Origin of the sequence: Streptacidiphilus sp. MAP12-33, from assembly GCF_041261265.1 — a bacterium.
In the GTDB taxonomy this organism is placed as follows: domain Bacteria; phylum Actinomycetota; class Actinomycetes; order Streptomycetales; family Streptomycetaceae; genus Streptacidiphilus.
Genome location: NZ_JBGCCA010000010.1, coordinates 55,230 through 110,244, shown reverse-complemented (window position 1 = coordinate 110,244; position 55,015 = coordinate 55,230). Strand labels below are relative to the sequence as shown.

Below are 55,015 nucleotides of genomic sequence, written 5' to 3'. Positions count from 1 at the left end.
CCTGTGGGTGCTGCGGCATGGGAACCTCTCTCTACGTGTGCAGGGGACCGCTATGCGGCCAGGAGTTCGTCCTCGCTCGCGCCTCTGCGCCAGTAGCCGGTGAAGGTGATCCGCGCTCGGTCGAACCCGCGCTCGCGCAGCAGATGCCTGCGCAGGTCCCGCACGCACCCCGCCTCACCGGCCAGCCAGGCGTAGGGCGTCCCCGCCGGCAGGCGGTCCGCCGAGAGCACCGCGCCCGGCAGGCCGCCCCGGGCGACCCAGCGCACGTCCACATCCGTGCTTTGCGACGCCAGCTCCTGGCGGTCCCGTTCGAACGGCACCTCGATCCACGCCCGCACCGGCAGCTCGGGCCGCTCGGCACCCAGCCACGCCACGATGCCCGCGACGGCGGGGAGCGCGGTCAGATCCGCGGTCAGCAGCACCCACCGGGTGCCCTGCGGCAGGCGGAAGTCGACGCCCGCGTTGTCCGCGTCCGTGGGGCCGAGCGCCAGCGCCCGATCGCCGGGAGCGGCGGACGCGGCCCAGCGGCCGGCCGGTCCGGTGCCGTCGTGCAGGGCGAAGTCCACGGCGAGCTCACCGGGACGCTGGGCGCGCACGGTGTAGGAGCGCATCACCGCTCGCCGCTCCGGGTCCAGTTGCCGCCATTCGGCGTACCAGTCGGGGCCGGCCCAGGTCGGGACGAGCGGCTGCGCCTCCCCCTCCCGGGGCAGGAACAGCTTGAACCGCTGGTCCCGTCCGCCTGAGCGGAACCGGTCGACGTCCGGGCCGCCGAAGACGATCCGGCGCATGGACGGCCCGAGGGTCTGCGCGCGCAGCACCCGCAGGTCGAGGAAGTCCCATCCGGAGGACGTCGCGGCCATCAGGCGACCTTCTTCGCTCGGTCGAGCGCACCGGCGAGCTGTTCGACCAGCGGCGCGCAGCCCGTGTAGGAGAAGCGCACCTCGCTCAGCCAGGGCACGACCTGCCCGGCCTTGACGGCCGGCAACTGCTGCCAGGTCGGCTTGCCGGTGAGGTCCTTCGGCTGGAGGGCGGAGCTGCGGCTGTCGAGCAGGATCAGGTCCGCGCCGTACTTGTCGGCGTTCTCCCAGCTCAGCGACTCGAAGAAGCCGCCCTGGACCTTGCCCGGGGTGATCAGCTCGACGCCCAGGCTGCGGTAGTAGGACAGGTCCGGGTAGACGGTCGGATCGGAGACGTAGAGCAGGTCGGCGCTGGCGGAGGCCGCCAGCACCCGCAGCCCGCCGCGTGCCTTCGCGGTGCGGCGCAGCGTCTCGGCGGCCTGCTGGAAGCGCTGCTTGGCGGAGACGACGGACGCGGCGGTGAGGTCCGCGCCCAGCAGCCCGGCCAACTGCTCGTGGCGGCGCAGTGGTTCGGGCAGCTGCACCTTGGCGATGCTGAGCCCGGCGGTGGGGGCCAAGGCGGCGATCTTGTCCTTGCTCGCGTCGGGGACGTACCAGAGCTGGCCGGGCAGCCACATGCCGGTGACCAGCAGTTGCGGGCGCAGTGCGGCGTACTTCTCCAGGTCGAACTCGCCCCAGGCGTTGCCGAGGACGGTCACCTTGGAGAGGTCGAGCCGGCCGGCCATCGGATCGGCCTTGCCGTTCGCGAGTCGGGTCGGCCCGAAGACGCCGACGACGCGGTCGGCCGCGCCGAAGTCGTGGAGCGCGGCGGCCGTGCCGGTGTAGGCGACGACGCGGGTCGGGGTCCGGGGGAGGGAGACGGCGGTGCCCCGGTCGTCGGTGAACCGCCACGGTCCGGCGGAGGCGCCGCCGGACGCCTGGGCGTCGCCGCTGCGGGCCCCGGAGCGGGAGCCGGAGCCGGAACCGCAGGCGGCGAGGAGCGCGCCGAGACCGGCGGCACCGCCGGCGGCGAGCAGGGTACGGCGGGAAGGCTGAACGGGCATGGCGCTGAACGCTTTCTGAGGAGAAGGCGGAGGCAGGGGAGAGGACCGGCCCCAGGGGCTCAAGGTCAACTTAGGGTAGCCTAACCTAAGTTTCCGGCAGGGTGTCCAGTCCCTGCTCCACCGACCTTCCGGAGGCCCTCCGCCCATGACCGCGCTGACCGCAGGCCCACCCCCGCTCGGCCTCCGAGCCCTTCGGCTGCCACTCGCCACCGGCACCCTGCTGCTCGCAGTCCTCGTCCTCTCCCTCGCGCTCGGCGCCAAGCCGCTCTCCCCGGGCGCCGTCTGGCAGGGCCTCACCGATCCGGCCGCCCCGGGCTACGACGTCGTGCACGGCATGCGGTTGCCGCGCACGCTGCTCGGGCTGCTCGCCGGGGCCGCGCTCGGCCTCGCCGGGGGCGTGATGCGGGCCCTGACGCGCAATCCGCTCGCCGATCCCGGGCTGCTCGGCGTCAATGCGGGCGCCTCGGCCGCCGTCGTCACCGCCTCGGCGTTCCTCGGGCTCTCGGGATTCGGTGGGGCCGTCTGGTTCGCCTTCGCCGGAGCCGCCGTCGTCGCCGTCCTGGTGCACGCCGTCGGCGGCGGGCGCGCGGCCACGCCCACGCGCCTGGTCCTCGCCGGGACCGCCGTCAACGCCGCGCTGTACTCCTACGTCAGCGCGGTCGAACTGCTCGACACCGACGCGCTCGACCGCATGCGCTTCTGGACCGTCGGCTCGCTCGCCTCCGCCCGGTCGGGCACGGTCGTGGCGATGGCGCCGTTCGTCCTGGCCGGTCTGGCGCTGGCCCTCGTCCTCGCCCGGCCGCTCGGCGCGCTGGCGCTCGGCGAGGACTCCGCCCGGGCGCTGGGCGCCCGGCTGCCGGTGACCCGCGCCGCCGCGACCGTCGCGGTCACCCTGCTGTGCGGCGCCGCGACGGCGGCCTGCGGGCCGCTGGTCTTCGTCGGCCTGCTCACCCCGCACCTGGTCGCCCGGCTCACCGGACCCGATCCGCGCCGCCAACTGCCCTACTGCGCCCTGTTCGGTCCCGTCCTGCTGCTCGGCGCCGACGTCCTCGGCCGTCTGGTCGCCCGGCCGGGGGAGTTGCCGGTGGGTGTCGTGACCGCGGTCGCCGGCGGCGTGCTGCTGCTGGTACTGGTCTGCCGCAGGGGAGGCGCGGCATGAGCGCCGACGTGTCGCCAGTGGCCGATCCGGGCGCGCCCGAGGCGGCGGCCCGCGAGGCCGGCCGCGCGGCTCGTCCGCGTTGGCGGGCGGCCGCGGAGCGCGCCGCCCGGCGCGCACGGCTGGTGACGCTCGCGCTCCTGCTCGCGGCCCCCGCCGTCGCCGTCCTCGCGCTCGCCGGGGCGGGGGATCTGACGATCAGCCCGGCGGAGGTGGTGCGAGCCCTGGTCGACCCCGGGTCGGCCGCCGCTGACCCGGCGGCGCACTTCGTGGTCTGGGACCTGCGCCTGCCGAGGGTCGCCACCGGGCTGCTCGCGGGCGCGGCCCTGGCGCTGTCCGGTGCGGTGTTCCAGGCACTGCTGCGCAATCCGCTCGGCAGCCCGGACATCCTCGGCTTCACCCAGGGCGCCGCGGCCGGCGCCCTCACCGTGATCGTGCTGCTCGGCGGCGGCGGCGCCGCGGCCGCGGCGGTCCCGGTCGGCGCGGTCCTCGGCGCGCTGGCCGCCGGGGGAGCCGTGCTGCTGCTGGCCCGGGGCGGGCGCCAGCAGTTGGTGCTGGTCGGCATCGCGCTCGGCGCGGTGCTGACAGGCGTCAACGGCTACCTGCTGACCCGCGGCCGGCTGGCCGACGCCGCCCGCGCGGTGCTCTGGCTCACCGGCAGCCTGGACGGCAGCGACTGGCCCGCCGCGGGCACGGTCGCTCTCGTGTTCGCGCTGCTCGGCCCGCTCGTCGTGCTCGGCCACGGCCGCGCCCTGCGCCTGCTCGAACTCGGCGACGACGCGGCGACCGCGCTCGGTGTGCCGGTCGCCCGCACCCGACGGGTGCTGCTGCTCTGCGCGCTGCTGCTCGCGGCCGCGGCGGCCGCCGCCGTCGGGCCGGTGGCGTTCGTCGCGCTGACGGCCCCGCAGCTGGCCCGCCGGCTGACCCGCGCGCCCGGCCCGAACCTGCTGCCGTCGGCGGCCATGGGTGCGCTGCTGCTCGTCCTCGCGGACTGGGCGGCGCAGCGGGCGATACCGGGCCACCAGCTGCCGGTCGGTGTGGTGACCGGCCTGCTGGGTGGTGGCTACCTGGTCCGCCTGCTGGTCAAGGAGCGCCGCTCGACGACGGTGTGACGCGCGGCGGACGGTGCGGGGGCGGCGGCGCGGGTGTCGTCGCGGCGGCGGGTCAGGCCGCTGCGGCAGCGCCGCCGTGGCGGGCGGCGGGGACGACGAGCGGGGTGCCGGTCTCCGGGTCGGGGACGACCCGGCACTCCACCTCGAACACCGCCGCCACCAGCTCGGCGCTGAGCACCTCGCGCGGCGGCCCGGCCGAGACCAGGCTGCCCGCGCGCAGCACCACCAGATGGTCGGCGTAGCGGGCGGCCTGGCCGAGGTCGTGCAGGACCATGACCACCGTCCGGTCCGACTCCCGCTGCAACCGCGTCACCAGGTCAAGCACGTCGAGCTGGTGGCGCAGGTCCAGGAAGGTGGTCGGCTCGTCCAGGAGCAGCAGCTCCGTCTCCTGCGCCAGCGTCAGCGCGATCCACGCGCGCTGGCGCTGACCGCCGCTGAGCCGGTCCACCGGCTGGTCCCGCAGCTCCGCCGTCCCGGTCCGGGCGAGTGCCCGCTCGACGGCCTCCTGGTCGGCGGCGCTCCATGCGCCGAACAGCCCCTGATGAGGGTGCCGTCCGAGCCGCACCAGCCCCTCCACCGTGATCCCCTCCGGCGCCACGGGCTGCTGCGGCAGCAGCCCGAGCCGCCGCGCCACCTCGCGCGAGGGCAGGCGGTGCAGGTCGCCGCCGTCCAGCAGCACGGCCCCGGCCGCGGGCCGCAGCAACCGCGCCAGCCCGCGCAGCAGCGTCGACTTGCCGCACCCGTTGGGCCCGACGATCGCGGTCACGGCGCCGCGAGGCAGGGCGAGGTCGAGATCGGAGACGATCGCGGCGCGGCCGCGGTCGTAGGAGAGATGGAGGGAGCGGGTCTCTAGCATGCAATTAACTTAGGGTTGCCTAACCTAACTATGTCAAGCCGTCCCTGGCACGGCTCCGGCGAGGGCCCGGGCATCCGGACGCTGCGGTGTGCGTCGGCAGCAGGCCTGCCTGTTCGTGCGGAAGCCGGTGCCCGAGACCGGGCCCGTTACCGGCCGGTAGCGCTAGAGTGCTGGGCATGGTCTCTGAGCGAGCAGCGGAACGTGCCTACGACGTGGTCCTCTTCGGGGCGACCGGCTTCACCGGCGGGCTGACCGCCGAGTACCTCGCCGCCCATGCGCCGGAGGGCTGTCGCTGGGCCGTCGCCGGGCGCAACCGCGCCAAGCTGGAGGCGGTGCGGGAGCGGCTCGGACTGCCCGAGCTGCCGGTGCTCGTCGCCGACAGTGCGGATGCCGCCGCACTCGGCGAGGTGGCGCGGTCCGCGCGGGTCGTCATCTCCACCGTCGGTCCCTACCAGAAGTACGGCGAGCCGCTCGTCGCCGCCTGCGCCGAGGCCGGCACGGACTACGTCGACCTCACCGGGGAGCCGGAGTTCGTCGACGCCATGTACACCCGGTACCACCCCCGGGCCGTGGCCAGCGGCGCCCGCCTGCTGCACGCCTGCGGCTTCGACTCCGTGCCGCACGACCTCGGCGTGCTCTACACCGTCGGCGAACTGGCCCGCGCCGCGGGCCGGGAGGAGCTGGACGGCCCCGTCACCGTCGAGGGCTACGTCCGTGCCGCCGCCACCTTCTCGGGCGGCACCTTCGCCTCCGCGCTCACCGCCTTCTCCCGGCCTGTCCAGACCGGCCGCGCGGCGAAGGCGCGGCGCGCGGTGGAGGAGCGGCCGGTCGGCCGGAAGGTGCACGGTGTCATGGTGGGCCCACGCTGGTCCAAGGACGCCCGGGCCTGGGTCGTGCCGATGCCGGCGATCGACCAGCAGGTCATCCTGCGCAGCGCGGCGGCCCTGCCGCAGTACGGGCCGGACTTCCGCTACGGCCACTACGCCGCCGTCAAGCGTCTCCCGATCGCCGTGGCGGGCATCCTCGGCGTGACCGGGATCGCCCTCGGCGCCCAGATCCCGCCGCTCCGCCGCGGGCTGGAGGGCCTGCGCCCCTCCGGTGCGGGTCCGGACGCCGAGCAGCGCGCCCGCAGCTGGTTCACCGTCAGGTTCAGCGGCGTCGCGGGCGACCGCCGGATCTGGACCGAGGTCTCCGGTGGTGACCCGGGCTACGGCGAGACCGCCAAGATGCTGGCCGAGACCGCCCTCTGCCTCGCCTACGACGACCTGCCCAAGACGGCGGGTCAGCAGACCACGGCCGCCGCCTGCGGCACGGCGCTGATCGACCGTCTGCGCGCGGCGGGCATCACCTTCCGCACCCTCGGCGCCCGCCCCTCGGAGGCCCCGGGCCGCTACGTCGGCTGACGCCGCGCGCCCCGGGGCCCGCGGCGTCGGCGTCAGCCGATCGCGATCACCGGGTGCGCGGCCGGGTTGATCCACCGCAGGATGCGGGTCAGCACGCTCGCCGGTACGGCCACGCAGCCCGCCGTCGGCCCGGCCGAGGCGTTCAGGTCGTGCAGGAAGATGCCCGCGCCCCGGCCCGGGACGGCCGGGCGCATGTTGAAGTCGATGACCAGCGCGTTGTGGTACGGCACGGGGTAGTTGGCGAGGTGCTCGCTGCCCCGGTCGCCCGCCTCCGTGAGCGGGAAGCCGGGGTTGGTGCCGGGCCGGACCGTCCGCATCGTGTTGTAGTAGGCCGACTGCGGGTCCTCGACCCACCAGTCCTGTGCGGTCACCCGGTGGTACGGCATCCGCGTCCCGCTCGGCGCCGCGCCGTTGCCGAAGCCGCGCGTGATCGTGTAGGTGCCGGTGGGCGTGGTGTAGGTGCCCTGCTTGCGGGTTGCGCCGTTGGCGAGCCCGTGGGCGCCGATCCGGGCAGCCGTGGTGAAGAAGACGCGCTGCCAGCCGATCGGGTTCAGCTGCCAGGCCGTCACCACGGCGTAGCTGCCGTGGGCCTGCACGGTGATCACCTGCCGTGCGTTGCCGATCCGGACCGGCACGGGGAAGTGCGGCGTGGCCGACTGCGGCGCCACGGCGACGGTCGTTCCGTCGGCCCCAGCCGCCGACGACGTGCGCGCCGCCTGGGCGGACCCGGGCACGAGCAGGGAGACCGCGGCGGCCGCCGCGCCGAGGAGGGCGACGGCGCCGGTGCGCTGCCGGACGGTGGTGCGGGGCTTGGTGTGACGACCCTGGGACGCGTGCGGCATGCGGCGGTGCCTCCTGAGACGGCATCACTGTTCGGGTGCCGCACAGCCTATGGCCTGGCTCACGGCCCCGCCACGCCAGTGACACGCCGCTTCGCCCCACCGAAGCGGTAGCGTGGTGATCAACGGGAGGAGCTGCATGGAGCAGGCGTTCAACGGGGAAGACCAGCGGCCGGCGGGGCGGATCGCCCTGGTGACCGGGGCTGGTTCGGGCATCGGGCGGGTCACGGCGCGGGCACTCGGCCGCGCCGGCTGGACGGTGGTGCTGACCGGCCGCCGGGAGGAGGCGCTGAAGGAGACCGGGGCGGAGATCGCCCAGGCCTGGGTCCGGCCCGCCGACGTCACCGACGAGCAGGCCGTCGCCGCGCTCTTCGACGGGATCGCCGACCGCTACGGGCGCCTGGACCTGCTCTTCAACAACGCCGGTTCTTTCGGCACCCCGGCTCCCGCGGCCGAGCTGCCGCCGGAGCGCTGGCGCGCGATCGTCGACGTGAACCTCACCGGCGCCTTCCTGGTCGCCCAGCGGGCCTTCGCGCAGATGCGGGACCAGGACCCGGCGGGTGGCCGCATCATCAACAACGGCTCCATCTCCGCGCAGGTCCCGCGCCCCAACAGCGTCGCCTACACGGCGACCAAGCACGCGATGACGGGCCTGACCAAGTCGCTCGCTCTGGAGGGCCGCGCCCACCGGATCGCGGTGGGTCAGATCGACATCGGCAACGCGGCCACGGAGATGACGGAGCGGATGACGCAGGGCATCCTCCAGGCCGACGGCCGCATCGCCGTCGAGCCGGTCATGGACGCCGCGCACGTCGCCTCGACGGTCGTCCACCTCGCCTCGCTGCCGCTGGACGTGAACGTGCCGTTCATGACCATCATGGCGACGGGTATGCCCCTCCTCGGCCGGGGTTAGTTCGGCCGGGGTTAGTCCGGGATCGGCCCCGGCCGAGGTCCTCGGCAGGTCGCTCAGCCGAGCAGGGCGATCAGCTCCGCGGTCGTGCCGGTCTCACCCAGCTTCGGGAAGACGCGGGTGAGGCTGTGCTCGTGGGAGACGGCATCGCGGTCGGCGACCGCGTCCGTCGCGACGCTGACGTGGTAGCCGTGCTCGTGGGCGGACCGGGCGGTGGACTCCACGCCCACGCTGGTCGCGATGCCCGCGAGCACAACCTGGGTGACGCCGCGCTCGCGCAGCGCCGCGTCGAGGCCGGTGCCGTGGAAGGCGCCCCAGGTCTGCTTGGTGACCAGGACGTCGTCCTCGGCGACGGGCAGGACCAGCTCGGCGAAGTCGGCCGGGAACTGCCCGGCCGGACGGCTGAGCTCGGTGCGCCCCGGCGCGCCGCCGGTGACGTTGACGTGGACCACGGGCAGGCCGCGCTCGCGGAACGCGGTGGCGAGCTTCTCGGCGTTGGCGAGGACCTCGTCCACGCCGTGCTCGGCCGCGAGGGCGACGATGCCCCGCTGCAGGTCGATCAGGATCAGTGCGCTGGTCGGGTCGATGGTGGTGGCGGTCATGGGGGGTGCCTTCCTTCGGCGATGGGCCTCGATGGGCCTCGATGGGCTGCGACGGTGTGTGCGGGGGGTCAGCGGTCCGCGCCCAGCGCGCGGTCCGCGAGGGTGAGCAGGAGCAGGGCCGCGCTCAGTACGCCCATCACGACGGCGATGCCGTGCAGGCCGACGTCGGTGGCGCGGCTGCCGAAGAGCAGCGCGAGCACGGAGGAGGAGAGGATCGCGCCCAGGTAGATCGAGGTGCGCTGCAGACCGGCCGACGAGCCGGTGCCCTCGGCGGGCGCCTGGGCGTAGACGGCGGCCTGGTTGCTGCTGGAGGCCAGCCCCTGGCCGACCCCGAACACCGTGCTGACCAGCACCAGCACCACGATCGGTGTGCCCGCGTCCAGGACCAGCAACAACGCGGACCCGATCCCGAGCAGGACCGTCAGCGCCAGCAGCGGCGCCCGCAGGGTCCGCGTCCGCGCCCCGAGGAGCGAGAAGACGGCGGCGGTCGCCGACATCGGCAGCGCGATCAGGCCCGCGTGGAACGCACTGAGGCCGTGCGACTCCTGGAGCCACTGCGAGAAGCCGTAGAGCATGCAGTACAGGACCAGGTAGGTCAGACCGCTGCGGACGAAGGTGCGCGTCAGACCGGGGCTGCGGCCGAGCAGGCGCAGGTCGAGGAAGGGCTGGTCCGCGCGTAGCTCCCAGCGGACCAGGGCCGTGCCGAGCAGGGCGGCGAGGACGAGCAGCAGCCAGTTCGGGTGGGCCAGGTTCATCAGGAAGAGCATCGTGGTGGCGATGGTCGCGGCGAAGAGCAGCAGGCCGGGCGGGTCGAGGCTGATCCGGCCGCGGTCGGCGGCCCGTTGCGGATCGGCCGGCGCCCAGCGCCAGGCCAGCACGAGCCCCGCCACAGCGGCCGGGATGTTGACGGCGAAGACCGCCCGCCAGCCGAGGGTCGCGGCGAGCGCGCCGCCGAGCACCGGGCCGACGGCGGCACTGGCCAGCGAGGCGAGCGACAGTCGCCCCAGCACCCGGCGCGGCGCCTCGACGCCGGCACGGCGCGATTCGGTGCGCAGCATCGCCATGGCGGAGGGGTAGGCGGCGGAGGTGCCGATGCCCAGCAGCACGCGGGAGGCGATCAGCCAGCCGAAGGCGGGCGCGAGCGCGCCGACCAGTCCGGCGGCGAGAACGACCACGAGCCCGCCGAGGAACACCAGGCGCGGCCCGATCAGGTCCGCGAGCCGTCCCATCGTCGGCTGACCGACGGCGCTGGCCAGGTACAGGCTGGCCACCAGCCACGCCGTCTGCGCGACGCCGACGCCGAAGGCGTGACCGATCGCGACCAGGGCAGTGGCGATCATGGTGGAGTTGACCGGGTTGAGCGCGACACCCAGGAGCAGCGGGGCCATCATCGCGCCGCTGAAGGGCTTGCGCATCGGGGCCGGGGCCGAGATCGAGGCCGCGGGCGTCGGCGCCTCGGCGTCCACCGGGTGGCGCGAGAGCCGCGCGCGACTGGACGCTCCGACGCGGCCCGCCTCCGGCGGGCGCGGGACGTCGAGGGCCTGCGGCACCTGAGCCCCGACGCGCGGCAGTGCGACGCGGTGTCCGGTCTCCGGGCCGGCGCCGCCGGCGCCGGGCACGTCACGGGTGGAGGCGTGTGGCCCGGTTTCCGGGCTCACGCTCCGTCTCCCGCGCCGGTGGCCCCGAGCGGTGGCGGCCCGGGTGTCGAGGCCCCGGTGGCCTCGGTGCCGGCCAGCGCGCGCAGCACCGGCAGGGCGGTGGCGAGGGCCTCGCGCTGGGTGGGATCGAGGTCGGCCGTGATCGCGGACGTGAGCCAGTCCTGCTTGGTGCGCAGGATGCCGGCGATGGTCGCCAGCCCGTCCTCGGAGAGCTCGACCAGGACCTGGCGCCCGTCCGTGGGGTGGGGGGTGCGGGCGATCATCCCGCGCTCCTCGAGGGCGCCGAGCGTCATCCGCATCGACTGCGGCCGGACGAACTCGGCCCGCGCCAGGTCGGCGGTGGTCGCCGGCCCCTCCCGCAGCAGCCTCGCGGCGACGGAGCGCTGTGAGGCGGTCAGCTCCGTCGCGGCGGTGGCCGCGCGGGCGCGGCGGGCGAGCAGGCCGAGGACGGCGTGGAGCTCGACCGCGAGCTCGGTGGGGGTCGGCTCGATCGGTGGCATATAACAACCCTATGAGGTCGACAGGAGAAATGGCAAGTTTGCCTGTTGAGTTTTCCTGTCGATTCCTGCTGGTGGCGGGTGCGGCCCGTCGTGCCGGTCGGAAGGTCCTGTTATGGCAAGCTCATCACCATGAGTGATCGTTTGCGCCGTTTCGCCCGACAATGGACCGTCTTCCTCCCGGCGCTCGCGTTGCTCCTGCTGATCGGCACCTGGGGTCGCTCGCTGCCCGCCGTTCTCGTCGCCGTCGTCGCGGTCTTCCTGGCCGGCGCGGTGCTGGCGGCCGTCCACCACGCCGAGGTCATCGCCCACCGGGTCGGCGAGCCGTTCGGCTCACTCGTGCTCGCGATCGCCGTCACCGCGATCGAGGTGGCGCTGATCGTCACGCTGATGGCGGGCGGGCCGGTGAAGAACGCCACGCTGGCCCGGGACACGGTCTTCGCCGCCGTCATGATCACCTGTAACGGGATCGTCGGCGTGTGCCTGCTGGTCACCTCGCTGCGGCACCGCGTCGCGGTCTACAACAGCGAGGGCACCGGCGCCGCGCTCGCCACGGTCGCGACCCTCGCGACGCTCAGCCTGGTGCTGCCGCGCTTCACCACCAGCGCGCCCGGCCCGCAGTTCAACACCACCCAGCTGACCTTCGCGGCGGTCGCGTCGGTGGGCCTCTACGGCCTGTTCGTGCTGACCCAGACCGTCCGCCACCGCGACTACTTCCTCCCGCTGACCCGCGCGGGCGAGGTCATCGACGGCGACGACCACGCCGACCCGCCGAGCTCCCGCGAGGCGCTGACCAGCCTCGGGCTGCTGGGTGTCGCCCTGGTCGCCGTCGTCGGGCTCGCGAAGGTGGAGTCCCCGACGATCGAGAAGGGCGTCGCCGCGGCCGGGCTCCCCGCCTCCGTCGTCGGCGTGGTCATCGCGTTGCTGGTGCTTCTCCCGGAGACCATCGCCGCGGTCCGCGCCGCCCGCCGCGACCGCGTCCAGACCAGCCTCAATCTGGCCCTGGGCTCCGCGATGGCGAGCATCGGCCTCACCGTCCCGGCGGTCGCCATCGCCTCGATCTGGCTCAGCGGCCCGCTCGTCCTCGGCCTCGACCCGACGCACATGGTGCTGCTGGCCCTCACGATGATCGTCGGCACCCTCACCGTCGTGCCCGGCCGCTCCACGCCGCTCCAGGGCGGCGTCCACCTGTCCATCCTGGCGGCCTACCTGGTGCTGGCGGCCAACCCGTAGGTCGCACCGCCCCTGGGGGTGCAACTGGCGCGACGTTTCGAGGCTCATCAAATCGTTTGCCCCCGTGCCGTCCCCGCGAGAACACTGGGAGGCGCGCGCACCGGGCGGACTCGGGGGAGTGCCCGGCGCGCGCCTCTTCCGTTGCCGGCGCGCTACCAGCCCGCGTTCGGGAAGGTCGCGCGGATCGTCGGGAGCACGGCGTCGAGGACCGTGCCGAACCAGACCGAGAACGGCTTCTGCGCGCGCAGCGCGGCCAGCTCGGCCGGGGTGACGAACGCGGTGTCCGCGACCTCGTCGGGGTTCGGGGTGAAGGCCCGCTCGGCCACGCCCACGAACAGGTGGTTGTACTCCTTCTCCACCAGGCCGGAGGCCTCGTCCGGGAGGTCGTACGTCACCGTGCCGGCCTGCTCCATGCGGACCGGTGCCGCGCCCAGCTCCTCCGCCGTGCGGCGCGCGGCCGCGACGAACGGGGGCTCCGCCGGGTAGGGGTGGCCACAGCAGGTGTTCGACCAGACGCCGGGGGAGTGGTACTTGCCGAGCGCCCGCTGTTGCAGCAGCATCCGCCCCTGGGCGTCGAAGAGGAACACGGAGAAGGCCCGGTGCAGCCGGCCGGGGGCCTGGTGCGCGGAGAGCTTCTCGGCCGTGCCGATCGTCCGCCCCTGCTCGTCGACCAGTTCGAGCAGGATCTCGGTCGTCGTCGTCACGGTGGTGGTGGTCATGGATCACCTTTCACTTCGGTCGCGCCATCTGGGGCCGGTCACGGCCTCATCTCGGGCCAGGTACAGTCTGCCCCAAAAGGCCCCCGGATCCGCCTCGGCTTGTCCGGCCACGCCACGGTCCGCAATGATGATCGGCACGATGGGGTGGGGGCGAACCCATCGTGTACGTGACACCTGAACCTGGAGACTTCACATGATCGGCCTTGTTCCGGCCGCAGGCGCGGGCAGCCGCCTCCGTCCCTACACCGACACCCTGCCCAAGGCACTGGTGCCGGTCGACGACGAGCGGACCATCCTCGACATCACCCTGCGCAACTTCGCCGAGGTGGAGATGCGCGACGTGGCGATCATCGTGGGCTACTGCGCCGACGCGATCCGCGAGCGCAAGACCGCGCTGGAGAAGCGCCACGGCGTCACACTCCACCTGGTCGACAACCCCAAGGCTGAGACCTGGAACAACTGCTACACCGTGTGGTGTGCGCGCGACCTCTTCAAGGAGGGTGTGATCCTCGCCAACAGCGACACCATCCACCCGGCCTCGGTCGAGCGGACGCTGCTGGAGGCCAACGCCAAGCTCACCGCCGCCGGTCAGCAGCCGGGCATCCTGCTCGCCCTCGACACGGTCAAGAAGCTGGCCGACGAGGAGATGAAGGTCACGGTCGACCCCGAGAAGGGCGCCCGCCGCATCACCAAGCTGATGGACCCGGCCGACGCGACCGGTGAGTACATCGGCGTCACGCTGATCAACCCGTCCGCCGCCGACGACCTGGCCTCCGCGCTGCAGGCCACCTTCGAGCGCGACCCGCAGCTGTACTACGAGGACGGCTACCAGGAGATGATCGACCGCGGCCTGCGGATCGACGTCCAGCCGATCGGCCAGGTCGACTGGGTCGAGGTCGACAACCACGAGGACCTCGCCCGCGGCCGGGAGCTCGCGTGCCGGTACTGACCCGCCTGGTCCCCTCGCCGCTGGTGGTCGACGTGCGCTCCGGCGCGCTCGACCACCTCGGCGAGGTGCTGGCCAACCCCGGCATCGCCTCCACCGGCCGGATCGCCGTGGCCGTCAGCAACGGCTCCGGCGCGGCCATGCGCGAGCGCCTGGCGCCGCAGCTTCCGGGAGCGGCCTGGTTCACGGTCGGGGACGGCACCCTCGACGCGGCGGTCAAGCTCGCCGACGACATCAAGGGCGGCCACTACGACGCGGTCGTCGGCCTCGGCGGCGGCAAGATCATCGACGTGGCGAAGTACGCCGCCGCTCGGGTCGGCCTGCCGGTCGTCGCGGTCGCGACCAACCTCGCCCACGACGGCCTCTGCTCGCCGGTCTCCACCCTCGACAACGACGCCGGTCGCGGCTCCTACGGGGTGCCCAGCCCGATCGCGATGATCGTCGACCTCGACGTCATCCGTCAGGCTCCCGCGCGTTACGTGGCCGCCGGCATCGGCGACGCCGTCTCCAACATCTCCTGCATCGCCGACTGGGAGCTGTCCCAGCGCGAGACCGGCGAGAGCGTGGACGGTCTGGCCGCGGCGATGTCCCGCACCGCGGGCGAGACCATCCTGCGCCACCCGGGCACCATCGCCGACAACGACTTCCTCGTCGCGCTCGCCGAGGCGCTGGTGCTCACCGGCATCTCGATGAACGTGGCCGGCAGCAGCCGACCGGCCAGCGGGGCGTGCCACGAGATCAACCACGCGCTGGACATCCTCTACCCCGAACGCAAGGGGCAGCACGGCGAGCAGTGTGGGCTCGGCGCCGCCTTCGCCACCTACCTGCGCGGCGACCTGCCGGTGGCCGGACAGATGGTGACGGCGCTGCGCCGCCACGGCCTGCCGGTGACGGCGGACCAGATCGGCTTCGCCGAGGAGGAGTTCGTGCAGGCGGTGCACTTCGCGCCGCAGACCCGCCCGGGGCGTTACACCATCCTGGAACACCTCGATCTGACCCCCTCCGCCATCCGGGACGCGTACCACTCCTATGTCAAAGACGTCTGCTCCTGAGCAGGACGGTGCCATGAACGCCGGCAAGCCGGGCAAGCCCTCCCTCGCGGAGTTCCGCGCCGTCGCGCACCCGGAGGGCCTGCTCGACCGGCGCTCCGGCGAGCACTGGGCCGGACGCCTCTACATGCGCCGGATCTCCTCCCGGGTGTCCCGGCACCTGGTGAACGCGCCGGTCACGCCGAACCAGCTGACCTGGCTGATGATGGCCGCCGGTGTGCTGGCGGGCGCCGCGCTGCTGGTGCCCGGCCTCTGGGGAGCGGTCCTCGGCGCTCTGCTGATCCAGATCTACCTGGGCCTGGACTGCGTCGACGGCGAGCTCGCCCGCTGGCGCAAGCAGACCTCCACCACCGGCGTCTACCTGGACCGGATCGGGCACTACCTCTCCGAGGCGGCGCTGCTGACCGGCTTCGGCCTGCGCGCGGCCGACCTGTTCCAGCAGCACGGCGCCCGCGCCTGGTTGTGGGCGTTCCTCGGCACGCTCGCCGCGCTGGGCGCGATCCTGATCAAGGCGGAGACCGACCTCGTCGACGTCGCCCGCATCCGCCGCGGCCTCACCGCCGTCGAGGACTCCGCGTCGGCGCCGCGCGCGGCCGGCGTCGCCAAGGCCCGGAAGATCGCGTCGGCGCTGAAGTTCCACCGCCTGATCGGCGGCGTCGAGGCGTCGCTCGTCATGCTGGCGGCGGGCATCGCGGACGCGATCCACGGCGACCTCTTCTTCACCCGCCTCGCGGTGGTCGTGCTGGCGGCGATCGCGCTGCTGCAGACCGCCCTGCACCTGCTCAGCATCGTCCTGTCCAGCCGGCTCAAGTGAGTGACATGCCAGAACCCAAGGACCTCAAGCTCGGCGCGGTCGTCATCACCCAGGGCACCCGCCCCGTGGAGCTGAAGGCCCTGCTCGACTCCGTCACCGCCCAGCGCGGTCCGGTCGTCGAGGTCGCCGTCGTGGCCAACGGCGCGCCCCTGCCGGACCTCCCGGCGGGTGTGCGCGGCGTGGCCGTCCCGGAGAACCTCGGCATCCCCGGCGGCCGCAACGTCGGCATCGACCTGTTCGGTCCCGACGGGCGTGACGTCGACGTCGTGCTCTTCCTCGACGACGACGGGTTGCTGCCGCTGGAGGACTCCGCCGAGAAGCTGCGCGAGGCCTTCGCGGCCGACCCGAAGCTCGGCATCGTCTCCTTCCGGATCGTCGACGAGGAGGGCCTGACCCAGCGCCGCCACGTCCCGCGACTGCGCGCCTCGGACCCGATGCGGGCCGGGAGGGTCACCACCTTCCTCGGCGGTGCGAGCGCCGTCCGCTCGCAGGTCTTCGCGACGGCCGGACAACTGCCGGGCGAGTTCTTCTACGGCCACGAGGAGACCGACCTCGCCTGGCGCGCGCTGGACGCGGGCTGGGAGATCGACTACCTGCCGGAGGTGGTCCTGCGTCACCCGCGCACGCTGCCCTCGCGGCACGCGACGTACAACCACAACATCGCGCGCAACCGTGTCTGGCTCGCCCGGCGCAACCTGCCCGCCGTGCTGGTCCCGTTCTACCTCGGCGTCTGGTTCCTGCTGACGCTGGCGCGCCGTCCCTCCGGCGAGGCGCTGCGCGCCTGGCTCGGCGGCTTCGCCGCGGGCTGGCGCGAGCCGGCCGGGCCGCGTCGCCCGATCCGCTGGTCCACGGTGTGGCGGATGACGAAGCTGGGCCGCCCGCCCGTGATCTGACCAGCGTCACCGGCGTCACCGGCGTCGGTGATCGGCCCCCTGCCCTGGGCAGGGGGCCGATCGTTTGAGATCATCACGTCATGATCTTTTCGACGACCGACCGGCTCGTTCTCCGTCAGCCGTCCGCGGAGGACATCGAGCCGCTGCTGGAGCTGAACACCGACCCCGAGGTGATGCGCTACATCGGGAACGGTTCGGTCGGTCCGGCGGATCGTGAGTCCACCGCCGGTATCGTCGAGCGCTATCGAAGGAGCTGGGCGGAGAACGACTTCGGCATGCTCTCCGTGCTCACCCGTGAGGACGGACGGTACGCCGGCTGGGTCACGCTCGCCGTCCCGACGTTCCTGCCGCAGATCCTGCCCGCCGTGGAGATCGGCTGGCGTTTCCACCGCGCCCAGTGGGGCCGCGGCTTCGCCACGGAGGCCGCGACGCCGCTGCTGGCCCACGCCTTCGACACCGTCGGTCTGGACCGGGTGGTGAGCATCCGTCACCTGGACAACGAGCGATCGGGCCGGGTGATGGAGAAGCTCGGCCTGCGCCACACCGAGGAGACGACGGTCCCCTCGCACGGCGGAAAGGTCGCCGTGTACGCGATCACGCGCGAGGAGTACGCGGCGCGGTCGTAGCGGCCTTCGGTGCCCCGGAGACGTCCCGCATGCGCCCGTAGGCGTAGACGCAGCCCGCCAGGGCGGTCACCGACTCGTGTTCGGCGATGAACTCCTTGATGAGTGGGATCTCACGGCACCCGCAGTAGTGGCACACGGCTGGTCCTTCGTCAGGAACGCACACGGGACGGGACCTGCCCAGTATCCGTTGGCGTGGCGCGGAAGGCCCTCAGGCCAGGACCGAGCCGCCCGCCACGTCCAGGACCACGCCGCTGATCCAGGCGGCGGACTCCGCCGCCAGGAAGAGGGCGGCCCGGGCGACGTCCTCCGTGGTGCCGAGACGGCGGATCGGGTGGGACTCCGCCAGGGCGCGCTGGACCTCGGCGGGGATCTGGCGCGCGTTGCGCTCCGTCAGGATGGTCTCCGGGGCGATGCAGTTGACCCGGACGCCGTGCGGGCCGGCCTGGACGGCGAGGCCCTTGGTCAGTATCTCCACGCCCGCCTTGGCCGCCGCGTAGGCGAAGGGCGACTGCGCCGTCGGGCGTCGGGCCGCCGCCGAGGAGAGGGTGACGATGCTGCCGCGCCCACGCTCCTTCATGCCCGGGAGGAAGCTCTTGACCGTCAGGAAGGTACTGGTCAGGTTGGCATCGAGGCCGGCGCGCCAGCCCTCCTCGGTGATCTCCTCAATCGGACCGGGGCGCACCGGGTTGCCGCCGGCGTTCGTCACCAGGATCTCGACCGGCCCGAGCTCGGACTCGGCCCGGGCGCGCAGCGCCTCGATCTCCTCGTAGCGGGTCAGATCGGCGGTCAGTGCCAGCGCCTCGCCGCCGGCGGCGGTGATCCTCGCGCGGACGGACGCGAGCGCCTCGGCGTCGCGCCCGTGGAGCACGACCCGCGCCCCCTCGGCGGCGAACAGTTCGGCGATGCCGGCGCCGATGCCCCGGGAACTGCCGGTGACGAGGGCGACGCGGTTCTGGAGGGCGTTCATGGTTCCCCCTGCGGAGAGTCGAGTGGTGGGTGACGGGGCCGGTCAGGACGCGGGAGGCGCCGGCGGGGTGCGCAGGCTCAGGTGGGCGGCGAGCAGCCGCCACTGCGGGCCGCCGGTCAGCACGAGGGTGACCCGGAAGGCGCCGTCCGACGGGCGCCCCTGGTAGCTGCCGGTCTGCTGCTGGGTGCCGACGGCTATGGCCGTACCCGCGACCTTGCGGACCTCGAAGTCCGGCGTGAAGTCGAAGGCGGAGAAGCGCAGCCCGTCCTCGAAGCGCCGCAGCCACTGCTCGCGGTCGAGCACGAAACCGAAGGGGCCGACGCCGCGGAACTCCTCGTGCAGGAGGCCGTCCAGCCGCGCTGCGTCCCCGGCGCGCTCGGCCGCCGCCCAGGCGGTGAGCCACTGCGTCACGTCGCTGGTCATGTCTGCCTCCTGGTGTCGACCCGGTGGTGCCGATGCGGGCTGGCGCCGGCAAGAAAAACCGTAGACCTCTAACCCTTCGATGTCAAAGGGTTAGAGGTCTATGTTTGCTGCTAGTCTCCTGCCATGCAGAAGTCGTCGTCCACACCGCCGCCCGGGCCGCCGCTCCACCCGCCGACCGGGCTGGCCCTGGGGCAGGCCGCCCGCGTGGTGAGCCGGGCCTTCGACGACGCCCTGGAGGAGGCGGGCGGCTCCATGCCCGTCTGGCTGATCCTGCTCAACCTGAAGATCGGGCGCCCCGGTACCCAGCGCGAGCTCGCCGAGGCGGTCGGCCTGCGCGAGGCCACCCTCACCCACCACCTCAACGCCCTGGACAAACGCGGCCTGGTCGCTCGTCACCGCGATCCGGAGAACCGCCGCGTCCACGTGGTCAGCCTCACCGAGGAGGGGGAGGCGGCGTTCCTGCGGATGCGCGACGCCGCCATGGCCTTCGACGCCCGCCTCAACCAGGGCCTCACGGACGTCGAGCGTGCCCTGCTCACCGACCTGCTCCGCCGCCTGACCGCCAACGTCGACGCGGAGGCCGAGCCGCCCGCCGCCGGTCAGCCCGCTGTCGCGCGGAAGTGAACCCGGCCGGTTCCGGCCGGCACCCCCGGCTCGTGAACTGGGCTGTGTCACAAGCCCGTTCGCGGCCGCCCGCGCGGGTATCGTGCGGGAGTGAACTCGACGATCACGCTCTCGCCCGGAGAGGTGCTGGGCTTCCTGCTCGGCACCAGCGTCAACATCGCGCTGCTGTCCTTCGGCGCGCGGCGCCTGCTGGGCATGCGCTTCCCCTTGCTGCGGACGGTCTGCGCGGGGCTGGTCGGGCAGTCGGCGGCCACCCCGGTGATCGCAGGGCTGGCGGGCGGCCAGCGCCCCGGCGCGAACGCGGCCCTGGCGCCGTTCTTCCTGTTCGTGATGCTCGGCACCACCGTCGGTCTGCTGGTCATGATGATCGTGCTGGTCGTCTGGGAGGCGCTGGTCCCCACCGGCTCGGTGCCGCCGATGCGGGGCTGGATCCCGGGCCTGCGCCGCCGGTTCCGGCGCGGCCTGCGGTACGCGCACGTCAGCCAGGTGCTCGCGCGGCACGGGCTCGGATCGTTGCTGCAGGGGCGCGGGGCCGCTCCGGTGCGTGGCGTGCCGGACCCCACGGGCGGCGAGTCGGACCACCGTCGTGCCCGGGCGCTGGCGTCGGCGCTGGAGGAGTGCGGGACCACCTTCACCAAGCTCGGCCAGGTGCTGGCCACCCGCAGGGATCTGCTGCCGCCGGCCTACGTCGCCTCGCTCGGGCGCCTGCAGGACCGGACCGGCACGGCGCCGTGGCCCGAGCTGGCGGCCGTCGTGGAGAGCGAGCTGGGGGCGCCGGTCGCGGAGCTGTTCGAGCGGGTGGAGGAGGAGCCGCTGGCCTCGGCCTCGGTGGCGCAGGTACACGCGGTCCGGCTGCCGGGCGGCGTGGACGCGGTGGTCAAGATCCAGCGGCCGGGTGTGAAGGCGCAGGTGACGCAGGATCTGGACATCCTGCGCCGGCTCGCCGCCCGGCTGGAGGACCGCGCCGTCTGGGCGCGCACCATGGGCGTCGGCAACCTGGCCGCCGGGTTCGACCAGTCGCTGCGCGAGGAGCTGGACTTCCGCGTCGAGGCGGAGAACCTGGCCGCCGTCGCGGCCGCGGGCGAGCGGCCCGGGATACGGATTCCGCGGGCCTACGCGGACCTGTGCACCTCGCGGGTGCTGGTCATGGAGCGGCTCTCCGGCCTGCCGCTGAGCCGCAGTGGCGCGCGGATCGACGAACTGGGCCTTTCCCGCGAGGTGCTGGCCCGCACCCTGCTGGAGGAGCTGTTGCGGCAGATGCTGCTGGACGGCGTCTTCCACGCCGACCCCCACCCGGGAAACATCCTGCTGCTGGACGACGGCTCCCTGGGCCTGATCGACTTCGGCTCCGTCGGCCGCCTCGACTCGACACTGCGCGAGGCGTTGCAGCGGATGATGTTCGCGTTCGGCGTCGCCGACTCCGGTGCGCTCGCGGACGCCCTGCTCGACGTCGTCTCCCGCCCTGACGAGCTGGACCTGCCGGCGCTGGAGCGCGCCCTGGGCTCGTTCATGGCCCGTCACCTCGCCCCCGGCGGCACGCTGGACGCCCGCGTCTTCACCGACCTGACGCGACTGGTGACCCGCTTCGGTCTGCCCGTCCCGCCCGAGCTCGCCGCGGTCTTCCGTGCGCTCGCCACGCTGGAGGGCGTGCTGACGGAGCTCAGTCCGGGTTTCGACCTGATCGCCGCGGCCCGGTCCTTCGGCGCCCGTGCCGTGACCGAGCAACTGGAGCCGGAACAGCTGCGCCGCCGGGCGGCGGAGGAACTGCTCGCCCTCCTGCCCGCGCTGCGACGACTGCCGCGCCGGGTCGACAGGATCGCCTCCGCGCTGGAGGACGGGCGCCTGAACGTCAACGTCCGGCTGCTGGCGGACCGCCGTGACCGCCGCACCGCCGCGGCCCTGATCGGCCAGCTGGTCTCCGCCGTCATCGCGGCCACCTGCGGCCTGATGGCCGTCCGGTTGCTCGGCATGACCGCCGGACCGCGGCTCTCCACCGCGGTGACGCTGTACCAGTTCTTCGGCTACTGCCTGCTGGTCATCGCCTCCATCCTGGCCCTGCGCCTGCTGCTGCCCGTGCTGCGGGCCCCGCGCGACGACCGGGAGGGCTGACTCTCCCGACCTTCTCAACCGAATGGTTGACAAAGCAGGAGAGGGGTGTAGCGTTGTTCTCAACCAATCGGTTGAGAAAGCAGCTGGAGGGCGTCAGTGGCCGAGGATCAGCTCTCCCGGGCGTTCACCGCGCTCGCCGACCCCACCAGGCGGGACATCGTGGCCCGGCTGTCGGTCGGCGACGCGACGCCCGGCCAGCTGGCCGAGCCGTTCGCGATATCCCTCCAGGCCGTCTCCAAGCACCTGAAAGTGCTGGAGGAGGCGGGCCTGATCAGCCGCACCCGCGACGCGCAACGCCGCCCGTGCCATCTGGAGACGGCCGTGCTCGACGAGATGACGGCCTGGGTCGACCGCTACCGGCGCGCCGCCGAGCAGCGGTTCCGCCGCCTGGACGCCGTACTGGCGGCCCTCGCCGAGGACGAACGGCAGCAGGACCGGGAAACCCGGGAAACCCGAAAAACGGAACAGCAGGACGAAGGAGTTGCATCGCCATGACCACTGAGCGACCGGTCCACGAGACCGCCGTCGAGGCCGACCCGCAGCTGCCCACCATCCGAATCACCCGCGAGTTCGACGCCCCCGTCGCGCACGTGTACCGCGCCTGGATCGAGCCCGAGCTGGCCGGCCAGTGGCTGGGCCCGAGGGACCTGAGCACCAAGTTCGACCACTGGGACCTGCGCACCGGCGGCAGCTACCGCTACCGGCAGCTGCGCGACGGCCAGGAGGTCGCGGCCTTCTTCGGCTCCTTCCACGAGGTCCGCCCCGAGCGGCGCCTCGTGCAGACCTTCACCTTCGAGGGCTACCCCGACGGCGTCGCCCTGGACACCGCGACCTTCGAGGACCTCGGCGGCGGGCGCACCCGCGTCACGATCCTCTCGCTGGTCGACTCCATCACCGCCCGCGACATGATCCTGGCCAGCGGCATGGACCGCGGCGTCACCGAGGGCTTCGAGAAGCTGGACGAGCTGCTCGCCACCCTCGGCTAGCCGGGCCCACGCAGTGCCCGCCCCGCCCGTGCTCAGCCGTTCTTGGCCAGGTCGGCGATCGAGGTCAGGTGGTACTTGTCCGCCGTCGCCTTGGTCACCACGATCGCGTCCTTGTCCTGGGCCGAGGACTGGTCGAGCACGGTGAGCGGGGCCGGGACCGCCTTCTGCAGCGCGGCGTAGACGTCGGCCGAGGAGACCGCGGTCGCCTTCGGGTCGAAGTACTGGAGCAACACGCCGCTGTACTCGGGGATCAGGTCGATCGAGCCGTCCTTCAGGCCCGGGATGTAGGTCTCGCGGCTGCCGATGTTCAGCCGCGTGGTGACGTTCGCGCCCTGCGCGCGCAGCGCCTCGGCGTAGATGTCCGCGAGTAGCACGCTCTCCTGGAAGTTGGCCGAACCGATCTTGAGCGAGACGCCCTGGGCGGCCGTCCCGGACTTGTCGAGGCCCACCGAGGCCAGCCAGCCCTTGGCGACGGCGGCCGGGTCCTGCTTGTCGGTGATCACGTGGACGTCGAGGGTGGCCAGGGTGTTGGTGTCCAGCTTGTCGGAGACCGCCTTGAGGCTTGAGCTGACGCCCGGCGTCGCCTTCGCCTTGTTGATCAGCGGCAGCACGTTCTGCGCGGCGTAGAGGTTCTTCGGGTCCTGGAGCACGACGAAGCCGTCGGCCTGGATCGACGGGTCGGTCGTGAAGATGTCCCCCGCGTCGATCTGACCGTTCTTCAGCGCGTTGATGGTCAGCGGGCCGCCGGCGTCGAGGGTCTTGTAGGAGCCGAAGACCACGCCGTAGACCCGTTCCAGGCCGGGAACGCCGTCCGTCCGGGTCTTGAACTCCGGCGAGCCACCGAGCACCAGCTTGGAGGCGACGGTCGCCCCGCCACCGGAGGCGGAGGCGCCTCCGCTCGCCGAGAGCCCGTTGGAGCCGCTGCTCCCACTGCTGCCGCAGGCGGACAGCGCCACCGCGCAGGCCGCGACGAGGACGGAGGTGAGGGCCTTCTTCATGATGTCTCCAGGTGAGGAGGTTCGGTGGGGCGGGACGTGGTCGGGGGCGGTGCCGCGGTCACGCGGAGCGCGGGGAGGGCGGCTTCTCGGCGGGCTCCGGACCCGGCGGGCCGGTCCCGTCGGCGGCGGTGTCGGGTCCGTCGTCCTGCGGGCCGCGCGTCGGGCGATCGGAAGGGCGGCCGGAAAGGCGGCCGGAGAAGCGGCCGGACACGCCCCGCGAGACGGAGTAGCGCTGTACCAGCGCCAGCACCAGGTCGGCCACGACCGCCAGCAGTGCGACCAGCAGCGCGCCCCCGTCCCGCTCGGCGTAGTTCTGGCTGGCCTGGCCGTCGTAGACGAAACGGCCGAGACCGCCCAGTCCCAGATACGCGGCAACCGTCGCCGTTGCGATGACCTGCAGCGTCGCGCTGCGCACCCCGGAGAAGACGAGCGGGAGCGCGTTCGGCAGCTCGACCCTGCGGACCACCTGCCCGCCGCGCATCCCCATCGCGGCCGCCGCGTCGCGCACGTCCGGCGCGACGTTCTCGACGCCGGAGACCGTCCCCGCGAGGATCGGCGGGATCGCCAGCAGTACCAGCACGATCTCCGTCGGCAGCAGGTAGACGGTGTCACCGCGGCCATGGATGTGCGGGGCGAGCATCACGTAGAGCAGGATCAGCAGGCCGACCACCGGCAGCGCGCGCATCGCGTTCGCGACGGTGACCAGCCACCGGCCGCGCCCGGTGTGCCCGATCAGCAGGCCGAGCGGCAGGGCCAGGACGACCGCGACGACCAGTGCGATCAGCGCGTACTGGAGATGCGCTCGCAGCTGGTCGAAGATGCCGCCCTGGGCGGTCCAGTTCCCCGGGTCGTTGAGCCACTGGATCACCGGCCGCCCACCGCCCTGCGCCACGGCGTCGCGAGCCAGGTGGCGCCGACCACGAGCAGGTCGAGCGCCAGGGCCAGCAGCACGCAGAGCACGATCCCGAGGGTGATCGGCGGGTAGTAGGGGCTGCCGACCGAGAGCTGGAAGCCGGTGGTGAACAGCTGGCCGAGCTCGGGCACGCCGATGGTTCCGGCCACCGCGACCAGGCTCACGTTGGCGACGACCGCGACCCGCACGCCCGCCGCGATCACCGGGACGGCCAGCGGCAGCTCCACCTTGAGCAGCCGCTGACGTCTGGTCAGGCCCATCGCGGTGGCCGCCTGGGCGACGTCCTCCGACACCGCGCCGAGCCCGTCCGCGACGACCCGGACCAGCAGGGCCACGGTGTAGACGGTGAGCGCGACGGCCACGTTGACCGGGTCCAGGATCTGGGTGCCGATGATGTCCGGCATGGCCACGAACAGCGCGATCGAGGGGATGGTGTAGAGCATCCCGGCCGCGGTGACCAGCGGCGGGTAGGTCCACCGGTAGCGACGTGCCAGCCAGCCCAGCGGCAGCGCGATCAGCAGCCCGGCGACCACCGGGACGGCGGAGAGCCAGGCGTGGTAGCCCAGCCAGCTCATCACCTCGTCGCGGTGCTCGCGGAAGTACCCGAACATCCCGAGCGGGGAGGAGTCGACGGCGAGCAGGGAACGGGGGAGGGACTGAGGCATGGACCGGGCCAGGGACTGAGCGCTCATCAGGGGGCTTCCCCCTCCCCGCCGCCGCGCGGCGAGGGCGGCTGCCCGGTGGCGCGCTGCTGTTCGATCCGGGTGAGAACCTCGGAGGCGGTCACCGTGCCGAGCAGCCGGCCGGACCCGTCGACGATCACGCCGCGTCCGCTGGGGGAGGAGAGGGCCGCGTCGAGGGCCTCGCGCAGCGTGGCCGTCTCGGACGCGAGCGTGCCGCCGAGGTTGAGGTGCGCCTCGCTGACCCGATCCGCTCCGGCCTGTTCGGCGCGCAGCCACCCCTGGGGCCGTTCCTCGTGGTCGGTGACCAGGACCCAGCCGCCCTCCGCCGCCTCCCGGGCCTCACCCGGCGCGGCCCCCAGGGTGACGGCCGACTCCGGACGGACCGGAAGTCGGCCCGCCACGGCGAACCCGAGTGCCCGGTAGCCCCGGTCGCGTCCGACGAACCCGGCCACGAACGAGTCCGCCGGGGCGGACAGCAGCTCCGCGGGCGGCGCGAGCTGGGCCAGGTGGCCGCCGACCTGGAGCACCGCGACCTGGTCGCCGAGCTTGATGGCCTCGTCGATGTCGTGGGTGACGAAGACGATGGTCTTGCCGAGCTCGGCCTGCAGGCTGAGGAACTCGTTCTGCAGCTGGGCCCTGACCACCGGGTCGACGGCGCTGAACGGTTCGTCCATCAGCATCACCGGCGGGTCGGCCGCCAGGGCGCGGGCGACGCCGACGCGCTGCTGCTGCCCCCCGGAGAGCTGGGCGGGGTAGCGCTTGGCGAACTGTTCCGGCAGGCCGACCCGCTCCATCAGCTCCAACGCGCGGGCCCGGGCCTGCTTGCGGTCGTGGCCGAGCAGCTCCGGCACGGTGGTGATGTTGTCCAGGACCGTCCGGTGCGGGAAGAGCCCGGCGTGCTGGATGACGTAGCCGATGCCGCGCCGCAGCTCGTGCGTCGGGACGGAGGCGGTGTCGCGGTCGTCGAGCCAGATGCGGCCGCTGCTCGGCTCGATCATCCGGTTGATCATCCGCAGGCTGGTGGTCTTGCCGCAGCCCGACGGTCCGACCAGGACGGTGATCGCGCCCGAGGGGGCGACCAGGTCGAGCCGGTCGACAGCGACGGTGCCGTCGGCGTACTCCTTGCTGACGGACTCGAACCGGATCACGAGGCCGCGACCCCCCTTTCGGCCGGGAACAGGTGGAGACACGTGCGGACACCATCGAACTGTCCGCGAGCCCGTGAGCGCGGGCGACGCGCTCGACGATGTGGGCCGAACGAGTGAACGACCCCGCCTCCGCGGTCCCGCCAGGGGTGGCGACGGCAGGCTGCTCTGCCGAGCGCGCACGGGCCGGCGGACACGCCGCAGCCGACGGAGCCCCGAAAACCCGCTGAGCTCAGCGCCCCGTCTGCGGCAGGATGGCCTCCCGTGAATCCCGTGCTCTCCGGCCTCGCCGAGAACCCCGCCCTGCCCGCCGACCTGCTGGCCCGGCTGGTCGACCGTTGCGTCGACGCCGCGGACGAGGAACTCGCCCGGGAGCTCGCGGACCGCGCGGACCTGACGAGGGAGCAGACCCGGCGGCTCGCGTCCGGGTTCCGGCTCGCCGCCGTGTGGTTGGCCCGTGCGGGTCGGTTGGGCAGCGAGGATGTCGACCCGGCCACCCAACCGGACGCCGCGCTCGCGCTGCTGGACGAGGGAGCGGGGCCGGACGCGTGGGCGCTGATCTTCGTCGACGATCCGGCGGTCGAGCGCCGGGAAGAGCTGGCCGGCTGCCCGGTTCTGCCACCGGACGTCTCGCGCAGGCTCGCGGACGACCAGGAGCTCCGCGTCGTCGCCGAGCTCGCGGTCTGGACGGCCTCGGGGCCGGTCGCCGCCGAACTCGCCCGCCACTCGCACGCCGAGGTCCGGCGCGGTGCCGCGGGGAACGAGGCGACACCCCCGGAGCTGCTCGCCGCCCTGCTCACCGGGGAGGGCCTGCCCGCGCCACGCGCCTGCCAGGTCTGCGACCAGGAGCCGGTGCCCTACGTCCACCCGCCGGACTGTGACCGCACCGACTGCCGGTTGTGGGGAGGGGACGCCTGCGACGGGACCCACCAGTCGACGCTGCACCAGATCCACTGGCAGGCGCTCACCAACCCGTCGACCCCGGCGTGGGCCGTGGCCCGGCACGCCGACCGGTCGTCGGCCCTGCTGCGGGAACGCGTCGCCGCACGCGAGGGCTTGCCGGCCGACACCTACCGGGCGCTGGCCGCCGACCCGATCCCGATGGTGCGCACGACGCTGGCCGGCAACCCCTCGATCGACGAGACCCTGATGGGCCGGCTCGCGGCGGACGACTACCACAGCGTCCAGCGCGCGCTGGTCGGCAACCCTCGCCTGCCACTCGACCTCCTGGCACGCCTGGCCCACCACACCAAGGTCGGCGCCGTCGCGCCCCCGCGCGTCGCCACGGCCCCGCTCACGGAGATCACCGAGCTCGCCGCGGCGACGGACCCGGTTCGGCGCATGCTCGCCGCCCTGCGCCGCGACCTGCCGGACGAGCTCCGCGACGCGCTCGCGGGCGACCGGGATCCCAAGGTCCTCAAGGCCATCGCCCCGCACCCGGGTCTGAGTGAGGCGCAGCTCCTCGACATGATCGACCGTCACGGCCCGGGGCTGACCGTGAGGGCGGCCACGAACCCGGACGCGACGGCCGCCGTCCTGGAGTGCCTGACGCGTCAGCCCGCCTCGGCGCGCAAGGTCTTCCGTGAGATCGCCCGCCACCCGAACGCCTCGGCCGGCGCGCTCCTCGCCTGCCTGGAGGACGCGACGGCCCGTCCCGTCGCCGCCGCCCATCCCGCGCTGCCGCCCGGGACCATCGTGGACCTGCTCGCCGACGATGACTGGCAGGTCGCCGCCGCTGCCGCGGCCAACCCCGCCCTCCCCGTCGCCGTCATGCGCGCCCGACTGGCGTGAGGACGGGGCGGTCGGGTGGGCCCGGGGCTCAGTCGTTCCCCGTGAGGCCCTGGCGGTGGGCGTACGCGACGGCCTGGGCGCGGTCGGTGGCACCGATCTTGGTGAAGATGTGATTGATGTGGGTCTTCACCGTGGCCGCGCTGACGACCAGGTGGGCGCGGATCTCCGCGTTCGACAGCCCCTGGGCGATGAGCGCGAGCACCTCCGCCTCACGGGGCGTCAGGCCGTCCGGGAGCGCGGCCGGTCCCGGCTCGGCAGGGCCGGTGGCGGGCGGAGCGGACTGGAAGGCGGTGAGCAGCCGGGCCTGGACGGTGGGGTCGAGCCAGGTGCCGCCGCCGTGGACGTGGTGGATCGCGCGCTCCACGTCCTCGTGGTCCGCGTCCTTGGTGAGGTAACCGCGGGCCCCGGCGCGGAGCGCCGGGAAGACGGAGTCCTCGTCCGCGTAGGTCGTCAGGACCAGCACGGCGGTGCCCGGCACCCGCTCCCGCAGCAGCCTCATCGCGCCGACTCCGTCGAGCACGGGCATGTCGAGGTCCATCAGCACCAGGTCCGGCCGGAGGCGTTCGGTGAGCTCCACCGCCTCGGCGCCGTCGCGGGCCGCGCCGACCACCTCGACGCCGTCGAGCATGCCGATCAGCAGTTCGAGCCCGCGCCGGACGACCTGCTGGTCGTCGGCCACCAGCACCCGGATCCCACGACCCGGGCCGGCGGGGGTGCCAGGGCTGTCGGGCGGCGTCATGCCGGAACCTCCATCCGTACCGTCCAGCCGTCCTCGGTCGGGCCCGCGCTCGCGCTTCCACCTGCCTCGCCGAGGCGCTCGCGCATGCCCCGCAGGCCCAGGCCCGAGCCGGTGACCGGCGGCGCCGGGGCCGGGCCCGGCGCGCTGCGGCGGTCGGTGACCGTCAGGACGGTGACCGACGGCTCGAACGCCAGGGTGACCGTGGTGTGCGCGCCGCGCGCGTAGCGGGCCGCGTTGGTCAGGGCCTCCTGCGCACCCCGGTACAGGGCGAGATCCGCCGCCGCGGGGAGCGGGCGGCCGGCGCCGACGACGGACAGGGTCACGTCGAGTTCCAGATCCACCCGGTAGCGCTCGACCAGCTCCGGGAGGCGCTCCAGGGAGGGTGCCTGCTGCCCGCGCAGCGCCCCGACCGCGCGGCGGGCGTCGCCGACCCCCTCCTTGACCAGCCGCCCGGCCCGGTCCAGCAGCTCGCGCAGGTCCTCGGCCGCCCCGTCACGCCGGGCCATCTGCCGCGCCGCCTGCACCTGGATGGCGAGCCCGGACAGGGTCTGGGCGAGCAGGTCGTGCAGCTCCTGAGCGATGCGGGTGCGCTCGGCCAGCGCGGCGGCCTCCGCCTCGGCCTCCCGGGCGTCCTCGAGCTGGGCGAGCAGCAGCTCGGCGCGCTCCTCGTTGTCACCGGCCTGTCGTAGGCTGACGGCCATCAGCGCGAGCACCGCGCAGAAGAGAAGCTGGCTGACCACGTCGACCATGCCGCCGTCCGCCCCGACGGCCGCTGTGGCGAGCAGTCCGCCGACCACGAGTGCGCCGAGCAGTCCGGCCTGACGGCGTGGCAGTACCAGAAAGGCCGTCAGTACGGCCACCGAGCACGGCAGCACGGAGACCGATCCGTGCTGGAGCGCGCCGAGCGCGAGCCCGAATCCCGCGACGCACAGACAGAACGCCACACAGGAACGCGGGGCGGTGATCCGCCACCACCCCGAGGCCACAGCGGCCAGCGGCAGCACGCACCCCGCGAACATCAGGGCGGCGGCCAGGTGCACGCCCTGTGCCCCCGGGCCGGGGTGGGCACGCAGCGACCCGACGGCGATCGCGGCCAGCAGGCCCCACAGCACCGGCCGCAGCAGCCGGCCCCGGCGCTCCCGGCGCTCCTGGGCACGGGCGATGGCCGCGCTCAGCCGCGGACTGACCGCCGCTGACGTGTCCACGGGCAGATCCGTCATGCCGAGAACAATAGGGGCGGGCCGCGCCCGGCTCCCAAACGGATCCGGCCCCGGCGCGGAGTCCGAGGCCGGATCCGGCGGGAGGAGGCGCGGGCCGCCGCTCCGCCGCGAGGGCATCGCGCTCAGGCCCGGACCGCGGCGACGGGGGCCGGCGCCGTGACCCGCCGCGCCTTGATCCGCACCACGACGAGCCGGGCGAGGACCTGGGTCAGGGCCATCAGCAGCAGCGCGGCCGTCCAGGCGGCGGCGCCGGTGATCAGGTTGTCACGGCTGAAGTGGGCGATCGAGGAGGCGCCGCTGTGGCTGGTCCAGTACTCGAACCCGGCCCGGGAGGCCATGCCCACGATCCACAGCGCCGCCGCGGCCGCCCCGGCCTTGGCCACAGCGGCCCCGTCCACGACCCGGCTCACCCTGGTGGCGGCGCCGCAGGCGATCCCCAGGGCCGCACCCACGAGGCCACCGATCAGATAGAGCTGGACGTCGTGTCCCTGGGTGGGGAACGACTTCAGGTAGTACGCCGCCGCGGCACCGACGGCCACGAGCGGCAGCAGGGCGTTGCGCAGCGTCTGGCGCGTGCCGCGGATCTGCGGGATCACCAGCAGGACCAGGGCGGCGGAGATCAGGTAGTCGGTGGTCGTCATGGCTACGAGCCTGCCGGAGCAGGCGGAGCGGATCCTCGGCCCGGGAGTTGAGCCCGGGTTGAACCGCCGCCGGGCCGGGTTGAGCCCCGCCTCCACCCGGGGGTGGAGCGGCGGTCAGGGTGCCACGGACGCCGACGCCGATGACGGCGACGGTGCCGTCAGGGACGCCGAGCCGCTCGGGTTCGGGCAGCCGGTCGGCGACGGGGCGGGGGAGCCGCTGCCGCTGCCGGTCGGCGACGGCGTGGGGCTCGGCGTGGGCGAGCCGGAGCCCGTCGGTGTCGGGCCGGTCGACGGGCAGGCCGGGGCCGAGCCGGACGGCGAACCTGAGGGGCTCGCCGAGGTGGTGGGGCTCGCGCTCGGGCTCTGCGACGTGGTGGGCCGGCCGGTCGGGGAGCCGGAACGGGACGGGGTGGGGCTGCCGCTCGGGTGGGTCGGGCTGCCGCCGGGCGTGGGGCGGCCGCTCGCCGACGGTGTGCCGCTCGGGGAGCCGCTGCCGGTGCCACCGCCCGGGCCACCGGTGTTCGGGTTCTTCTCGTAGTACGCGATCCAGGCGGTGACGGTGGCCAGGTAGCCGGCGGAGTTGTTGTAGCTGAGGATCGCCGCGTCCAGGCCGGCCGAGGTGGCGAGGTCGCGACCGTTCGCGCACAGGTAGTGCCCGGCGGCGAGAGCCGCGTCGAAGATGTTGTTCGGGTCGGCGACGCCGTCGCCGTTGCCGTCCACGCCCCACGTGGCCCAGGTGGAGGGCAGGAACTGCAAGGGGCCCTCGGCACGGACCCAGCCGCCGCCGGGTGCGGGGATGGCCGCGTTGCCGTTGGTGCCGTCCAGCGCGGGACCGAGGATCGGCGTGCGCGTCGTCCCGTCGGGGGTGAGCGCGCCGCCCCCGGCCTGTCCGGACTCGACCTCGCCGATCCCGGCGAGCATCTGCCACCGCAGGTGACAGCCCGGGTCGCTGATGGTGATCGCGTGCTGGGCGTCGAGGTACGCCGTCATGACGAGCGCGGGTATGCCGCTCGCACCGGTCGCGATCGAGGAGCCCGGCGAGCCGGCGCTCTCCGCGGCGCCGGGTCCACCGACGGCGCCTCCGGAACCGGGCACACCGCCGGGCGGGAACACACGGTGCAGCGGCGCGCTGTCACCGGTCGCGGTCAGGGTGTTCCTGGACGCGGCGCCGGCGGTGCTCTTGGCCTGCCCGGCCGGTGCCGGGACCGAGCTCGCGGTGACGGCGCCGAGGGCGACGAGCCCGACCGCGGTGGTGGCGGCGCACCACAGGCGCGGCCGGTCGAACGCGGGGCCGGGGTGGCGGCGGGCGAGCCGGCGCAGTGGCCGGGATGGGTCCGTGGTCACGGGAGCCGGCTTCCTTCCGCTGAGGCGGCGTGCGTCGTCCAGGGCGCGAAGTCCACTTCAGGGGAGAGCCCGTGAACTGCCGGTGCACGACCCGCCCCCCGAGGCGACCGGTCGTCAGACTAGCCGACCGGTCGCACCCGGCGACAGGACCACCTCGGCCCTCCCCGGGGCGGAACCGTCCCGGGAGGGCGTCTGACATGCGCTCAGGCCAGCGGCTGGTTCGGCACCAGCAGGTGCGAGAGGTCCTTGGCGATGTTGTTCCCCAGGTTCTGGACGCTCTGGTCCGCGGTGGGCGAGTAGGTCACCGACACCGCGATCGACACGTCCTTCTTCGGCAGGTAGGCCATGACCGCGGCGTACCCGGAGAAGGAGGGGTTCTGCACGACCCAGCCGTTCACCACCAGCACGGACGTGCCGTAGTGGACGGCCTTGGTCTGCGGCAGGCAGTCTCCCGGCGGACACGGCGTGCCCAGACCGATGGTGCCGGGGTCGAGCAGGGTCCGGTAGCCCTTGGCGCTCAGGGTCCGTCCCGAGCCGATACCGGCCCCGGCGCGCGCGAGGTCACAGATGTTCTGCGTGATGACCGCGCCGGGGGCCGTCGTCCAGGAGGGGTTCCAGAACGTCGACTCCTCGTACGTGCCGCGCTCGGAGGTGAACGCGTGCAGGACGGGCGCCGGAATGTCGGGGGTGTAGCTGTTCGAGGTCGCACGCAGTCGCAGCGGGCGGTAGATGCGCTGCTCCAGCAGGTGGTCGAGCCGGGTGTGGGTGATCCGCTCCAGGGCCTCGCCCAGGAGGACGAAGTTGGCGTGCGAGTAGCTGAAGTTCTTGCCCGGCCTGTAGAGCAGCTTCCGGTCGAGGTGGGCGAAGGCGAGGACGTCCTTCGGTGCCCAGTGCCGGAAGGGGTGCGCCTCCAGCTCCTTGTCGAAGCCCGCGTCGGTGACGTAGTCGCGGAAGCCGGAGGTGGTGTCGGCCAGCTCCCGCAGGGTGATCTCCCTCGCGTGCGGGATCTCGGGGAGCCAGCGGGAGATGCGGTCGTCCAGCCTGACCTGCTTCTCGTCCACGAGCTGGAGCAGGATCGTGCCCATGAACGCGATGCCCACCGAGCCGGTGCGGAACCGCATGTCGGGCCGGGCCGGGACGCCGGTCATCGACGGGCCGACCGCGCCGGTCCACACGTCGCGGCCGTGTTCGGTCACCCGGGCCACGACGGCCCGGAGCTTCAGGTCGCGCCGGTCCTTCTCGACGAGGTCGAGGACGGCCCGTGCCGTGCCGCCCGTCGGAGTGGGGGAGGCGGCGCAGTCGGGTCCGCGGCGTGCGGCGGCGGAGGCCGGGGCGGCGGTGCCCGCGGCGAGGAGCGGGGCGGAGGAGAGCAGCAGTGCGGTCGCGCACAGCAGCGCGGTTCTCTTGCGAGTCATGGATCACCATGTCCGCACCACGTGCCGGAATCGGCGCCGGACACCTTCCGATGCGCTCCTGATGCACTCCGATGGCGCACGTCGTGAGCCCTGACGGGGTCGCTCGCGCGACGGCCTCCTGCGCGCACACCTCGGGGACTCGCCCCCGGGCCCGCCCGCGCGGCATGATGTGCGGCGAGCGCGTCCCGTCCCTTCGTCCCCGGCTAGGGGGAAGCATGGCCCGGCAGAACCTCCGACCGCAGGTGTGGACACCGCCCCCGCGCGGCGGACGGGCACGGGTGTGGAAGCGGTACCGGTCGCTGCCCGAGCTGACGCTCGTCCCGCTGTCCGGGCTCGGTCCCGAGGACGTCGTCGTGGACGCGCTCGGCCGTGTGCTGTGCGGCGTCGCCGACGGGCGGCTGCTGCGGCTGAGCCCCGACGGCAGGGAGGCCGTCACCCTCGCCGACATCGCGCCCGGGCGCCCGGCCGGGCTGGAGTCGCTGCCGGACGGGCGCGTGCTCGTCTGCGACGCGCGCCTCGGCCGGCTGCTGCGGGTCGACCCCGACAGCGGGGAGGTGGAGACGCTCGCGTCCACCGTGGGCGGCGAGCCGATGCGGCTGGTCAGCAACGTGGTCGCCGCCGCCGACGGCACCGTCTACTTCACCGAGTCCAGCCGTCGCTTCACCGTCGACGACTGGCGCGCCGACATCCTGGAGCACTCCGGCACCGGCCGGCTGCTGCGGCTGCCGCCCGAGGGCGGCGAGCCCGAGGTGCTGCTCGACGGGCTCCAGTTCGCCAACGGACTCGCCCTCGCCGCCGACGGCTCCTCCCTGGCGGTGGCCGAGACGGGCAGCTACCGCCTGATCCGCTACCACCTGACCGGCGAACGGGCCGGGACCAGCGAGCCCTTCGTCGACCTGCCGGGCTTCCCGGACAACCTGGGCGCGGGCACCCACGGCCTGCTGTGGATCGCGATGGTCGCCCCGCGCGACCCGCTCCTGGACGTGCTGCACCGCACTCGGCCGCTCGCGCGGCAGGCGCTGTGGCGGGTCCCGCAGGGGCTGCTGCCGGGGCCGAAGCCCACCGTGTGGGTCATCGCGGTGGACAGCGCCGGGCGCGTCGTCCACGACCTTCAGGGGCCCAGCGCGGCCTTCCGCGCCGTCACGGGCGTGGCCGAACACGACGGCAGGCTCTGGCTCGGCACGCTGACGGAGCCCGCGCTCGCCTGCTTCGACCTGGCCGCCGTCAGGATCTGAGGCGCGGCGGCGGCCCGCCGGACGGGCAGGCCACTCGTCAGGGTGAGCCGGAGCGCGTTGGCGCGCGCGGGAGCGGGGGCCGCGTGAGACCGTCAGGGAGTGACCGAAGCCGTTGTCGATGTGACGGAACGTGAGGACGAGGCCCTCCCCCCGGCCGAACTCGCGGCGAAGTACGGCCTGACCCTGAGCGGTCGCCGCCCTTCCCTGCCCCAGTACACCTCGCAGCTGTGGGCCCGCCGCCACTTCATCCTGGCCTTCGCCACCGCCCGCCTGACGGCGAACTACAGCTCCGCCCGGCTCGGCCAGGTCTGGCAGGTGATGACGCCGTTGCTCAACGCGGCCGTCTACTACCTGGTCTTCGGCCTGCTGCTGCAGCAGAACCGGGGCATCCCGAACTACATCGCCTACCTGTGCACGGGCATCTTCACCTTCCAGTTCACCCAGTCCGCGGTGCTGGCGGGGACCCGCTCGATCTCCGGCAACCTCGGCCTCATCCGTGCCCTGCACTTCCCGCGCGCCTGCCTGCCGCTGTCGATGACGATCCTGCAGCTGCAGGAGCTGCTGGTGTCCATGTCGGTGCTGGGTGCCATCATCCTGATCACCGGCGAGCCGCTCACCGCCAAGTGGCTGCTGGTCGTCCCGAGCCTCTTCCTGCAGACGGTCTTCAACGCCGGGCTGGCGATGCTGCTGGCCCGCTGGGGCTCGAAGACCACGGACCTCGCTCAGCTCATGCCGTTCATCATCCGCACCTGGATGTACATGTCCGGGGTCTTCTGGAACGTGCAGTCCATCAGCACGCACCTCCCGGCCTCGGTCCGGACGCTGCTCTACCTCAACCCGGCGCTGATCTTCAACGAGCTGATGCGCTACGCGCTAATGGACTCCGTCCAGGCCAGCAGCCTCAGCCCGCACATCTGGGCGACGGCGCTGGGCTGGGCGGTGGTCGCGGGGATCATCGGCTACGTGCACTTCTGGCGGGCGGAGGAGCAGTACGGCCGCGGCTGACCCCGGCGGCCCACTGTCGTGCGGGCGGTGCGTTCCGCTCCGGCGTCGGTACCGGGCCCCGGGTGTCGACGAACGATGGGACCTGGTGACCCGGCGCCCGCCGGTGGTGTTCATCACGGCGGGCCTGCTGTCCTTCGTCGGACTGGTGCTGCGGGTCCGGTTCCGTTGACCCCGCGGGCTACTCCTGCTCGCGCGTGCCGTAGCGGTGGGCGAGGCTGGGGTCGTCGAGCCACCAGGGGCGCATCATCTCCGGGTCGTCGTCCGTCGCCTTCGCGCCCGGCGTGGCGGTCGCTGCCTGCTCGCGTTGGTGGGCGATCTGGGCGTCGATCGCGGCGTCGACCGCGATCGTCTCCGCGCGGCCCTTGACCATCCAGCGCCGGACCAGCGCGGCGAGGAACGGCAGGCCGGCCATGTCGCCCAGAGCCCAGAGCGTGCAGCCGCCCCACACCTGGTCCTCGCGGATCGAGGGACCCCACGGGCGGCCGAGGGCGGTGTAGTAGTGCTCGGCGATCGTCGTGTGCCCGTAGACCATCAGCATGCCGAGGCCCGCGTCGAAGACGACCTCCGCCATGGTGATGAACAGACCCACCATCTGCGGGTACTCGTGCGCCACCGGGTCGATCTGCAGGCGGGGCCAGAAGTACGACAGGCCCAGCACCACCAGGACCACGTGCAGGCCGATGTTCCAGCTCTGGCTCGTCAGCGTGTGTTCGTACCACGGCGTGAAGTAGAGCAGCCACGGCGGCAGCATCAGCAGCGCCGTGGAGACCGCCGGGAACATCAGGATCCGCGACGGCCAGCTGCGCAGCGCCCGCGTCAGCCGGGCGCGGCCGCTCTCGCTCGCGGACTCCGCGATCAGCGAGACGGGGGCGCCGAGCCCCAGCAGCAGCGGCACGATCATCAGCAGCGTGATGACCTGCGCCGCGCGGTCGGTGAACAGGATGCGCTCGTAGACGCCGACGCCGGACATGGTCGACCAGACCCACAGCGCCAGACCGCCGAACCAGGCCGCGCTGCGGCCCAGCGGCCAGCGGCCCTCCTTGCCACGCACCCGGACGATCCCGAGGGCGTAGAGCGCTCCGAGCACCACGGCCAGCGCGAGGACGACCGGTTCGAGCTGCCAGCTGGTGAACAGGTCCGACCACTGCCAGGCCGGGGGACCGCTGTAGCCCGCCGCGAGTGTCAGTCCCGCCATGGTCCTCGCCTGCCTCAGTACCGTCCGTCCGCTTACGTAGCGCAGACCATCATGACGGACGCCGGACCAAGCGGACGCACCGACCCCCCGAAGCCCCCGAGGTACCCTCCGCTGTCGGTGGCGGACGGTAGGTTGTGGCGCATGACGGTTCGCATCGCCACCTGGAACATCAACTCCGTGAACGCCCGGCTGGAGAAGCTGCTGGAGTGGCTCCGCTCCGCGCAGCCGGACGTGCTCTGCCTGCAGGAGCTGAAGTCCACCACGGACGCCTTCCCCTTCGAGGCCGTCCGCGAGCTCGGCTACGAGACGGCCGCGCACGGCACCGGCCGCTGGAACGGCGTGGCGATCCTCTCGAAGATCGGCCTCGAGGACGTGGTCCGTGACCTGCCCGGCCAGCCCGGCTACCTCGACCCGGCCGCCGCCGAAGAGGACGCGCTGGTCCCGGCCGAGCCGGAGGTCGAGCCGCGCGCCGTCGCCGCCACCTGCGGTCCGGTCCGCGTCTGGTCGGTCTACGTGCCCAACGGGCGCGAGGTCGACCACGCGCACTACGCCTACAAGCTGCGGTGGCTGTCGACCCTGCGCGACGCGGTGGTCGCCGACGCGGCGGCCGAGCGCCCGTTCGCCGTCCTCGGGGATTTCAACATCGCGCCGACCGACGTGGACGTCTGGGACGTCGCGAAGTTCGAGGGCGCCACGCACGTGACGCCCGCCGAGCGGGCCGCGCTGGCGGATCTGCAGGCGGCCGGCCTGGCGGACGTCTTCCCGCGTCCGCTCAAGTACGACCACCCGTACACCTACTGGGACTACCGCGGGCTGAGCTTCCCGAAGAACTACGGGATAAGGATCGACCTGGTCTACGGCAACAAGCCGTTCGCCGAGGCCGTCTCCGACTCCTACGTGGACCGCGAGGCGCGCAAGGGCAAGGGCACCTCCGACCACGCCCCGGTCGTGGTCGACCTGGCGCTCTGAGCCGAGGCACCGGTGGCCAGCAGGTACTGGCCGACGAGGTACGTGAGCATGATCCAGAAATCGGCGGCGGGCAGCTGCGGCCAGTGGGCCAGGCCCGTGGCGATGAGCGAGTCCGAGAGCAGGAAGAGCCCGCCGCCGAGGCCCGTCACACGCTTTCCGGTCTGCAGGCCCGCCGCGGCCGAGGTGGCGGCGGTGCCGGCCAGCAGCAGGCTGTAGCAGGCGACGGGGATGCGCAGGCCGGCCGGCAGGTCCGGCCAGAGCGGGACGATGAGTGCCGCCCAGACGACGGCGTAGCCGGCGAGCGCCCACCCCACTCGGCGCGTCAGCGGCCGAAGCGCGCCGGCGCGGGTGAAGAGCGTGATGTAGCAGACGTGCGCGGCGGCGAAGCCGCCCATGCCGACGAGGAACCAGCTACCGCCGAACAGCAGCGCGGTGTCACCGACGCACGAGGCGGCCAGCGCGCCGACGAGCAGCCGGGGCGCTCGGCGCGGCAGCACGGCGAGGGCGAGCGCCGGCATCAGCAGCGGCTTGAGCGGGTCCTTCGCCAGGGAAGGACCGAGCAGGGTGAGCCCGAGGTAGACGGCGGAGAGGACCAGGTAGCCGAGCAGGCGGCGGTCCGTCGCGGCGGGGGTGGTGGTGCTGCTCACGCGGTGGCCTTGGCCTTCGGGGTGGTGACGGGTGCGGTGGTGACGGAGGCAACGGGGGCGTCGGCGGAGGCGGGCGCCCAGCCGGGTCCGCGGAAGAGGTAGCCCAGGCGCTCGCGCCACCCGTGCGCCGAGGCGAGGTCGCGGCCGATCGAGGCGTACTCGTGGGTGGCGACGCGCAGCGGGTTGTAGGTGGAGATGTTCTTCGTCAGCCCGTAGACCGGCCGCTCGGTCTCGGCGGCGAAGGTGCGGAAGAGCCGGTCCCAGACGATCAGGATGCCGCCGAAGTTGCGGTCCAGGTAGCCGCCTTGGGAGGCGTGGTGGACGCGGTGGTGCGAGGGCGTGTTGAAGACGGCCTCGACCGGCCGGCCGAGGCGGTCGATGCGCTCGGTGTGGATCCAGAACTGGTAGACCAGGCTGACCGAGCCGCAGAAGGCCACGGCGGCCGGGGAGATGCCGAGCAGCACCATCGGCAGGTAGAAGACGCCGAAGCTGAGGTCCGTCCACGGCTGGCGCAGCGCCGTGGAGAGGTTGTAGTGGCGGCTGGAGTGGTGCACGACGTGCTGCGCCCACAGCAGCCGCACCCGGTGGTTGCTCCGGTGCGACCAGTAGTAGCAGAAGTCCTGGAGCAGCAGCATCAGCGGGACCGTGGCCCAGTGCACGCCGATCCGCAGCGGGGTGAGCGCGTAGACGGCGTTGTAGAGGACGACGGTCGGGATCTTCCAGAGCAGGTTGGTGAAGAGGCTGCCCAACCCCATGCCGAGGCTGGTCGCGGTGTCCTTGCCGGCGTAGCCGACCTCCTCCTCGTCCGGATGGACGAGGAAGGAGATCAGTTCGATGACCGTGAGCAGGACGAACGCGGGGATGGACCAGAGCACGGGGTCGGGCAGGTTCGGCATGGCCCGCAGCGTAGGGCTGTGCGAACGCGCTGGCTAGATCCCGTTACCGGGAAGTAGAGCCGGGCCTGCGGCGACGGGTCAGTGCGACGGTGCCGGCACCGAGGACGATGACGGCCGCGCCGGCGCCGAGCAGCGGCGTGGTGTCGTCCCCGCCGCCGGTGTGGGCGAGCGAGCCGCCGGTGGTCGACCCCGTGCCGCCGGTCCCGGTGGGCTGGGAGGAGGTCGGTGTCGGGGTCCCCGGGTGGGAGGGGGACGGCGACGACGAGGGCGCGGACGGGCTCGGCGTGGGGGAGTGGGAGGGCGAGCCGGAGGGCGTCGAGGTGCCGGGCACGCATCCGCTGTAGCTGAAGTGGTGGGTCTCCGCACCGCCCGCGCTGGTGAGCGACGCGGCGACGACCTCGCCGTTGAGATTGCCGCTGCCCAGGTGCACGGCCGCGTTCGGCGCGAGCAGGGTGCCGGGCCAGGCGGTCCCGTCGCGCTTCACGACGCCGGTCGCGTCGGGGAAGTTCCACAGCAGTCCGCCGCGGATGCCCGTCAGGGCGGCATCCGGCTCGGTGTAGTCGTCCTCGTGCCAGCCGCCCGTCGTCGGGTCCTTGAGGAGGACGGCGCTGGTCCCGCCGGTGTTCATGTCGTAGCTCGTGCCGGTCACGGTGACGACGGTGCTGGAGCCGGCCGGCACGTCGATCCGGATCTCCCCGGCGGCCTGGAGCTGCTGGGCGGTCAGAGTGAACACGTTGAGCCGGGCGGCGGTGCCGGTCAGGGTGAGCACGGCGTTCGCGCCGTCCTGGTGCAGGGTGGCGGTCCCGGTGGCCGGGAGCGCGGCCAGCCGGGCGGAGGTGGCACGCAGCGCGGTGAAGGACCGGGCGAAGTCGATCGGGGAGGCGCCCTGGGCCGCCTGGCCGCCGCCGTTCATCCAGAGGTGGGCGCTGCCCTGGAGCGCGCCGTAGACGGCGTTGCCGCGCATCACCTCGACGTTCGCCGTGCCGAGGTCCAGCGTGCCGCCGACGACCAGGGCCGCGCCGCCCGGCAGCGCGGCGGCCTGAGCAGGGCTCAGCTTGGCGCCGAGGCTGAAGCCGTGGGTGAGGTCGGCGTTCCCGCCGACCGCGACGGCGCCCTCGGCGTCGGCGGTGCGCTGGGAGTCGCCGGCGACGAACTCGGTGTACCCGGCGGCCGCGCCGAGCGGGTTGCCGCAGGAGGGTGAGGTGGAGGCGCTGGCGGTCACGGGGGTGACGAGGGTGGCGAGCGCGAGGGAGCCGCCGAGTACGACGGCGGCGGGGAGGGTGTGGCGCATGACCGTGGATGTTCTCGGGGCCGCGCGCGCAGCGGCAACGGCCATGTCGGACTTGCCCGACATGGCCGCCGCATTTGTGCCGGATTTAAGGATCGCTTAGGGGGATGAGGTGAAGATCACATTCACAGGGCCGAGCACTCGCCCAGCTTGGTCCCGCGGACGGCGTTCGGACCGCCCATCGAGTCGCCGATCTGCGCGGCGGGACTGTCGCCGTAGCAGCCGAGGTCGCCGTTGACGGTGTTCTGCACGACCTCGTTGCCGTCCGGGTCCGCGGTCTTGTCGTCGGAGACGAGGATGTTGGTGCCGACGTGGTTGCGGATCGTCCCCGCCCAGCACGAGCGCAGCCCGATGGTGCTGATGTAGCCGCCGACGGTGTTGTCCTCGAAGTCGTCGTAGGCCGCGGAGGGCTGGCCGTTCATGGCGAGGGTGGTGAAGGCCGCCATCTCCGGCGAGGGCGCGCAGGTGAGCCCCGGGCCGTCGTCGAGCGTGGTGACGTCGCCCTTCACCGTGTCGGAGTGCAGGATCACCGCGAGTGCGTGGTCGCTGTTGATGTTGCCGTCCACCTCGTCGGCGGTCGTCGTGGCACAGTTGGCATGCGGTGAGCACCCGAGTCCGAGCGCGGCCCCGCGCCCGACCTGCACGTTGCCCTTGACGTGCACCGACGCGCCAGTGATGGCGTTGAAGACCGATCCCTTGGTGACGTAGAGCTGGGTCTCCACGGTGACCGACGCGCCGTCAGGGACGGTGCAGGTGCCGTGGACCACGAGCGCGTAGTAGTCGCCGGAGGCGATGCTGCCACCGTCACAGAACGTGACACTGCGGTGGGAGGCGTGGGCCGCGGGCGCACCCGCGAGGGCGAGGGCGGATGCGGCGGCGACGGCCACCGGAGCGGCGCGAAGGATGCTACGGAACAACGTCGTTCTCCTCGGGAGGTCCCCCTGGGTGGTTGACGCTGTTCACGCTAGGCGGGGCTCTTCCGGACTGCCATGTGAACGCCGGATGACATTACTCTCCGTGTCTGTCGTCGTCGGGCCCTGGCGCTCCGCGAGGGAACCGAGCTGGACGGTGCGCGAACCGGCCGGATTGACGTGACCGTGCCCATTCATGGAGATTCTTGATTGCGATGTCTTGACATGCTCCGGCAATATCGTCGCGGACCTGTCAGATTGACGGATGGTCGGCCTGTCCATGATCGCGGGAGCGGATCGGCGCCGGTGCGGGTCCGGGCGCGCGTCCGGCCGCTGATCTGCACTCATCCCCCTTGCTGTGCGGCGGCTTTTCGCGGTCGGGAATGCGTGGAGAAACTGAGCCGTAGACGATCTTCTGCGATGGATCAGGCTCTGGGAAATCGCCTTGAGAACCGATGAAACGAACTGGTCGAGCACGATGCTCGAATCTTCCGGAAGATGCTCACGCCCACGTCAAGCCGGTCGGACGAAGCGTCAAGTGGGAGCTCAGGGGCCCTCGATGACCATGGCCACCCCGGGGAGTGGGGGCTTGCGCAACGGTTCGGCATCGACATACGCTCCAGAACGTAACAATGATCAAGGCCGGGGGGCTCGCTGCGGTTCTCGCCTCCCGCCACAACCTCCCCTATTCCGACACCCGCTCCGCCCTGCGCTGATTCTTTTCTGCCGACGGGCGCGCCGCGGCATGCCTGCGCGCCCACCGGTCGGTGGGCGCCGGCCCAACTCGAACGACGATGAAGAACGACGATGAAGGATGCGCGATGACTGCGTCGGTCCCGTGCCACGTGGTGGTCCTCCACCGGTGGCGGGCTGAGTACGTCGACTACGCGAGCGTGCTCGACCACACCGTCAACCGAGTCAGCTACGTCACGACCGAGGTCGGTCGGGTCCGGGTCCCGGACGCCGCGGCCGGGGTCGAGATCGTCGACCACACCGACGACCTCGTGTCGGTACGCAAGGCGGTTTCGGCGCTCGCCGAGCAGTTCGGGCCCCCACAGCGCATCGTCGCGCTGAAGGAGGACGACCTGCTGACCGCGGCGATCCTGCGGGACGAGTGGGACTGTCCGGGAACCCGCCCCGAGCAGGCGTTGCGCTTCCTCGACAAGCTGGTGATGGCCGGCGTCGTGGCCGCCCGCGGCCTCGCCGTGCCCGCCGTCGCGGCGGTCGACAGCGCGGACGCCGTCCGTGCCTTCGGTGCGGAACACGGCTGGCCCGTGATCGTGAAACCGCGTATCGGCAGCTCCAGTGACGGGGTGTCACGGTTGCGCGGGCCGTCCGACGCGGACGGCGTCGACTACACCGAGCGGCCGATGCTCGCGCAGGTCTACAACCCGCACCCGATCTACCACGTGGACGGGGTGTACCAGGGCGGGCGCCTCGCGGCCTTCCGCGCCTCCCGGTACGTCAACGACTGCCTCGGCTTCCGCACCGGCGACTACCTGGGATCGGTCGAGGAGGACCACCCGGCGACGGTGGCCGCGATCGGTGCCGCGGCGGAGCGCTTCCTCGGCACGTTCGACACCGACCCGCTGGTGTTCCACCTGGAGCTGTTCGTCGCCCCGGCCGTCGGCACCGCCGCGCCCGCGTGCACGTTCCTGGAGGTCGGAGCCCGGGTGGGGGGCAGTGAGATCCCGTTCCTGTGGCGGGAGGTGTACGGGTACGACCTGATGGCGGCGGCACTCAGGCTGCAACTGGGCGAGCCGTTGGACGTGCCGGAGCTGACGGACGGTGAGGTGGCCGGCTGGCTGCTGGTTCCCTCCCCGGCGCGGCGGCCCTGCCGGATCACCGAGGTCACCCCGTTGAGCGGCCGGATCCCCGGCCTGTACGCCGAGGCGCTGCTGGGCCGCGGTGAGGTGCTGCCCCTGGCCGACGCCTACTACGAACACGTGGGTGGTCGGTTCCGGTTCCGCGGCGCCACGAGCCGGACGGTCGAGCAGGCCATCCAGGCCGCCGCCGCCGACTTCCGCATCAGCGCCGAACCCGTAGGAGACGTGGCATGAAACATGTCGTACTGGTCGATCCGTACGCGCCGGCCAGGGGACTGCCGCCCGCGTTCCTGGCGGCGGGCTACCGCTGTGTCCGCCTCCAGAGCACGGCCGAGGTTCCGGTGGTGTACCGCGGCCCGCTGGACCTCAGCGGCTACGTCGAGAACGTCGTGCACCACGGCGACGTCGAGGACACCATCCGGCGGCTGTCGGTGTACGAGCCGGTGGCCGTCCTCACCGGTAGCGAGCTCGGCGTCGAACTGGCCGACGAGATAAGCGAGTTGCTGGGCCTGGACAGCAACGGAACCAAGCTGAGCGCGACCCGGCGCGACAAGTTCCAGATGGTCGAGCAGGTGGCGGAGGCCGGGCTGCGCGTGCCGCGCCAGAAGCTGGTCACCGACGAGGCCGAACTGCGGGCCTGGCACCAGGAGATCGGCGGCCGGATCGTGGTCAAGCCGCTGCGCAGCGCCGCCGGGGACGGGGTCACGTTCTGCGACGACCCCGACCGGTCCGCCGCGGCGCTCGCGGACATCATGGGACGGGAGAACATCTTCTCGCTGCCGAACCTGGGTGTGGTGGCGCAGGAGTACCTGGTCGGCGCGGAGTACATCGTCAACACCGTGAGCCGGGCCGGGCGGCACCATCTCACGGACTGCTGGAACACCGGCCGGCTGTCCGTGAACGGCGTCACCGACCTGCTGGTGGAGAGCAACCTGCTGGCGCCCGACGCCCCCGAGGTGGCCGAGCTCACCGAGTACGCGTTCGCGGTGCTGGACGCCCTGGGCATCCAGTTCGGCCCGGCGCACCTGGAGATCAAGACGACACCGGACGGGCCGTGCCTGGTCGAGATCGGCGCCCGCATCTCCGGTGGCGAACTGCCCTACTTCTCGGCCGAGGCGATCGGCGAGTCGCAGCTCGACTGGACCGTCGACTGCTACGTCCGGCCCGAGCGCTTCGACGCGCGCTGCGGTGAGCCGTACCGGCTGAAGCACCACTTCGCGTGGTCTGCGCTGGCCTCGCCGTGCCGGGGCACGCTCCGCGCCTACCGGGGGATCGAGCAGATCGAGGCCATGGAGAGCCTTCGTGCGCTGCGGACCTTCGTCGCGCCGGGCGGCGCCATCGTGCCCACGGTGAACGACATGACCTACCCGCTCACCGTCACGCTCCACCATGCGTCCGACGGTGTCCTGCAACGGGACCTGAACACGATCAGGTACCTGGACGGGACCGGCTTCTACGACGTCGACCACGACCGGAAGAACGGCTGAACCCATGCGCATTGTCGACCTGACCCACGGCTTCTACGAGGGCATGCCGTCCTACCCGGCGGACTGGTTCCCCCAGTTCAGCTTCGACCGGGCGATGACGCCGCAGACGGACCCGTACGGCACCAACCGCACGTTCTCCACCCTGCACATCTTCCCGCACAACGGGACGCACGTGGAGTACAAGCTGCACTTCTACCCGGACACCGAGGGCATCGCGGACGTCCCGCTGGAGACCCTCATCGGCCGGGCGTGCGTGGCGGACCTGTCCCACAAGCAGGACCTGGAGCCGGTGACCGGCGAGGACCTGGACAAGGCCGTGGGCGACGTGTGGTCGCCCGGCGACCGCCTGCTCATCCGCACCGACTACCTGCGCAACAACTGGGGCACCGAGGACTACTGGGACCGCCCGCCCTACCTGACGCCCTCGGCCGCGCAGTGGGCGATCGACAACGACGCCGCCCTGGTCGGCTTCGACTGCCTGACCGAGCGCCCCGGTGACGCCGAGTCGCCCGTGCACCACGCGCTGCTGGCCGCCGGCATCCCGATCCTGGAGTACGTCACCAACATGCACGAGCTGCGGCAGCCGGTGGTGCAGCTGTTCGCGCTGCCCATCAAGGTGGCCGGTGTCGAGGCCGCTCCCGCCCGCGTGGTCGCGCTGGAGTACCCCGACGGTGCCGTTCCCGGTGCGGGGCGCTGACGTGACGCTCATCGCTCCATCGGCCGCCTTCCTGCGCAGCGGGCTGCGTGCGGGTGACCTGGTGCACCGTCACGAGCTGCGCGGCCCGGACGTCGACCCTGTCGTCGCGGCCGCCGCGCTGCGCGGCACCGAGCGGACCATGCTCAGCAGCCGGACGTCGGAGCCGGGTCAGGAACCGGTGGTGCTGCTCGGGACCGGCGAGCTGGCCGTCGCCCGTCGCGTGCGCGGCGAGCACGACCTCGCGCCCGCCGACCCGATGACCGACCCGGTGACCTTGGCGGTCGACTTCCTGGCCGGGCTGGAGTTCGGGCCCGGCGCGAGCCGGGACGAGCGCAGCTGGTACGGCTGCGTCGGCTTCGACGCGGTCACCGACTTCGAGCGGCTCACGCTCCAGCGGACCGCCCTGCCGACCTACGACCTGTTCCTGCCCGAGGTGCTGGTCCGTTTCGACGGCACCGCGACGACGGTGGTCGGCCGCGGTGCCACGGCGGCGGCGGCCCGCACCGCCGCCGAGCGCGTCGAGCGCGTGCTGCGGCAGGCGGGGGAGTTCACGGCGGCCGCGCCGCGCGTCGGCGCCGGTGCCTTCGGGTACGGCGTGGAGGAGTACGTGGAGGTGGTGCGCCGGGCCAAGGAGTACATCCTGGCCGGCGACATCTTCCAGGTCGTGCTCTCGGTCCGCTACTCGGCCCCCGGTGCGGCCGACGGCCTGTCGGTCTACCGGCGGCTGGCGGAGTTCAACCGCTCGCCGTACCACTTCTGGTACCGCGGTGGTGAGTTCGAGGTCGTCGGTGCCTCGCCGGAGCCGTGCTTCACCGTGGCCGGCCGTGACGTGCTGATCCGGCCGCTGGCCGGCACCCGGCCGCGCGGCGCGGACCTCGCCGCCGACCGCGCCGCGGAGCAGGAACTGGTCTCCTCGGAGAAGGAACTGGCCGAGCACCGGATGCTGGTCGACCTGGCCCGCAACGACCTCGGGCGCGTCTGCGTGCCGAGGTCGGTCCAGGTGCCGCGGCTGATGGAGGTCGAGCGGTACTCCCACGTCATGCACCTGACCTCGGACGTCCGGGGCGTGCTGCGCCCGGGCTGCCGGACCGACGACGTGATCCGCGCGGGGTTCCCCGCGGGCACCATGACCGGTGCGCCCAAGCTGCGGGCGATCGAGATCATCGACGAACTGGAGCCGGTCGGCCGGGGCCTGTACTCGGGCGCCGTCGGCTCGTTCGGCGTGGACCACGCCGACCTCTACCTGACCATCCGCGCGTTGGTCCTGCACGAGGGCGAACTGCACCTGCAGGCCGGCGGCGGGATCGTCCACGACTCCGATCCGCTCGCCGAGCGCGCGGAGTGCGTGGCGAAGCTCGGGGCCGCCGCCCGCGCGGCGTCCGTCACTCTCGGGCCCGAGGCGGCATCGTGATCATCATCATCGACAACTACGACTCCTTCGTCTACAACCTCGCGCAGTACGCCGGGCAACTCGGGCACGAGTGCCGGGTGGTGCGGAACAACGCGCTGACCGTCGACGAGGTCGCCGCGCTCGACCCGAGCCTGATCCTCATCTCACCCGGCCCGGGTGGGCCGCAGGACGCGGGCATCTCGCTGGACCTCGTCCGCGACCGCGCCCTGCGCGTGCCGATCCTCGGGGTCTGCCTCGGACACCAGTGCATCGCCGAGGCCTTCGGCGCCCGCGTGGTCCGGGCGGCGGTGCCCATGCACGGCAAGCTCAGCCCCGTCCTCCACCAGGGCACCGGCGCCTTCACCGGGCTGCCGAGCCCGCTGGAGGTCACCCGGTACCACTCGCTGACGGTCGATCCGGCGTCGCTGCCGCCGGAGCTCGTCGTCACGGCCTGGACCGAGGACGGCGAGGTCATGGGCGTGCGGCACCGCGAACTGCCGATCGAGGGCGTGCAGTTCCATCCCGAATCCCTGTTCACCGAGAGGGGCCTCGACATGGTGGCCAACGCACTGCGGGCGGCCGAGCAGGTGATGGCATGAGCGCCACCACCGACAGCACCCGCACCACCGACGTGACCCGGCATCTGCAGGAGACCCTGCACTGGCACTTCAGCCCCGAGACCGGATCGCCGTTCTGGCTCAGGCGCCGGGACAGCCTCGGCTTCGACCCGCTCACCGACATCGAGTCCCTCGCCGACCTGCGCCGGTTCCCGGACGTCAGTGACGAGCTGCGCACCGTCCCGGCCGACCTGCTGGTCCCCGCCGGCGCGGCCGGGAACCCGTTCGAGGTCTACGAGTCGGGCGGCACGCTCGGCGCGCCCAAGCGCGTCGTCGAGCACAGCTCCCGGATGGAGGGCGTCGACTGGGTCGAGACGATGCTGCCCGCCTTCGGCGGATCGGGCCACTGGCTGCACGTCGGGCCGACCGGTCCGCACATCGTCGGACGCTCCGTGCGACGACTGGCGCAGCTGCGCCGGTCGATGTTCTTCACCGTGGACTTCGACCCGCGCTGGGTGAAGCTGCTGATCCGCACCGACCGCCGCCAGTTGGCCGACGAGTACGTGCAGCACGTCCTGGACCAGGTCGAGCTGATCGCGCAGTCGCAGGACATCCGGGTCCTGTTCATCACGCCCCCGGTCCTGGAGGCGCTGTGCGGACGCGAGAAGCTGTACGCGCGGCTCGCCGACCGCGTCACCGGCATCATCTGGAGCGGCACCAGCATCAGCGGCACGGCCCTGCGGCTGCTGCAGACCGAGTTCTTCCCGCAGGCCGAGGTGCGCGGCATCTACGGCAACAGCCTGATGGGGATCGCGCCGCAGCGGGCGCCCGAGCCCGGTGACACCCACGCGTGCGTCTTCCGTACCTTCCAGCCCCGGTCGATCGTCCACGTGGTGGACCCGGAGTCCGGTGAGCGGGTCGCCCCGGGCGAGCGCGGCCGGGTCCTGGTGCACCTGCTGACGAAGGACCTGTTCCTGCCCAACGTCATGGAGCGCGACACCGCGGTCCGGATCGCGGCCGAGGGCGCGGACCCGGACGCCGGGGACGACCTCGCCGACGTGCAGCCCTTCCGCCAGGTCGCCGGCGCCCAGGTGATCGAGGGCGTGTACTAGATGAGCACCGCGATACTCCAGCCCCTCGTCGCGGGCGAGACCGTCGCCTGCGACGAGACGGCCGAGCTGCCCGGCCTCGACGGCAGCCCGGTGGCCCGCGTCGGGATCTCCCCGACGCTCCTGCTCCGGCTCGCCCTGCGGCGCACCCGCGGCGCGGCCGTGCCCGCCGAGGTGTTCGGCCGGGCCGGGACGTTCTTCGCCCAGGCCGAACTGGGCGGGGACTCCGCCGAGGTTCACCGCCGCCGGGTGGTCGCCGTGACCGGTCTGCCGGACCGGGTCGTGGCCGACGGACTGCGCAGCGTCCGCGACGGGTTGGCCCGGCTGGCGGAGAGCACCGAACGGCAGCTGCCCGCGCCCACGGACGACGTCCGCTGGGTGCCGCGCGGCCGGACCCTGGGCGTGGTGACCCCGTCCAACCACGTCGACCCGCACCTGACCTGGGCCCGGGCGCTGTCCGTCGGCTACGGCGTGATCGTGCGGCCCGGGACCCGGGACCCGTTCACCCCCTTCCGTCTGGCGGCCGCGCTGCTCTCGGCCGGACTGCCGCCGCAGTGCCTGGCCGTCCTGCCCGGCGGCCACGACCTCGGCGAGCGGCTGCTCGGCGAGACCGACCTCGGCATCGTGTACGGCGGCCCGGCGGCCGTCAGCCGCTGGGCGGAGAACCCGGGGGTGCTGACCCGCGGGCCCGGGCGCAGTGCCGCGCTGCTGGACCGTCCGCTCACACCGGAGATCGTCGAGGCGCTGGCCCGCTCCGTCGCCGCGGACGCGGGCGTGCGCTGTGCCAACACCTCGGTGATCCGCACCAGCGGCGACCCGGCCGAGGTCGCCGACGCGCTCGCCGCGCGCCTGGACACGCTGCCGGTCCGTCCGGCGGCGGACCCGGACGCGGTGCTGCCCTGCTTCTCCGCCGACCAGGCCGCCGGGCTGCGGCGCACGGTCGCCGAGCTGGAGCAGGCCGGACTGCGGCGCCACTCGGCGGCCGACGGCCCGGTCCCGCTGCCGGACGGCACCTGTGCCGCGCGCCCGGTCGTGCTCAGCACGACCGATCCGGCGCACCCGGCGGTGGGGACGGAGCTGCCCTTCCCCTTCGTCGTCGTCGCGCCCTGGTCGGCCGCCGACGGTCTGGAGCCGTTCGGCCGGACCCTGGTGCTGTCGATCCACAGCGAGGACGCCGGCCTTCCCCTCGCCGCCCTGGCGCACCCGCAGATCCGCCGCGTCGTCGTCGGCGGTGCGGTGCCCTGGACCAGCGGGCCGCACCTGCCGCACGACGGCAGCCTGACCGGCTTCCTGCTGGAGCCCAAGGCGCTGCTCTTCGGCGAACCGCTCCCGGGCGAACCGTTCTCGGACAAGGAGTCCCTGCGATGAAGCACGTGGTCGTCACCGGAGCCTCCGGAGACCTCGGCACCGCGGTCGTGGCCCGTGCGCTGGCCTCCGGAGCGGAGGTCCTCGCCCAGTTCCACACCCGCGCACCGGCGCTGAGCCATGACGCGCTCTCGACGGTCCAGCTGGACCTGACCCGCGACGAGGGCCCCGCCGAGCTGCGGAAGGCGCTGCCCTGGGAGAGCGTGGACCTGCTGGTCAACTGCATCGGCGGGGCCCGGCCGGTCCCGTACGCCGAGCTGGACACCGCCGCCTGGCGCGACAGCATGCAGCTCAACGTCGAGGTGCCGTTCGCGGTGACCCGCGAGCTGATCGCGCCGCTGGCCGCCGCGGCCGGCGCGGTGGTGAACCTCTCCAGCGTGGCCGCCTTCACCGGTGGCGCCTTCGGCCCGCACTACGCCGCCGGCAAGGCGGCCGTGGTCGGCCTGACCAGGTCGGCCGCGCGGGAACTCGGTGAGCAGGGCATCCGCGTCAACTGCGTGGCGCCCGGCCCGGTCGCCTCGGCGATGACCGACTCGCTGCCCGAGGCGGTCCTGGCGGGCCTGCTGGCCACCACCGCGCTGCGGCGGGTCGTCACGCCCGAGGAGGTCGCGGACACGGTGTTCGCGCTCGGCGCGGCCACCGGTGTCACCGGCCAGACGCTCGTCGTCGACGGCGGCCGGTTCCTGCACTGACCTCCCCGGCCGCGACGTCGCGGCCGGCATCCGGCTTCACCCCGAACCCGACCTCTTTGCCCACACATCAGGCGTCCACGCCTGGAAGGAGCTCCAGTGCTGCTTGTCTGCAGGGCTGTCGACGAGGACGCGGTGCGCGAGCGGATCCACGCCCGCGTGCCCACCCCCCACGGAACGACCATGTGCCGCATCGGTGACCAGCTGCTGGTGCACGTGCCCGGAGACCAGCTCGCGCTGGCCGACGAGATGCACGAGTCCGGGCTGCTGCTGCGTGCGGTGACCGACCACTCCGGCGCGCCGCTGACCGACCGGGAGGCCGTCCCGCCCGGGTCCATCGTCGAGCTCGGCGGGTCCGCCACCGTCGGCGGCGTCGACTTCGCGCTGATCGCGGGCCCGTGCGCGGTCGAGAGCTACGAGCAGTTGTCCGCCTCGGCGGCGATGGCGAGGGCCGGCGGCGCGGTCGCGCTGCGCGGCGGCGCCTACAAGCCGCGCAGTTCGCCCTACAGCTTCCAGGGCCTGGGGGACCAGGGCCTGCGGATCATGGCCGAGGTCCGGGCGGAGACCGGTCTGCCCGTCGTGACCGAGGTCGTCGACGCGGCGACGGTCGAGCTGGTCGCCGAGCACGCCGACGTGCTCCAGATCGGCACCCGCAACGCCCAGAACTTCAGCCTGCTCAAGGCCGTCGGCCAGGCGGGCCGCCCGGTCCTGCTCAAGCGCGGCTTCGGCTGCACCGTGGGCGAGTGGCTGCAGGCCGCCGAGTACGTGCTGGCCGCCGGAAACCCCGACGTGGTCCTGTGCGAGCGCGGCATCCGCAGCTTCGAGCCGGCGACCCGGTTCACCCTGGACCTGAGCGCGGTGGCGGTCGTCAAGCACCTCAGCCACCTGCCGGTCATCGTCGACCCCAGCCACGGCACCGGCCACCGCCACCTGGTCAAGCCGCTGGCCCTGGCCGCCGCCGCGGTCGGCGCCGACGGCCTGCTGGTCGACATCCACCCCGAGCCCGCGACCGCGCTGTGCGACGGCGACCAGGCGCTCGACCGCGACCGCTGGTTCGACCTGGCGACCGCGCTGCGCGACGTGCTCGCCAGCCTGGGCCGGGACCTGACGCTGCGTGAGCCCGAGTCGGCCGGGCAGGCCCGATGACGGGGCGCCCGCAGGTCGCCGTGATCGGAGGCGGGGTCGTCGGCCTCGCGGTGGCGTGGCGCTGTGCCCAGCGTGGCCTCGACGTGCACGTCTACCACGACGAGATCCCCGGCACCGCCTCCGCGGTCGCCCCCGGCATGCTGGCGCCCGTCAGCGCGGCGGACTTCCCCGACCCCGCCCTGCTGCGGTTCGCCCACGAGGCCCGGCACCGCTGGCCCGCGTTCGCCGCGGAGCTGGCCGAGGCGAGCGGCACCGACGTCGGCTACACCGCCACCGGCCTGCTGCTGGTCGCCGACGCCCCCGAGGACCGGGAGCGGCTGGCGGCGATGTACGGGTTCCGCGAGGGCTACGACGTCCCCTGCACGCCGCTGACCGCGGACGAACTGCGCTCCAGGGAACCGCTGTTGTCGGCCCAGGCCGACGGCGGCGGCTTCGCCACCGAGGACCACCACGTCGACGCGCAGCGCGTCCGGGCGGCGCTGCGCGCCGCCGGTGAGGCGGCCGGTGTGCGGTACCACACGCGCCGGGTGCGCTCGCTGGACGAGGTGCCTGCGGACTCGGTGCTCCTGGCCGCCGGGTCGTGGTCGCCCGAGCTGTACCCGTGGCCGGTCACCCCGGTACGCGGCCAGGTGGTGCTGCTGCGCGACCCGGCCAAGGGCCCCGGCCTGCGGCACGGCATCCGCGGCGTGGTCGGCGGCGAGCCCGTCTACCTGGCGGGTCGTCACGACCACGAGACGGTCGTGGCCGCCACCCTGGACCACGCGGGATTCGACGTGCGGCCCTCGGCGCAGGCCACCGAAGCGCTGCTGCGCAAGGCGGTCGCGCTGGTCCCCGCGCTGGCCGGTCACGAGGTGGTCGACGCGCGGGTGGGCCTGCGGCCCGACACCCCCGACCACCTGCCGATCATGGGGCGCGTCCCGGGCCGTCCCGGCGCCTACGTCAGCACCGGCCACTACCGGCACGGCGTCCTGCTCGCGCCGGTCACGGCCGACCTGATGGCGGATCTGCTGGTCACCGGGGACGACGCGATCCCGGCGGCATTCACTCCCCAACGGTTCCACACAGCGAAGGAAACAGCGTCGCGATGACAGCTCCACCCGTGGCCGGCACCGCACCGGCCAAGCCCCGGCCGGTGCTGGGATGGCTGGACCCGGCACGTCTGCTGCCGGTGGCCTGGCCGGTCTACATCGAGCTCATGTCCGGCGTCATCGCCGGCATCATCTCGGTGGTCTGGATCGCCCGCCTCGGCGCGCCCGCGCTGGCGACCGTCACGATGTCCAGCACGCTCGAGAACGTGCTGATGAGCGTGATCCTGGCGGTCAGCGGCGGCACCACGATCCTGCTCTCGCGCGCCGTCGGCGCGAACGAGTACGGGCGGCTGCGGCCGGTGCTGCGCGCCGCGTTCCGGCTGACCCTCGCCGTCACCGTGGTGATCTGCGTGGTGCTCTTCGTCCTGCGCGAGCCGCTGGCCAGGCTGGTGCTCGGCTCGGGCGAGTCGTCAGCGGTCAAGCTGTCGGTCGACTACCTCACCGTCTCGGTGCCGGGTGTCGCCGTCTTCTACGGCCAGTACCTGGTGGACAGCACGTTCAAGGCCAACGGGGACACCCGGACGCCGATGCGGATGGCCGTCCTGTCGAACGCGATCCTCGTGGTCGCCGACCCCGTCCTGATCTACGGATGGCTGGGCGCCCCGCGCCTGGGCGTGACCGGTTCGGCGCTGGCCCTGGTCGGCTCGCGCGCGGTCACCCTCGCGGTGACCTGGTGGCTGTACCGCCGCTCCCCGCTGGTGCGGGAGATGAACGGTGCGACACAGGCACCGGAGACGGCCGACGAGCCGGGTCCGGTCCGCGAGATCCTTCAGGCCGGTGTGCCGATGGGCGTGGACTTCCTGGTCCGGATGACCGCCGGCATGCTGATCGTCGGCGTGGTGGCCCGGTTCGGCACCGACGAGGTCGCCGCCTACGGCACCGTCACCCGCACGCTGCTGTTCCTCACCATGGCGGCGTACGCCATGCGGCAGGCCGCGACCATCGTCGCCGCCCAGGCCAAGGGCGCGACCGACGAGGAGCTGCTGGCGGCGAGCCGTACCTCCTCCGTGCGGCTCGGCATCGCCTGGTCGCTGCTCGGCGGTCTGGCCGTGCTGGCCCTCAGCGGGCTGGCGGTCGACGCGGTGACCGGCGAGGCCGCGATCCGCTCCGCGGCGCACGGTCAGATCCCCTGGCTCGCCGTCTACATCACGCTGCTGCTGTGCAACGTCACCCTGAGCGGGATCTTCCTGGGCGGCGGGCACGGCAAGGCGCTGGCCACCTCCACCACGGCCGGCGCCGCCCTGCAACTCTGCCTGGCACCGCTGCTCGCCCTCACGCCGCTCGGGCTGACCGGGGCGTGGATCGCCATGATCGTCAACGCCGGGACCCAGACGACGGTTCTCCTCGTGCTGGCGAGCCGTCACGGACTGAAGGCCAAGGAGGCCACCGCATGAACCCGCCCGTGACCCTCGGCATCGCGTCCCTCGCCCACGTCCTGGGCGAGCCCTGCGACGTCGCCGAGACCGCCGGCTCCTACGTGGACGACCCCGAGCGGGTCATCCGCTGGGGCTACCGCACCTTCCACCGCGCCCCCGAGGGAGTGGGCCAGACCCGGCTGGCGGCGGACGCCGCCCGGCGCGCACTGGACGCCGCCGGCCTGACGCCGTCCGACATCGACTACCTGGTGGTCGCGGACAGCGGCGTGCCCGAGTACCTCAACTGGGACGCCTCCGCCGCCGTGGCCCGGGAGCTGGAGCTGGGCGCGACGCCGACCCTGCTGGCCACCCAGGGCTGCGCGTCGGCGGTGACCGCGCTCCAGCAGATCGCCGGGATCATGGCGGTCCGCGAGGACGTCCAGCGGGTGCTGCTGGTCGCAGTGCACCGGGTCAGCGAGGCGCACATCAACCGGATGCGCAACAACACCTGCCTGGGCAGCGACGGTGCGGCGGCCGCGGTGGTCCAGCGCGGGCACGACCGGCTCCAGTGGCTGGCGACCGAACAGATCGTGGACCCGCGCTACGTCGACTTCTTCCGGGTCGAGTTCGGCGGCGGCGCGGCCCCGGTCGGCGCCAACCTGGAGGTCGACCAGCTGGCCCTGGTGCACCAGCACTTCCGGCGCGAGCCCGAGCAGCTGACCCAGTTCGTCAAGGACGTCGACCACAAGGTGGCCGAGGTCGTGGAGCGCGCCTGCGAGCGGGCCGGGGTGTCGACGTCGCAGCTGCGGCGGCTCATCTACCTCAACGACAACCAGCACTCCCTGGCCGGAGTCGCCAAGACGACCGGTGTCCCGCTGGAGCACACCAACGCGGAGCTCTCCGCCGAGCTGGGCCACGTCGGCTGCGCCGACCAGCTGCTCTGCCTGAG

The 55,015-nt window shown here is 73.2% G+C and carries 56 protein-coding genes (2 of these 56 only partly in view); 30 read left to right on the top strand and 26 right to left on the bottom strand.

Going from position 1 to position 55,015, the window contains the following annotated elements:
* The 3 genes in view from ABH931_RS12595 to ABH931_RS12585 are tightly spaced (at most 31 nt apart) and all read right to left on the bottom strand, a layout consistent with a single transcriptional unit that may run on beyond the window.
* On the bottom strand, positions 1–19 hold the start of the coding sequence (locus ABH931_RS12595) for an aspartate aminotransferase family protein (protein WP_370112481.1). Its footprint begins 1,445 nt before the window's first position; the window shows 19 of its 1,464 coding nt (coding positions 1–19); the start codon lies at positions 17–19; its stop codon lies off the left edge, out of view.
* Positions 20–50: 31 nt separating this feature from the next.
* Complete coding sequence (locus tag ABH931_RS12590) at positions 51–860, bottom strand: siderophore-interacting protein (protein ID WP_370112480.1); 810 nt, start codon at positions 858–860, stop codon at positions 51–53.
* On the bottom strand, positions 860–1,900 hold the full coding sequence (locus tag ABH931_RS12585; RefSeq protein ID WP_370112479.1) for an ABC transporter substrate-binding protein: 1,041 nt from the start codon (positions 1,898–1,900) through the stop codon (positions 860–862). The genes ABH931_RS12590 and ABH931_RS12585 overlap by 1 nt, the downstream gene beginning before the upstream one ends.
* 145 nt (positions 1,901–2,045) lie before the next feature.
* Here ABH931_RS12585 and ABH931_RS12580 point away from each other — a divergent pair, with 145 nt between their 5' ends.
* The gene (locus tag ABH931_RS12580; protein WP_370112478.1) at positions 2,046–3,059 is read left to right on the top strand and encodes a FecCD family ABC transporter permease; all 1,014 of its coding nucleotides are present in this window, start codon (positions 2,046–2,048) and stop codon (positions 3,057–3,059) included.
* A complete protein-coding gene (locus tag ABH931_RS12575; RefSeq protein WP_370112477.1) occupies positions 3,056–4,168 on the top strand; it encodes a FecCD family ABC transporter permease in 1,113 nt (370 codons plus the stop codon). The genes ABH931_RS12580 and ABH931_RS12575 overlap by 4 nt, the downstream gene beginning before the upstream one ends.
* A gap of 52 nt (positions 4,169–4,220) precedes the next feature.
* On the opposite strand, the gene ABH931_RS12570 is transcribed toward ABH931_RS12575, so the two are convergent.
* Complete coding sequence (locus ABH931_RS12570) at positions 4,221–5,024, bottom strand: ABC transporter ATP-binding protein (protein WP_370112476.1); 804 nt, start codon at positions 5,022–5,024, stop codon at positions 4,221–4,223.
* A gap of 176 nt (positions 5,025–5,200) precedes the next feature.
* Between ABH931_RS12570 and ABH931_RS12565 the strand changes: the two genes are divergently transcribed.
* A complete protein-coding gene (locus ABH931_RS12565; protein ID WP_370112475.1) occupies positions 5,201–6,427 on the top strand; it encodes a trans-acting enoyl reductase family protein in 1,227 nt (408 codons plus the stop codon).
* A gap of 32 nt (positions 6,428–6,459) precedes the next feature.
* On the opposite strand, the gene ABH931_RS12560 is transcribed toward ABH931_RS12565, so the two are convergent.
* Entirely contained in the window at positions 6,460–7,269 is an 810-nt protein-coding gene (locus ABH931_RS12560) for a L,D-transpeptidase family protein (RefSeq protein ID WP_370112474.1), read from the bottom strand.
* A 136-nt stretch (positions 7,270–7,405) separates the two neighbouring features.
* Between ABH931_RS12560 and ABH931_RS12555 the strand changes: the two genes are divergently transcribed.
* Positions 7,406–8,179 (top strand): SDR family oxidoreductase, encoded by a 774-nt coding sequence (locus ABH931_RS12555; protein ID WP_370112473.1) that lies wholly within the window; start codon positions 7,406–7,408, stop codon positions 8,177–8,179.
* Between the two features lie 53 nt (positions 8,180–8,232).
* Here the strand turns inward: ABH931_RS12555 and ABH931_RS12550 are convergent, their stop codons facing one another.
* The 3 genes from ABH931_RS12550 to ABH931_RS12540 form a co-directional block, all read right to left on the bottom strand.
* The gene (locus ABH931_RS12550; RefSeq protein WP_370112472.1) at positions 8,233–8,778 is read right to left on the bottom strand and encodes an isochorismatase family protein; all 546 of its coding nucleotides are present in this window, start codon (positions 8,776–8,778) and stop codon (positions 8,233–8,235) included.
* A 68-nt stretch (positions 8,779–8,846) separates the two neighbouring features.
* The gene (locus ABH931_RS12545; protein WP_370112471.1) at positions 8,847–10,436 is read right to left on the bottom strand and encodes an MFS transporter; all 1,590 of its coding nucleotides are present in this window, start codon (positions 10,434–10,436) and stop codon (positions 8,847–8,849) included.
* Positions 10,433–10,936, bottom strand: coding sequence for a MarR family winged helix-turn-helix transcriptional regulator (locus ABH931_RS12540; protein ID WP_370112470.1), 504 nt, complete (start codon positions 10,934–10,936; stop codon positions 10,433–10,435). Before ABH931_RS12540 ends, ABH931_RS12545 begins: the two co-directional genes overlap by 4 nt.
* Positions 10,937–11,065: 129 nt before the next feature.
* Between ABH931_RS12540 and ABH931_RS12535 the strand changes: the two genes are divergently transcribed.
* The gene (locus ABH931_RS12535; RefSeq protein ID WP_370112469.1) at positions 11,066–12,166 is read left to right on the top strand and encodes a calcium:proton antiporter; all 1,101 of its coding nucleotides are present in this window, start codon (positions 11,066–11,068) and stop codon (positions 12,164–12,166) included.
* Between the two features lie 152 nt (positions 12,167–12,318).
* Here the strand turns inward: ABH931_RS12535 and idi are convergent, their stop codons facing one another.
* Positions 12,319–12,885, bottom strand: a complete 567-nt coding sequence (gene idi, locus ABH931_RS12530; RefSeq protein ID WP_370112468.1) for an isopentenyl-diphosphate Delta-isomerase — start codon at positions 12,883–12,885, stop codon at positions 12,319–12,321.
* A gap of 193 nt (positions 12,886–13,078) precedes the next feature.
* Here idi and ABH931_RS12525 point away from each other — a divergent pair, with 193 nt between their 5' ends.
* The 5 genes from ABH931_RS12525 (at position 13,079) to ABH931_RS12505 (ending at position 17,213) form a co-directional block, all read left to right on the top strand.
* Entirely contained in the window at positions 13,079–13,834 is a 756-nt protein-coding gene (locus ABH931_RS12525) for a sugar phosphate nucleotidyltransferase (protein WP_370112467.1), read from the top strand.
* Positions 13,822–14,883: an iron-containing alcohol dehydrogenase family protein gene (locus ABH931_RS12520; RefSeq protein ID WP_370112466.1), complete on the top strand. Its 1,062-nt coding sequence runs from the start codon at positions 13,822–13,824 to the stop codon at positions 14,881–14,883. Before ABH931_RS12525 ends, ABH931_RS12520 begins: the two co-directional genes overlap by 13 nt.
* Positions 14,884–14,896: 13 nt before the next feature.
* Positions 14,897–15,694 carry a CDP-alcohol phosphatidyltransferase family protein gene (locus tag ABH931_RS12515; RefSeq protein WP_370112465.1) on the top strand — a complete coding sequence of 266 codons (798 nt, stop codon included), beginning with the start codon at positions 14,897–14,899 and terminating at the stop codon, positions 15,692–15,694.
* Between the two features lie 5 nt (positions 15,695–15,699).
* The gene (locus ABH931_RS12510; protein ID WP_370112464.1) at positions 15,700–16,587 is read left to right on the top strand and encodes a glycosyltransferase family 2 protein; all 888 of its coding nucleotides are present in this window, start codon (positions 15,700–15,702) and stop codon (positions 16,585–16,587) included.
* 80 nt (positions 16,588–16,667) lie between these two features.
* Complete coding sequence (locus tag ABH931_RS12505; RefSeq protein WP_370112463.1) at positions 16,668–17,213, top strand: GNAT family N-acetyltransferase; 546 nt, start codon at positions 16,668–16,670, stop codon at positions 17,211–17,213.
* On the opposite strand, the gene ABH931_RS12500 is transcribed toward ABH931_RS12505, so the two are convergent.
* From ABH931_RS12500 to ABH931_RS12490, 3 genes are all read right to left on the bottom strand, one after another.
* A complete protein-coding gene (locus tag ABH931_RS12500) occupies positions 17,182–17,349 on the bottom strand; it encodes a hypothetical protein (RefSeq protein WP_370112462.1) in 168 nt (55 codons plus the stop codon). The genes ABH931_RS12505 and ABH931_RS12500 overlap by 32 nt on opposite strands.
* Before the next feature lie 72 nt (positions 17,350–17,421).
* Complete coding sequence (locus ABH931_RS12495; RefSeq protein ID WP_370112461.1) at positions 17,422–18,180, bottom strand: SDR family NAD(P)-dependent oxidoreductase; 759 nt, start codon at positions 18,178–18,180, stop codon at positions 17,422–17,424.
* Positions 18,181–18,222: 42 nt separating this feature from the next.
* Positions 18,223–18,603, bottom strand: coding sequence for a nuclear transport factor 2 family protein (locus ABH931_RS12490; protein ID WP_370112460.1), 381 nt, complete (start codon positions 18,601–18,603; stop codon positions 18,223–18,225).
* 123 nt (positions 18,604–18,726) lie between these two features.
* On the opposite strand from ABH931_RS12490, the gene ABH931_RS12485 reads away from it, so the two are divergent.
* The 4 genes from ABH931_RS12485 to ABH931_RS12470 all read left to right on the top strand — a co-directional run bounded on the left by ABH931_RS12485 (position 18,727) and on the right by ABH931_RS12470 (position 22,322).
* A complete protein-coding gene (locus tag ABH931_RS12485) occupies positions 18,727–19,227 on the top strand; it encodes a MarR family winged helix-turn-helix transcriptional regulator (protein ID WP_370112459.1) in 501 nt (166 codons plus the stop codon).
* Positions 19,228–19,317: 90 nt separating this feature from the next.
* Positions 19,318–21,336, top strand: coding sequence for an ABC1 kinase family protein (locus ABH931_RS12480; RefSeq protein WP_370112458.1), 2,019 nt, complete (start codon positions 19,318–19,320; stop codon positions 21,334–21,336).
* Positions 21,337–21,432: 96 nt separating this feature from the next.
* Entirely contained in the window at positions 21,433–21,831 is a 399-nt protein-coding gene (locus tag ABH931_RS12475; RefSeq protein ID WP_370112457.1) for an ArsR/SmtB family transcription factor, read from the top strand.
* Complete coding sequence (locus tag ABH931_RS12470) at positions 21,828–22,322, top strand: SRPBCC family protein (RefSeq protein ID WP_370112456.1); 495 nt, start codon at positions 21,828–21,830, stop codon at positions 22,320–22,322. The genes ABH931_RS12475 and ABH931_RS12470 overlap by 4 nt, the downstream gene beginning before the upstream one ends.
* Before the next feature lie 32 nt (positions 22,323–22,354).
* On the opposite strand, the gene ABH931_RS12465 is transcribed toward ABH931_RS12470, so the two are convergent.
* From ABH931_RS12465 to ABH931_RS12450, 4 genes are read right to left on the bottom strand one after another with little or no spacing between them, the layout of a single operon-like run.
* Positions 22,355–23,320: a glycine betaine ABC transporter substrate-binding protein gene (locus ABH931_RS12465; protein ID WP_370112455.1), complete on the bottom strand. Its 966-nt coding sequence runs from the start codon at positions 23,318–23,320 to the stop codon at positions 22,355–22,357.
* Between the two features lie 58 nt (positions 23,321–23,378).
* The gene (locus ABH931_RS12460; RefSeq protein WP_370112454.1) at positions 23,379–24,188 is read right to left on the bottom strand and encodes an ABC transporter permease; all 810 of its coding nucleotides are present in this window, start codon (positions 24,186–24,188) and stop codon (positions 23,379–23,381) included.
* Positions 24,185–24,925, bottom strand: coding sequence for an ABC transporter permease (locus ABH931_RS12455; protein ID WP_370112453.1), 741 nt, complete (start codon positions 24,923–24,925; stop codon positions 24,185–24,187). The genes ABH931_RS12460 and ABH931_RS12455 overlap by 4 nt, the downstream gene beginning before the upstream one ends.
* Positions 24,925–26,064 (bottom strand): ATP-binding cassette domain-containing protein, encoded by a 1,140-nt coding sequence (locus ABH931_RS12450; protein ID WP_370112452.1) that lies wholly within the window; start codon positions 26,062–26,064, stop codon positions 24,925–24,927. The genes ABH931_RS12455 and ABH931_RS12450 overlap by 1 nt, the downstream gene beginning before the upstream one ends.
* A gap of 261 nt (positions 26,065–26,325) precedes the next feature.
* Here ABH931_RS12450 and ABH931_RS12445 point away from each other — a divergent pair, with 261 nt between their 5' ends.
* A complete protein-coding gene (locus ABH931_RS12445; RefSeq protein WP_370112451.1) occupies positions 26,326–27,852 on the top strand; it encodes a hypothetical protein in 1,527 nt (508 codons plus the stop codon).
* 28 nt (positions 27,853–27,880) lie between these two features.
* Here the strand turns inward: ABH931_RS12445 and ABH931_RS12440 are convergent, their stop codons facing one another.
* The 5 genes from ABH931_RS12440 to ABH931_RS12420 form a co-directional block, all read right to left on the bottom strand.
* The gene (locus tag ABH931_RS12440; protein WP_370112450.1) at positions 27,881–28,591 is read right to left on the bottom strand and encodes a response regulator; all 711 of its coding nucleotides are present in this window, start codon (positions 28,589–28,591) and stop codon (positions 27,881–27,883) included.
* Positions 28,588–29,811, bottom strand: coding sequence for a sensor histidine kinase (locus tag ABH931_RS12435; RefSeq protein WP_370112449.1), 1,224 nt, complete (start codon positions 29,809–29,811; stop codon positions 28,588–28,590). Before ABH931_RS12435 ends, ABH931_RS12440 begins: the two co-directional genes overlap by 4 nt.
* Before the next feature lie 122 nt (positions 29,812–29,933).
* A complete protein-coding gene (locus tag ABH931_RS12430) occupies positions 29,934–30,452 on the bottom strand; it encodes a hypothetical protein (protein ID WP_370112448.1) in 519 nt (172 codons plus the stop codon).
* A gap of 114 nt (positions 30,453–30,566) precedes the next feature.
* Positions 30,567–31,796 (bottom strand): lytic transglycosylase domain-containing protein, encoded by a 1,230-nt coding sequence (locus ABH931_RS12425; protein ID WP_370112447.1) that lies wholly within the window; start codon positions 31,794–31,796, stop codon positions 30,567–30,569.
* Positions 31,797–31,999: 203 nt separating this feature from the next.
* Positions 32,000–33,211, bottom strand: a complete 1,212-nt coding sequence (locus ABH931_RS12420) for a serine hydrolase domain-containing protein (protein ID WP_370112446.1) — start codon at positions 33,209–33,211, stop codon at positions 32,000–32,002.
* Positions 33,212–33,426: 215 nt separating this feature from the next.
* Between ABH931_RS12420 and ABH931_RS12415 the strand changes: the two genes are divergently transcribed.
* Positions 33,427–34,446, top strand: a complete 1,020-nt coding sequence (locus ABH931_RS12415) for an SMP-30/gluconolactonase/LRE family protein (protein WP_370112445.1) — start codon at positions 33,427–33,429, stop codon at positions 34,444–34,446.
* A 99-nt stretch (positions 34,447–34,545) separates the two neighbouring features.
* Positions 34,546–35,451 (top strand): ABC transporter permease, encoded by a 906-nt coding sequence (locus ABH931_RS12410; protein ID WP_370112444.1) that lies wholly within the window; start codon positions 34,546–34,548, stop codon positions 35,449–35,451.
* Positions 35,452–35,629: 178 nt separating this feature from the next.
* Here ABH931_RS12410 and ABH931_RS12405 read toward each other — a convergent pair whose 3' ends face one another.
* Positions 35,630–36,646, bottom strand: a complete 1,017-nt coding sequence (locus tag ABH931_RS12405) for a cytochrome c oxidase assembly protein (protein ID WP_370112443.1) — start codon at positions 36,644–36,646, stop codon at positions 35,630–35,632.
* Positions 36,647–36,787: 141 nt separating this feature from the next.
* Here ABH931_RS12405 and ABH931_RS12400 point away from each other — a divergent pair, with 141 nt between their 5' ends.
* Positions 36,788–37,615, top strand: coding sequence for an exodeoxyribonuclease III (locus ABH931_RS12400; RefSeq protein WP_370112442.1), 828 nt, complete (start codon positions 36,788–36,790; stop codon positions 37,613–37,615).
* Here the strand turns inward: ABH931_RS12400 and ABH931_RS12395 are convergent.
* The 4 genes from ABH931_RS12395 to ABH931_RS12380 all read right to left on the bottom strand — a co-directional run bounded on the left by ABH931_RS12395 (position 37,540) and on the right by ABH931_RS12380 (position 41,363).
* Complete coding sequence (locus tag ABH931_RS12395) at positions 37,540–38,262, bottom strand: lysoplasmalogenase (protein WP_370112441.1); 723 nt, start codon at positions 38,260–38,262, stop codon at positions 37,540–37,542. The two genes, ABH931_RS12400 and ABH931_RS12395, sit on opposite strands and share 76 nt — an antisense overlap.
* Positions 38,259–39,158 (bottom strand): sterol desaturase family protein, encoded by a 900-nt coding sequence (locus ABH931_RS12390; RefSeq protein WP_370112440.1) that lies wholly within the window; start codon positions 39,156–39,158, stop codon positions 38,259–38,261. Before ABH931_RS12390 ends, ABH931_RS12395 begins: the two co-directional genes overlap by 4 nt.
* A 43-nt stretch (positions 39,159–39,201) precedes the next feature.
* On the bottom strand, positions 39,202–40,449 hold the full coding sequence (locus tag ABH931_RS12385) for a choice-of-anchor A family protein (protein WP_370112439.1): 1,248 nt from the start codon (positions 40,447–40,449) through the stop codon (positions 39,202–39,204).
* Positions 40,450–40,571: 122 nt separating this feature from the next.
* Entirely contained in the window at positions 40,572–41,363 is a 792-nt protein-coding gene (locus ABH931_RS12380; protein WP_370112438.1) for a hypothetical protein, read from the bottom strand.
* Positions 41,364–42,178: 815 nt separating this feature from the next.
* On the opposite strand from ABH931_RS12380, the gene ABH931_RS12375 reads away from it, so the two are divergent.
* The 12 genes from ABH931_RS12375 to ABH931_RS12320 form a co-directional block, all read left to right on the top strand.
* Positions 42,179–43,417, top strand: a complete 1,239-nt coding sequence (locus tag ABH931_RS12375) for an acetyl-CoA carboxylase biotin carboxylase subunit family protein (RefSeq protein ID WP_370112437.1) — start codon at positions 42,179–42,181, stop codon at positions 43,415–43,417.
* Positions 43,414–44,670 (top strand): ATP-grasp domain-containing protein, encoded by a 1,257-nt coding sequence (locus ABH931_RS12370; protein ID WP_370112436.1) that lies wholly within the window; start codon positions 43,414–43,416, stop codon positions 44,668–44,670. Before ABH931_RS12375 ends, ABH931_RS12370 begins: the two co-directional genes overlap by 4 nt.
* Before the next feature lie 4 nt (positions 44,671–44,674).
* Positions 44,675–45,367 (top strand): cyclase family protein, encoded by a 693-nt coding sequence (locus tag ABH931_RS12365; protein ID WP_370112435.1) that lies wholly within the window; start codon positions 44,675–44,677, stop codon positions 45,365–45,367.
* 1 nt (position 45,368) lies between these two features.
* Positions 45,369–46,778, top strand: coding sequence for an anthranilate synthase component I family protein (locus ABH931_RS12360; RefSeq protein WP_370112434.1), 1,410 nt, complete (start codon positions 45,369–45,371; stop codon positions 46,776–46,778).
* Positions 46,775–47,356, top strand: a complete 582-nt coding sequence (locus tag ABH931_RS12355) for an aminodeoxychorismate/anthranilate synthase component II (protein ID WP_370112433.1) — start codon at positions 46,775–46,777, stop codon at positions 47,354–47,356. Before ABH931_RS12360 ends, ABH931_RS12355 begins: the two co-directional genes overlap by 4 nt.
* Positions 47,353–48,426, top strand: a complete 1,074-nt coding sequence (locus ABH931_RS12350) for a phenazine biosynthesis protein (protein ID WP_370112432.1) — start codon at positions 47,353–47,355, stop codon at positions 48,424–48,426. Before ABH931_RS12355 ends, ABH931_RS12350 begins: the two co-directional genes overlap by 4 nt.
* Positions 48,427–49,791, top strand: a complete 1,365-nt coding sequence (locus ABH931_RS12345) for an aldehyde dehydrogenase family protein (protein WP_370112431.1) — start codon at positions 48,427–48,429, stop codon at positions 49,789–49,791.
* Complete coding sequence (locus tag ABH931_RS12340; protein WP_370112430.1) at positions 49,788–50,480, top strand: SDR family NAD(P)-dependent oxidoreductase; 693 nt, start codon at positions 49,788–49,790, stop codon at positions 50,478–50,480. The genes ABH931_RS12345 and ABH931_RS12340 overlap by 4 nt, the downstream gene beginning before the upstream one ends.
* Positions 50,481–50,576: 96 nt before the next feature.
* Positions 50,577–51,623, top strand: a complete 1,047-nt coding sequence (gene aroF, locus ABH931_RS12335) for a 3-deoxy-7-phosphoheptulonate synthase (protein WP_370112429.1) — start codon at positions 50,577–50,579, stop codon at positions 51,621–51,623.
* On the top strand, positions 51,620–52,711 hold the full coding sequence (thiO, locus tag ABH931_RS12330) for a glycine oxidase ThiO (protein WP_370112428.1): 1,092 nt from the start codon (positions 51,620–51,622) through the stop codon (positions 52,709–52,711). Before aroF ends, thiO begins: the two co-directional genes overlap by 4 nt.
* Entirely contained in the window at positions 52,708–54,105 is a 1,398-nt protein-coding gene (locus tag ABH931_RS12325) for an MATE family efflux transporter (RefSeq protein WP_370112427.1), read from the top strand. Before thiO ends, ABH931_RS12325 begins: the two co-directional genes overlap by 4 nt.
* Positions 54,102–55,015, top strand: partial view of a 3-oxoacyl-ACP synthase III family protein gene (locus ABH931_RS12320; protein WP_370112426.1) — the 5' portion only. The gene runs 100 nt beyond the window's last position; the window shows 914 of its 1,014 coding nt (coding positions 1–914); its start codon is at positions 54,102–54,104; its stop codon lies off the right edge, out of view. The genes ABH931_RS12325 and ABH931_RS12320 overlap by 4 nt, the downstream gene beginning before the upstream one ends.

What these genes read in the sequence shown, in the direction of transcription:
- ABH931_RS12585 (WP_370112479.1), bottom strand. Translation starts at nt 1,900, where the DNA reads ATGCCCGTTCAGCCTTCCCGCCGTACCCTGCTCGCCGCCGGCGGTGCC.
- ABH931_RS12350 (WP_370112432.1), top strand. Translation starts at nt 47,353, where the DNA reads ATGAGCGCCACCACCGACAGCACCCGCACCACCGACGTGACCCGGCAT.
- ABH931_RS12515 (WP_370112465.1), top strand. Translation starts at nt 14,897, where the DNA reads ATGAACGCCGGCAAGCCGGGCAAGCCCTCCCTCGCGGAGTTCCGCGCC.
- ABH931_RS12390 (WP_370112440.1), bottom strand. Translation starts at nt 39,158, where the DNA reads ATGCCGAACCTGCCCGACCCCGTGCTCTGGTCCATCCCCGCGTTCGTC.
- ABH931_RS12470 (WP_370112456.1), top strand. Translation starts at nt 21,828, where the DNA reads ATGACCACTGAGCGACCGGTCCACGAGACCGCCGTCGAGGCCGACCCG.
- ABH931_RS12560 (WP_370112474.1), bottom strand. Translation starts at nt 7,269, where the DNA reads ATGCCGCACGCGTCCCAGGGTCGTCACACCAAGCCCCGCACCACCGTC.
- ABH931_RS12435 (WP_370112449.1), bottom strand. Translation starts at nt 29,811, where the DNA reads ATGACGGATCTGCCCGTGGACACGTCAGCGGCGGTCAGTCCGCGGCTG.
- ABH931_RS12415 (WP_370112445.1), top strand. Translation starts at nt 33,427, where the DNA reads ATGGCCCGGCAGAACCTCCGACCGCAGGTGTGGACACCGCCCCCGCGC.
- ABH931_RS12490 (WP_370112460.1), bottom strand. Translation starts at nt 18,603, where the DNA reads ATGACCAGCGACGTGACGCAGTGGCTCACCGCCTGGGCGGCGGCCGAG.
- ABH931_RS12430 (WP_370112448.1), bottom strand. Translation starts at nt 30,452, where the DNA reads ATGACGACCACCGACTACCTGATCTCCGCCGCCCTGGTCCTGCTGGTG.
- thiO (WP_370112428.1), top strand. Translation starts at nt 51,620, where the DNA reads ATGACGGGGCGCCCGCAGGTCGCCGTGATCGGAGGCGGGGTCGTCGGC.
- ABH931_RS12570 (WP_370112476.1), bottom strand. Translation starts at nt 5,024, where the DNA reads ATGCTAGAGACCCGCTCCCTCCATCTCTCCTACGACCGCGGCCGCGCC.
- ABH931_RS12405 (WP_370112443.1), bottom strand. Translation starts at nt 36,646, where the DNA reads ATGGCGGGACTGACACTCGCGGCGGGCTACAGCGGTCCCCCGGCCTGG.
- ABH931_RS12400 (WP_370112442.1), top strand. Translation starts at nt 36,788, where the DNA reads ATGACGGTTCGCATCGCCACCTGGAACATCAACTCCGTGAACGCCCGG.
- ABH931_RS12465 (WP_370112455.1), bottom strand. Translation starts at nt 23,320, where the DNA reads ATGAAGAAGGCCCTCACCTCCGTCCTCGTCGCGGCCTGCGCGGTGGCG.
- idi (WP_370112468.1), bottom strand. Translation starts at nt 12,885, where the DNA reads ATGACCACCACCACCGTGACGACGACGACCGAGATCCTGCTCGAACTG.
- ABH931_RS12540 (WP_370112470.1), bottom strand. Translation starts at nt 10,936, where the DNA reads ATGCCACCGATCGAGCCGACCCCCACCGAGCTCGCGGTCGAGCTCCAC.
- ABH931_RS12495 (WP_370112461.1), bottom strand. Translation starts at nt 18,180, where the DNA reads ATGAACGCCCTCCAGAACCGCGTCGCCCTCGTCACCGGCAGTTCCCGG.
- ABH931_RS12510 (WP_370112464.1), top strand. Translation starts at nt 15,700, where the DNA reads ATGCCAGAACCCAAGGACCTCAAGCTCGGCGCGGTCGTCATCACCCAG.
- ABH931_RS12535 (WP_370112469.1), top strand. Translation starts at nt 11,066, where the DNA reads ATGAGTGATCGTTTGCGCCGTTTCGCCCGACAATGGACCGTCTTCCTC.
- ABH931_RS12385 (WP_370112439.1), bottom strand. Translation starts at nt 40,449, where the DNA reads ATGCGCCACACCCTCCCCGCCGCCGTCGTACTCGGCGGCTCCCTCGCG.
- ABH931_RS12325 (WP_370112427.1), top strand. Translation starts at nt 52,708, where the DNA reads ATGACAGCTCCACCCGTGGCCGGCACCGCACCGGCCAAGCCCCGGCCG.
- ABH931_RS12440 (WP_370112450.1), bottom strand. Translation starts at nt 28,591, where the DNA reads ATGACGCCGCCCGACAGCCCTGGCACCCCCGCCGGCCCGGGTCGTGGG.
- ABH931_RS12525 (WP_370112467.1), top strand. Translation starts at nt 13,079, where the DNA reads ATGATCGGCCTTGTTCCGGCCGCAGGCGCGGGCAGCCGCCTCCGTCCC.
- ABH931_RS12590 (WP_370112480.1), bottom strand. Translation starts at nt 860, where the DNA reads ATGGCCGCGACGTCCTCCGGATGGGACTTCCTCGACCTGCGGGTGCTG.
- ABH931_RS12580 (WP_370112478.1), top strand. Translation starts at nt 2,046, where the DNA reads ATGACCGCGCTGACCGCAGGCCCACCCCCGCTCGGCCTCCGAGCCCTT.
- ABH931_RS12420 (WP_370112446.1), bottom strand. Translation starts at nt 33,211, where the DNA reads ATGACTCGCAAGAGAACCGCGCTGCTGTGCGCGACCGCACTGCTGCTC.
- ABH931_RS12575 (WP_370112477.1), top strand. Translation starts at nt 3,056, where the DNA reads ATGAGCGCCGACGTGTCGCCAGTGGCCGATCCGGGCGCGCCCGAGGCG.
- ABH931_RS12340 (WP_370112430.1), top strand. Translation starts at nt 49,788, where the DNA reads ATGAAGCACGTGGTCGTCACCGGAGCCTCCGGAGACCTCGGCACCGCG.
- ABH931_RS12550 (WP_370112472.1), bottom strand. Translation starts at nt 8,778, where the DNA reads ATGACCGCCACCACCATCGACCCGACCAGCGCACTGATCCTGATCGAC.
- ABH931_RS12565 (WP_370112475.1), top strand. Translation starts at nt 5,201, where the DNA reads ATGGTCTCTGAGCGAGCAGCGGAACGTGCCTACGACGTGGTCCTCTTC.
- ABH931_RS12455 (WP_370112453.1), bottom strand. Translation starts at nt 24,925, where the DNA reads ATGAGCGCTCAGTCCCTGGCCCGGTCCATGCCTCAGTCCCTCCCCCGT.
- ABH931_RS12555 (WP_370112473.1), top strand. Translation starts at nt 7,406, where the DNA reads ATGGAGCAGGCGTTCAACGGGGAAGACCAGCGGCCGGCGGGGCGGATC.
- ABH931_RS12485 (WP_370112459.1), top strand. Translation starts at nt 18,727, where the DNA reads ATGCAGAAGTCGTCGTCCACACCGCCGCCCGGGCCGCCGCTCCACCCG.
- ABH931_RS12375 (WP_370112437.1), top strand. Translation starts at nt 42,179, where the DNA reads ATGACTGCGTCGGTCCCGTGCCACGTGGTGGTCCTCCACCGGTGGCGG.
- ABH931_RS12370 (WP_370112436.1), top strand. Translation starts at nt 43,414, where the DNA reads ATGAAACATGTCGTACTGGTCGATCCGTACGCGCCGGCCAGGGGACTG.
- ABH931_RS12345 (WP_370112431.1), top strand. Translation starts at nt 48,427, where the DNA reads ATGAGCACCGCGATACTCCAGCCCCTCGTCGCGGGCGAGACCGTCGCC.
- ABH931_RS12365 (WP_370112435.1), top strand. Translation starts at nt 44,675, where the DNA reads ATGCGCATTGTCGACCTGACCCACGGCTTCTACGAGGGCATGCCGTCC.
- ABH931_RS12505 (WP_370112463.1), top strand. Translation starts at nt 16,668, where the DNA reads ATGATCTTTTCGACGACCGACCGGCTCGTTCTCCGTCAGCCGTCCGCG.